57 protein-coding genes (1 of these 57 only partly in view) are annotated in these 54,693 nt (G+C 70.3%); 17 read left to right on the plus strand and 40 right to left on the minus strand.

Features of this window, described 5'->3' with window-relative positions; translation table 11 throughout:
* Positions 1-92: hypothetical protein (locus tag HNR00_RS22330; RefSeq protein ID WP_183566517.1), on the minus strand; the 92-nt coding region annotated here is incomplete at its 3' end.
* Between the two features lie 179 nt (positions 93-271).
* Positions 272-1,285 (minus strand): NAD-dependent epimerase/dehydratase family protein, encoded by a 1,014-nt coding sequence (locus HNR00_RS22335; RefSeq protein WP_183573231.1) that lies wholly within the window; start codon positions 1,283-1,285, stop codon positions 272-274.
* A gap of 333 nt (positions 1,286-1,618) precedes the next feature.
* On the opposite strand from HNR00_RS22335, the gene HNR00_RS22340 reads away from it, so the two are divergent.
* Positions 1,619-1,852 carry a GcrA family cell cycle regulator gene (locus HNR00_RS22340; RefSeq protein ID WP_056243178.1) on the plus strand — a complete coding sequence of 78 codons (234 nt, stop codon included), beginning with the start codon at positions 1,619-1,621 and terminating at the stop codon, positions 1,850-1,852.
* 155 nt (positions 1,853-2,007) lie between these two features.
* Here HNR00_RS22340 and HNR00_RS22345 read toward each other — a convergent pair whose 3' ends face one another.
* From HNR00_RS22345 to HNR00_RS22385, 10 genes are all read right to left on the minus strand, one after another.
* Positions 2,008-2,718 (minus strand): hypothetical protein, encoded by a 711-nt coding sequence (locus HNR00_RS22345; RefSeq protein WP_183573233.1) that lies wholly within the window; start codon positions 2,716-2,718, stop codon positions 2,008-2,010.
* Between the two features lie 296 nt (positions 2,719-3,014).
* Entirely contained in the window at positions 3,015-3,539 is a 525-nt protein-coding gene (locus tag HNR00_RS22350) for a flavin reductase (protein WP_183573235.1), read from the minus strand.
* A 192-nt stretch (positions 3,540-3,731) separates the two neighbouring features.
* Positions 3,732-3,863, minus strand: a complete 132-nt coding sequence (locus HNR00_RS25875) for a hypothetical protein (protein WP_281383345.1) — start codon at positions 3,861-3,863, stop codon at positions 3,732-3,734.
* On the minus strand, positions 3,860-4,003 hold the full coding sequence (locus tag HNR00_RS22355; protein ID WP_183573237.1) for a hypothetical protein: 144 nt from the start codon (positions 4,001-4,003) through the stop codon (positions 3,860-3,862). Before HNR00_RS22355 ends, HNR00_RS25875 begins: the two co-directional genes overlap by 4 nt.
* The gene (locus HNR00_RS22360) at positions 4,000-5,067 is read right to left on the minus strand and encodes a phytoene/squalene synthase family protein (protein ID WP_183573239.1); all 1,068 of its coding nucleotides are present in this window, start codon (positions 5,065-5,067) and stop codon (positions 4,000-4,002) included. Before HNR00_RS22360 ends, HNR00_RS22355 begins: the two co-directional genes overlap by 4 nt.
* Complete coding sequence (locus tag HNR00_RS22365; RefSeq protein WP_183573241.1) at positions 5,048-6,574, minus strand: phytoene desaturase; 1,527 nt, start codon at positions 6,572-6,574, stop codon at positions 5,048-5,050. Before HNR00_RS22365 ends, HNR00_RS22360 begins: the two co-directional genes overlap by 20 nt.
* Before the next feature lie 253 nt (positions 6,575-6,827).
* On the minus strand, positions 6,828-7,715 hold the full coding sequence (gene bchO / locus HNR00_RS22370) for an alpha/beta fold hydrolase BchO (RefSeq protein WP_183573243.1): 888 nt from the start codon (positions 7,713-7,715) through the stop codon (positions 6,828-6,830).
* Between the two features lie 14 nt (positions 7,716-7,729).
* Entirely contained in the window at positions 7,730-9,595 is a 1,866-nt protein-coding gene (locus HNR00_RS22375) for a magnesium chelatase subunit D (RefSeq protein WP_183573245.1), read from the minus strand.
* A 4-nt stretch (positions 9,596-9,599) separates the two neighbouring features.
* A complete protein-coding gene (locus HNR00_RS22380; protein WP_183573247.1) occupies positions 9,600-10,079 on the minus strand; it encodes a DUF192 domain-containing protein in 480 nt (159 codons plus the stop codon).
* 13 nt (positions 10,080-10,092) lie between these two features.
* Positions 10,093-10,707: a cold-shock protein gene (locus HNR00_RS22385; RefSeq protein WP_210306636.1), complete on the minus strand. Its 615-nt coding sequence runs from the start codon at positions 10,705-10,707 to the stop codon at positions 10,093-10,095.
* Positions 10,708-10,922: 215 nt separating this feature from the next.
* Here HNR00_RS22385 and HNR00_RS22390 point away from each other — a divergent pair, with 215 nt between their 5' ends.
* On the plus strand, positions 10,923-11,906 hold the full coding sequence (locus HNR00_RS22390; protein ID WP_183573249.1) for a heparan-alpha-glucosaminide N-acetyltransferase: 984 nt from the start codon (positions 10,923-10,925) through the stop codon (positions 11,904-11,906).
* Positions 11,907-12,074: 168 nt separating this feature from the next.
* Here HNR00_RS22390 and efp read toward each other — a convergent pair whose 3' ends face one another.
* Positions 12,075-12,641: an elongation factor P gene (gene efp, locus HNR00_RS22395; protein WP_183573251.1), complete on the minus strand. Its 567-nt coding sequence runs from the start codon at positions 12,639-12,641 to the stop codon at positions 12,075-12,077.
* Positions 12,642-12,765: 124 nt separating this feature from the next.
* Between efp and epmA the strand changes: the two genes are divergently transcribed.
* The 4 genes from epmA (at position 12,766) to HNR00_RS22415 (ending at position 16,517) form a co-directional block, all read left to right on the plus strand.
* Positions 12,766-13,824: an EF-P lysine aminoacylase EpmA gene (gene epmA / locus HNR00_RS22400; protein ID WP_183573253.1), complete on the plus strand. Its 1,059-nt coding sequence runs from the start codon at positions 12,766-12,768 to the stop codon at positions 13,822-13,824.
* 164 nt (positions 13,825-13,988) lie between these two features.
* Positions 13,989-15,029 carry a lysine-2,3-aminomutase-like protein gene (locus HNR00_RS22405; RefSeq protein WP_183573255.1) on the plus strand — a complete coding sequence of 347 codons (1,041 nt, stop codon included), beginning with the start codon at positions 13,989-13,991 and terminating at the stop codon, positions 15,027-15,029.
* Positions 15,026-15,661: a glutathione S-transferase family protein gene (locus tag HNR00_RS22410; protein WP_183573257.1), complete on the plus strand. Its 636-nt coding sequence runs from the start codon at positions 15,026-15,028 to the stop codon at positions 15,659-15,661. Before HNR00_RS22405 ends, HNR00_RS22410 begins: the two co-directional genes overlap by 4 nt.
* Before the next feature lie 58 nt (positions 15,662-15,719).
* Positions 15,720-16,517 carry a YdcF family protein gene (locus HNR00_RS22415; protein ID WP_183573352.1) on the plus strand — a complete coding sequence of 266 codons (798 nt, stop codon included), beginning with the start codon at positions 15,720-15,722 and terminating at the stop codon, positions 16,515-16,517.
* A 4-nt stretch (positions 16,518-16,521) separates the two neighbouring features.
* Here the strand turns inward: HNR00_RS22415 and HNR00_RS22420 are convergent, their stop codons facing one another.
* The 9 genes from HNR00_RS22420 to HNR00_RS22455 all read right to left on the minus strand — a co-directional run bounded on the left by HNR00_RS22420 (position 16,522) and on the right by HNR00_RS22455 (position 22,168).
* A complete protein-coding gene (locus HNR00_RS22420; RefSeq protein WP_183573259.1) occupies positions 16,522-16,785 on the minus strand; it encodes a DUF3253 domain-containing protein in 264 nt (87 codons plus the stop codon).
* Positions 16,775-17,488, minus strand: a complete 714-nt coding sequence (locus HNR00_RS22425; RefSeq protein ID WP_183573261.1) for a DUF599 domain-containing protein — start codon at positions 17,486-17,488, stop codon at positions 16,775-16,777. Before HNR00_RS22425 ends, HNR00_RS22420 begins: the two co-directional genes overlap by 11 nt.
* A gap of 81 nt (positions 17,489-17,569) precedes the next feature.
* On the minus strand, positions 17,570-17,851 hold the full coding sequence (locus HNR00_RS22430) for an acylphosphatase (protein ID WP_183573263.1): 282 nt from the start codon (positions 17,849-17,851) through the stop codon (positions 17,570-17,572).
* A 31-nt stretch (positions 17,852-17,882) separates the two neighbouring features.
* On the minus strand, positions 17,883-18,326 hold the full coding sequence (locus HNR00_RS22435; RefSeq protein WP_183573266.1) for a gamma-glutamylcyclotransferase family protein: 444 nt from the start codon (positions 18,324-18,326) through the stop codon (positions 17,883-17,885).
* Between the two features lie 30 nt (positions 18,327-18,356).
* Positions 18,357-18,491, minus strand: coding sequence for a hypothetical protein (locus HNR00_RS25880; protein ID WP_281383344.1), 135 nt, complete (start codon positions 18,489-18,491; stop codon positions 18,357-18,359).
* Positions 18,488-18,718 (minus strand): hypothetical protein, encoded by a 231-nt coding sequence (locus tag HNR00_RS22440; RefSeq protein ID WP_183573268.1) that lies wholly within the window; start codon positions 18,716-18,718, stop codon positions 18,488-18,490. The genes HNR00_RS25880 and HNR00_RS22440 overlap by 4 nt, the downstream gene beginning before the upstream one ends.
* Before the next feature lie 31 nt (positions 18,719-18,749).
* Complete coding sequence (locus tag HNR00_RS22445) at positions 18,750-20,753, minus strand: acetyl-CoA carboxylase biotin carboxylase subunit (RefSeq protein WP_183573270.1); 2,004 nt, start codon at positions 20,751-20,753, stop codon at positions 18,750-18,752.
* A 136-nt stretch (positions 20,754-20,889) separates the two neighbouring features.
* The gene (locus HNR00_RS22450; protein ID WP_183573272.1) at positions 20,890-21,333 is read right to left on the minus strand and encodes a hypothetical protein; all 444 of its coding nucleotides are present in this window, start codon (positions 21,331-21,333) and stop codon (positions 20,890-20,892) included.
* 172 nt (positions 21,334-21,505) lie between these two features.
* Positions 21,506-22,168: a L,D-transpeptidase gene (locus tag HNR00_RS22455; protein ID WP_183573274.1), complete on the minus strand. Its 663-nt coding sequence runs from the start codon at positions 22,166-22,168 to the stop codon at positions 21,506-21,508.
* A gap of 190 nt (positions 22,169-22,358) precedes the next feature.
* Between HNR00_RS22455 and HNR00_RS22460 the strand changes: the two genes are divergently transcribed.
* Positions 22,359-23,288, plus strand: coding sequence for a histone deacetylase family protein (locus tag HNR00_RS22460; RefSeq protein WP_183573354.1), 930 nt, complete (start codon positions 22,359-22,361; stop codon positions 23,286-23,288).
* A gap of 52 nt (positions 23,289-23,340) precedes the next feature.
* On the opposite strand, the gene HNR00_RS22465 is transcribed toward HNR00_RS22460, so the two are convergent.
* From HNR00_RS22465 to HNR00_RS22485, 5 genes are all read right to left on the minus strand, one after another.
* Positions 23,341-23,571 (minus strand): zinc ribbon domain-containing protein, encoded by a 231-nt coding sequence (locus tag HNR00_RS22465; protein WP_183573276.1) that lies wholly within the window; start codon positions 23,569-23,571, stop codon positions 23,341-23,343.
* A gap of 224 nt (positions 23,572-23,795) precedes the next feature.
* The gene (ribB, locus tag HNR00_RS22470) at positions 23,796-24,872 is read right to left on the minus strand and encodes a 3,4-dihydroxy-2-butanone-4-phosphate synthase (RefSeq protein WP_183573278.1); all 1,077 of its coding nucleotides are present in this window, start codon (positions 24,870-24,872) and stop codon (positions 23,796-23,798) included.
* Between the two features lie 29 nt (positions 24,873-24,901).
* Positions 24,902-26,002 (minus strand): chorismate synthase, encoded by a 1,101-nt coding sequence (aroC, locus tag HNR00_RS22475; protein ID WP_183573280.1) that lies wholly within the window; start codon positions 26,000-26,002, stop codon positions 24,902-24,904.
* Positions 26,003-26,055: 53 nt separating this feature from the next.
* Positions 26,056-26,649 (minus strand): DUF3578 domain-containing protein, encoded by a 594-nt coding sequence (locus tag HNR00_RS22480; protein ID WP_183573282.1) that lies wholly within the window; start codon positions 26,647-26,649, stop codon positions 26,056-26,058.
* Positions 26,646-27,779, minus strand: coding sequence for an anhydro-N-acetylmuramic acid kinase (locus HNR00_RS22485; protein WP_183573284.1), 1,134 nt, complete (start codon positions 27,777-27,779; stop codon positions 26,646-26,648). Before HNR00_RS22485 ends, HNR00_RS22480 begins: the two co-directional genes overlap by 4 nt.
* A 123-nt stretch (positions 27,780-27,902) precedes the next feature.
* Here HNR00_RS22485 and tyrS point away from each other — a divergent pair, with 123 nt between their 5' ends.
* Positions 27,903-29,174: a tyrosine--tRNA ligase gene (gene tyrS, locus HNR00_RS22490; RefSeq protein WP_183573286.1), complete on the plus strand. Its 1,272-nt coding sequence runs from the start codon at positions 27,903-27,905 to the stop codon at positions 29,172-29,174.
* 164 nt (positions 29,175-29,338) lie between these two features.
* On the opposite strand, the gene HNR00_RS22495 is transcribed toward tyrS, so the two are convergent.
* Positions 29,339-32,782, minus strand: a complete 3,444-nt coding sequence (locus HNR00_RS22495; protein WP_183573288.1) for a YhdP family protein — start codon at positions 32,780-32,782, stop codon at positions 29,339-29,341.
* Positions 32,783-32,933: 151 nt separating this feature from the next.
* Between HNR00_RS22495 and HNR00_RS22500 the strand changes: the two genes are divergently transcribed.
* Together HNR00_RS22500 and HNR00_RS22505 are read left to right on the plus strand one after the other, a co-directional pair.
* Entirely contained in the window at positions 32,934-33,401 is a 468-nt protein-coding gene (locus tag HNR00_RS22500) for a peroxiredoxin (protein ID WP_183573356.1), read from the plus strand.
* A 97-nt stretch (positions 33,402-33,498) separates the two neighbouring features.
* A complete protein-coding gene (locus tag HNR00_RS22505) occupies positions 33,499-34,671 on the plus strand; it encodes a M23 family metallopeptidase (RefSeq protein ID WP_183573290.1) in 1,173 nt (390 codons plus the stop codon).
* Between the two features lie 52 nt (positions 34,672-34,723).
* Here the strand turns inward: HNR00_RS22505 and prfB are convergent.
* A protein-coding gene (prfB, locus tag HNR00_RS22510; protein WP_183573292.1) for a peptide chain release factor 2 occupies positions 34,724-35,852 on the minus strand; the annotation gives its coding sequence in 2 pieces (ribosomal slippage) (positions 34,724-35,782 and positions 35,784-35,852; 1,128 coding nt in all).
* Positions 35,853-35,925: 73 nt separating this feature from the next.
* Between prfB and HNR00_RS22515 the strand changes: the two genes are divergently transcribed.
* Together HNR00_RS22515 and HNR00_RS22520 are read left to right on the plus strand one after the other, a co-directional pair.
* Entirely contained in the window at positions 35,926-36,321 is a 396-nt protein-coding gene (locus HNR00_RS22515; RefSeq protein WP_183573294.1) for a ribosomal maturation YjgA family protein, read from the plus strand.
* Positions 36,322-36,406: 85 nt separating this feature from the next.
* Positions 36,407-36,715, plus strand: a complete 309-nt coding sequence (locus HNR00_RS22520) for a type II toxin-antitoxin system prevent-host-death family antitoxin (protein ID WP_376770407.1) — start codon at positions 36,407-36,409, stop codon at positions 36,713-36,715.
* Positions 36,716-36,724: 9 nt separating this feature from the next.
* Here the strand turns inward: HNR00_RS22520 and HNR00_RS22525 are convergent, their stop codons facing one another.
* From HNR00_RS22525 to HNR00_RS22540, 4 genes are all read right to left on the minus strand, one after another.
* Complete coding sequence (locus HNR00_RS22525; RefSeq protein WP_183573296.1) at positions 36,725-38,419, minus strand: lysine--tRNA ligase; 1,695 nt, start codon at positions 38,417-38,419, stop codon at positions 36,725-36,727.
* A 284-nt stretch (positions 38,420-38,703) separates the two neighbouring features.
* The gene (locus HNR00_RS22530; RefSeq protein ID WP_183573298.1) at positions 38,704-39,633 is read right to left on the minus strand and encodes an AEC family transporter; all 930 of its coding nucleotides are present in this window, start codon (positions 39,631-39,633) and stop codon (positions 38,704-38,706) included.
* 111 nt (positions 39,634-39,744) lie between these two features.
* On the minus strand, positions 39,745-40,050 hold the full coding sequence (rpmB, locus tag HNR00_RS22535) for a 50S ribosomal protein L28 (protein WP_183573300.1): 306 nt from the start codon (positions 40,048-40,050) through the stop codon (positions 39,745-39,747).
* A gap of 319 nt (positions 40,051-40,369) precedes the next feature.
* The gene (locus HNR00_RS22540) at positions 40,370-41,194 is read right to left on the minus strand and encodes a tetratricopeptide repeat protein (RefSeq protein ID WP_183573302.1); all 825 of its coding nucleotides are present in this window, start codon (positions 41,192-41,194) and stop codon (positions 40,370-40,372) included.
* Between the two features lie 98 nt (positions 41,195-41,292).
* Between HNR00_RS22540 and HNR00_RS22545 the strand changes: the two genes are divergently transcribed.
* A complete protein-coding gene (locus tag HNR00_RS22545) occupies positions 41,293-42,678 on the plus strand; it encodes a leucyl aminopeptidase family protein (RefSeq protein WP_183573304.1) in 1,386 nt (461 codons plus the stop codon).
* A 6-nt stretch (positions 42,679-42,684) separates the two neighbouring features.
* Here HNR00_RS22545 and HNR00_RS22550 read toward each other — a convergent pair whose 3' ends face one another.
* Together HNR00_RS22550 and HNR00_RS22555 are read right to left on the minus strand one after the other, a co-directional pair.
* On the minus strand, positions 42,685-43,329 hold the full coding sequence (locus HNR00_RS22550) for a glutathione S-transferase family protein (protein ID WP_183573306.1): 645 nt from the start codon (positions 43,327-43,329) through the stop codon (positions 42,685-42,687).
* Positions 43,326-43,487 (minus strand): hypothetical protein, encoded by a 162-nt coding sequence (locus HNR00_RS22555; protein WP_183573308.1) that lies wholly within the window; start codon positions 43,485-43,487, stop codon positions 43,326-43,328. Before HNR00_RS22555 ends, HNR00_RS22550 begins: the two co-directional genes overlap by 4 nt.
* Positions 43,488-43,787: 300 nt before the next feature.
* Between HNR00_RS22555 and HNR00_RS22560 the strand changes: the two genes are divergently transcribed.
* Complete coding sequence (locus tag HNR00_RS22560; RefSeq protein ID WP_183573310.1) at positions 43,788-44,531, plus strand: sigma-70 family RNA polymerase sigma factor; 744 nt, start codon at positions 43,788-43,790, stop codon at positions 44,529-44,531.
* A 71-nt stretch (positions 44,532-44,602) separates the two neighbouring features.
* On the opposite strand, the gene HNR00_RS22565 is transcribed toward HNR00_RS22560, so the two are convergent.
* The 3 genes from HNR00_RS22565 to HNR00_RS22575 all read right to left on the minus strand — a co-directional run bounded on the left by HNR00_RS22565 (position 44,603) and on the right by HNR00_RS22575 (position 48,870).
* The gene (locus HNR00_RS22565; RefSeq protein ID WP_183573312.1) at positions 44,603-45,442 is read right to left on the minus strand and encodes a class II glutamine amidotransferase; all 840 of its coding nucleotides are present in this window, start codon (positions 45,440-45,442) and stop codon (positions 44,603-44,605) included.
* 213 nt (positions 45,443-45,655) lie between these two features.
* Entirely contained in the window at positions 45,656-47,425 is a 1,770-nt protein-coding gene (locus tag HNR00_RS22570; protein WP_183573314.1) for an N-acetylglutaminylglutamine amidotransferase, read from the minus strand.
* Between the two features lie 101 nt (positions 47,426-47,526).
* Complete coding sequence (locus HNR00_RS22575) at positions 47,527-48,870, minus strand: APC family permease (protein ID WP_183573316.1); 1,344 nt, start codon at positions 48,868-48,870, stop codon at positions 47,527-47,529.
* Between the two features lie 470 nt (positions 48,871-49,340).
* On the opposite strand from HNR00_RS22575, the gene HNR00_RS22580 reads away from it, so the two are divergent.
* Positions 49,341-51,116 carry an acetolactate synthase 3 large subunit gene (locus tag HNR00_RS22580; RefSeq protein ID WP_183573317.1) on the plus strand — a complete coding sequence of 592 codons (1,776 nt, stop codon included), beginning with the start codon at positions 49,341-49,343 and terminating at the stop codon, positions 51,114-51,116.
* 58 nt (positions 51,117-51,174) lie between these two features.
* Here HNR00_RS22580 and HNR00_RS22585 read toward each other — a convergent pair whose 3' ends face one another.
* A complete protein-coding gene (locus tag HNR00_RS22585; RefSeq protein WP_183573319.1) occupies positions 51,175-52,080 on the minus strand; it encodes a methyltransferase domain-containing protein in 906 nt (301 codons plus the stop codon).
* Positions 52,081-52,187: 107 nt separating this feature from the next.
* On the opposite strand from HNR00_RS22585, the gene ilvN reads away from it, so the two are divergent.
* Complete coding sequence (gene ilvN / locus HNR00_RS22590; RefSeq protein WP_056242896.1) at positions 52,188-52,730, plus strand: acetolactate synthase small subunit; 543 nt, start codon at positions 52,188-52,190, stop codon at positions 52,728-52,730.
* 209 nt (positions 52,731-52,939) lie between these two features.
* Here ilvN and meaB read toward each other — a convergent pair whose 3' ends face one another.
* A complete protein-coding gene (meaB, locus tag HNR00_RS22595) occupies positions 52,940-53,929 on the minus strand; it encodes a methylmalonyl Co-A mutase-associated GTPase MeaB (RefSeq protein WP_183573321.1) in 990 nt (329 codons plus the stop codon).
* Positions 53,930-54,045: 116 nt separating this feature from the next.
* On the opposite strand from meaB, the gene HNR00_RS22600 reads away from it, so the two are divergent.
* Positions 54,046-54,693, plus strand: the 5' portion of a protein-coding gene (locus HNR00_RS22600; RefSeq protein WP_183573323.1) for an alpha/beta hydrolase. It continues 375 nt past the right edge of the window; 648 of the gene's 1,023 nt are visible here — the first part of the coding sequence; it begins with the start codon at positions 54,046-54,048; its stop codon lies off the right edge, out of view.

Genomic DNA, 54,693 nt, shown 5'->3' on the forward strand with positions numbered 1-54,693 from the left:
ACGTCGACGCAGATCACCTCGTGGCCGAAATCGGCGAAGCAGGCCCCCGACACCAGGCCGACATAGCCCGACCCAATCATCGCTATCCGCATCGAAAACCCTCTCTGGTCTGTCCGTCGAGCCGCGGTCGATCCCTCGTTCCGACCGCGTCCGGGTGCGATCCGTGACGTCTCGAGCCGGTCACCCGATCAGTTCGGGGCGCCCTTCGACGAAGGGGGGATTTCCGAACCGGGCGCCCATGTCAATACGATCGATCTAGGAACGAACGTGATCAGGCGTCCGGATAGTAGTTTCGGTACCATTCGACGAATGCCGCAATACCAGTCTCGAGCGATGTCTCGGGAACCTGCCCGACCAGCGATTCGAGCAGTTCGGTGCTCGCATGCGTGCGGATCACGTCGCCGGGCGGCAGCGGCTTGAGGATGCGCTGCGCCTTCCGGCCGAGGGCATCTTCCAGCGCCTCGATCATCGCGTCGAGCCGCACCGGACGACCGCCGCCGATATTGACGAGGCGGTAGGGCGCCACCTTGCTCAGGGTGTCGCCGTCCGAGACCGGACCGCCCTGCGAGGGCAGCGGCGGCACGCAATCCGCCAAACGCACGATCGCGTCGACCAGATCGTCGATATAGGTGAAGTCGCGCTCGGCCGCGCCCTCGCCGAACACCTCGATCGGCTCGCCCGCCAGGATCTTGCGGGTGAACAGGAACAGCGCCATGTCGGGCCGCCCCCACGGCCCGTAGACCGTGAAGAAGCGGAACGCCGTCGTCGGCACGGAAAACAGATGGGCGTAGGAATGCGCCATCGCCTCGCCGGCGAGCTTCGACGCGGCGTAGAGGGTCAGCGGCGAGACCGACCGGTCGGTCTCGCGGAAGGGCACGCTGGCATCCCCGCCATAGGCCGAACTCGTCGAGGCCACCATCAGGTGGCGCACCGGGTGCGCCCGCACCGCCTCGAGCACGTTGGCGAAGCCGACGAGGTTGGCATCGACATAGGAGGCGGGGTTGATCAGGCTGTAGCGCACGCCCGCCTGGGCGGCGAGGTGGAACACGATGTCGGGCTGGCCCGCCTCCATCACCTCGCGGACCGCGCCCGGAGTCTCGAGCCGCGCCTCGACCGCCGCGAACCGCTCATGCTGCGCCAGATCGCGGTGGCGGGCCCGCTTGAGATCGACGTCGTAATAGTCCGACAAGCCGTCGAACCCGGTCACGCGGTGGCCCTCGGCCAGCAGACGACGGCTGAGGGCATGGCCGACGAAGCCCGCCGAGCCGGTGACGAGAGCGTGCATGTCGGGCGGGAAACCTCTCTTGACGACGGGGCGAGTATCATCCCGATCCGTGGGTCGCAAGGAAACCCGGGGACAGGCGATTCGTGACGTTTGCTCTGTACGCAGGGTGCATGCGACCGCGACGGGGCTTGCCTGACGGACAAAGCGGCTTACTTACGATCGATCAACAGCCGAACTGATTCTCCCATTCCTGCGACTGCGCGGTCCCTGGCGATCGTCGGCGGCGCCGACGCAGCGGAGAAGCCGGGCCGGCTCGGACTTTCCCTCATCCGCGGGCATCGCCCCGCCCTCGCACCGACGTCAGCGAGTCTCAAGATACCGAGTGTCGATCCGATGAACCAACTCTTCCGCCTGCCGCAGATCGGTGAGGCCAACCCGATCGCGGAGCCGTCCGCCGAGTTCCGGGTGCCGTTCGCGCAGTCCGGCGCCTTCGTGTGCAAGTTTATCATCGGCGAGCCGAGCGATCAGGCAGTCTGCTGCGGCGCGCCTGTCGCCGACGGCAAGAGCTGGTGTGCCTATCACCGCCGCATCGTGTTCGAGCCGACCCGGCCCGGCCGCATCCGCTGACGCGCCGAACCGTTCGACCGATTTGGAGGGTGCCGCGCTCAGCGAGTGCGGCACCCTTTTTCGTGCCCGGAGCATCGTCCCGAAAGGTGGTTTCCGGCTTTCGGACCAAGACGCCGCGGCACCCGGAATCCGGATGATCGTACGATCATCCAGCCTCAATCGTAGAAATCGTACTCGCCGAGCGGGGCGAGCCGCCGCACCACGACGCCGTCGGGGTAGGCGTAGCTGCGCGAGCGCATGACGAGGTAGCCCGCCGAGCGCGCCTGCGCGATGCGGCGCGCCCGGTCATCCGGCGGCCCCTCGTCCCAAACCCGCGGACCACCCTCGTAGCGGCCGTAGGCCGGCACCGGATCGGCATAGCCGTAAACCGGACGGCGCAGGCTGCGCGGCCGCGCGGCCAGACTCTGTCGCATGGACGGTGCTGGACGCTCGCTCAAGCGCAGCGGTCGCTCGACGTGGCGGCGTGGCGGGGCCGATCGCTCGACGACGCTGCGCCGCGGCAACCGGGCGGCGCGGGCCGCCGCCTCGGCCTCGCGCTGCGCCGTCGAGCGCGCGACGGCGCGCCGGATCTGCTCCTGACGCTGCTCGGCTTGTGTCGGCGTCGGTGCGGGCTGGGCCGGTGCGGACGGGCTCCGCCGAGCCTGCGTCGGCTCGCTCTTCACCGGCTCGGGCGGCCGCTCCGTCCGGGCGGGCTCCGGCGGCTTCGCGTCGGGGGGCTTGTCCGCAGGCGTCGCCGGCTCCTGCGGCGCGGTGCGGGCCGGCGGATCGGTCCAGCTCGTCCCCTCGCCTTCGGCCTGGGCCAAGGCGACCCCGCCGACGAGCCAAGCGGCGAGAACGAGGCAGAACGGAAAGCGGCCGCTCAACATGGACACGCCCTCGGGCTGACGGAAGGAAGGGATCTGCCGGCGGACCGGCCCCTTTCGCGTCCTGCGATGAAGCGAATGAAAAATTAACCCTGAACGGTGCGGCCGTCCACGGGAAAAGCGGCCATCGCCGTCCGTCTCGAACGGGCTCCGTCCGATCCCGCGAGTTCGCCGTCCTCGCGAGGCGAAACTGACGCGATCCAGGGCACGACCATCCCGAAAAGGGGCGCGGCCGCGCAAGGCAGCGGTGCCACGGGCGATGCCGCCAGACAACGCGGAGCGCTGGATTGCCGACGCGATCAATCGGAAACGGGTTCTTCCGCCGGCGGCAAAGTACGGTAGCGCCGCCCGGCATAGAGCAGGCTCGTCCCGGCCCGCTCGGGGCGCAACGCCAGCGCGACCACCTCGCAGAGCAAAATCTCGTGCGTGCCGACCGCGGAGCGCTCGACGATGCGGCAATCGAACACGGCGAGCGCGTCGGGCAAGGTCGGCGCGCCGGTCGCGAGCGTGTCCCAACGGGCGGTGCCGAAGCGCTCGGAGCGCGGCAGCGCGCCGCCGAACGCCTCGGCGACGGAGCGCAACTCGCTCGACAGCGTGTTGACGCACACGGCGTCGTTGGCCCGGAACGCCGGATAGGCGGAGGTCGAGCGGTTAAGGCAGACCAGCAGGGTCGGCGGGGAATCGCTGACGCTGCACACCGCGGTGGCCGTGAAGCCGGCCCGGCCGCCGGGGCCGTCGGTGGTGACGAGATGCACCGCGCTCGCGACCCGCGCCATGGCCTCACGATAGGCCGGCGCGTCGAGCGCGGGATCTGGTGGGAGCATGGAGACGCGCCTCTCGGCCGGGAGCGGGAAGGGAAGGACGGCGGAGACGGATTCCCGCTCGAGCGATGCTGTGGGCACGACGATCCTCCGAGGCAAGGCCGGGCGGCGCGAAGACGCGGCGAGCGTGCCCGTGGTCGAAGGCGGGTTCTTCCGTGAAACCGGCGTTCTCTGCCGCAAAAGGGCAAAAAATCCCTACGGCTCGCCCGTGTCGTCGCCCTCCCGCGCGCGCTTCTCGCGATCGGCGCGCAGGCTCCGGCGCAGCACGACGAGCTGCCAGACGGCGAGCCCGATCAGGAGCAGTTCCAGGGCGAGCGCAGCGATCACGGGCCGGGCGGCTTTCGCGACGCATCCTCGCGGTCGCGGCGGATCGAGCGCTTGACCCGGACGAGTTGCCAGATCGCGACGCCCAAGATCACCCCGAAGGCGAGGCCGATATCGAGGGCGGCGAAGCCGTGGTCGCTCACGAGGGCGCGGAGCGGCGGAAGGCGTCGCGTTCCTCCAGCGCCTCGATCAGATCGAGGACGCGTACTGCCTGCCCGGAAAAGTCCCACCACGGCGGCAGGCCGGGCGCGGCGAGCGGCAAGGGATGGCGCTGCACCGCCTCGACCAGATAGGCGGTCTCGGGCAAAGCCGCGGCGAGCGGCTCGGCGGCGGTGAGGGTCGGGAGCGCCGCGCGGGCCAGCAGCGCCGCCTTGCGGTAGCCCGGCACGCGGGCGCGGCGGGTGACCGAATCGAGGCCGTTCGCCTCCACTGCGCGGCCGATCTCGGCGTAGATCAGGCGCGCGGCGCGGATCGCCGGGCGGCAGCCGATCGGCAGCATGGCGATGCCGGGCTCGGAGCGGGCGTAGAGCAACTCGGCCGCCGCCAACAGGCGGGCGACGATCCGGCGGAGCGCGGGCGTGGCCTGCGGGTCGGCCAGGAAAGCGGCCGGGTCGATGCCGGCTTCGTCCAACCAGTCGAGCGGCAGATAGAGGCGGCCGGCGCGGGCGTCCTCGCCGACGTCGCGGGCGATGTTGGTGAACTGCATGGCGACGCCGAGGTCGCAGGCGCGGGCGAGCGCTGCGGACTCGCGCACGCCCATGACGAGGCTCATCATCGCCCCCACCGCCCCGGCGACGCGAGCCCCATAGGCCGAGAGATCGGAGAGCGTGGCGTAGCGGCGGCCAGCCGTGTCCCAGGCGAGGCCTTCGAGCAGGGCGCGGGGCAAGGCTTCGGGGATGGCGTGGGCGGCGAGCACGTCGGCGAGCGCCCGGTCCGCCGGATGGTTCTCGGGGCGTCCGGCCTGCGCCAGCGCGAGGCGGCGCTCCAGCCGGGCGAGCGCGGCGGCGCGGTCGCCGCCCGCCTCGTCCACCGCGTCGTCGGAGAGGCGGCAGAAGGCGTAGAGCCCGTAGGCCGGGCGCCGCACCCTGGCCGGAAGCAGCATCGAGGCGGCATAGAAGCTTTTCGAGCCGGCACGGATCGCCGCCCGGCAGGCGGCGTGGTCGGCCTCCGACACGGCGAAGGAGGAATCAGACGGAAACACGCGCATCCGGCACCACGGCATCGAGAACGCGTGCGGAAGACAGCACGCCCGGCAGGCCGGCGCCGGGATGCGTCCCGGCCCCGACGAGGAAGAGATTGGCCACGTCCTCCGACCGGTTGTGCGGCCGGAACCACGCGGATTGCGTCAGCACCGGCTCCAGGCCGAAGCCGGAGCCGCGAAAGCTCAGGAAATCGTCGGCGAAATCCTGCGGCGTCGTCACCTTCGAGGTCACGAGCGACGCGGACAGCCCCGGCATCACCGTGGCTTCCAGATATTTTTCGATTTTCTTGCGGTACGGCTCGGCGAGTTGTGCCCAATCCTGGCCGCCGGCGAGGTTCGGCACCGGCGAGAGCACGTAGAAGGCGTCGCAGCCCTCAGGGGCCAGCAGCGGATCGGTCGCGGTCGGCCGGTGGAGATAGAGGCTGAAATCCTCGGCCAGGTGCTTGCGGTCGAAAATGTCGGCAAGCAGCTCGCGGTAGCGCGGGCCCATCAGGATCGTGTGGTGATCGACTTGGCCGAACTTCCGGTTCGTGCCGAAATACCAGACGAACAGCCCCATGGAGGAGGCGGCGCGCTCCAGCTTGCGCTTGCTCCAGCGGCGGGTCGTGCCGCCGAGCAGCGTCCGGTAGGTGGTGGCCGAATCGGCGTTCGAGACGACGATGTCAGCGGGGATCGTCTCGCCGCCCACCAGCGTCACCCCGGTCGCGGCCCCGCCCTCGACGCGGATCCGCGCCACGTCCGCGCCGCAGCGGATCGTGCCGCCCTGCCCCCGGATCAGCCCGGCGAGGCCATCGACGAGGCTGCCCGTCCCGCCCATGGCGAAGTGGACGCCCCATTGCCGCTCGAGATGGGCGATCAAGCAGTAGATGCCGCTCGCCCGGAACGGATTGCCGCCGATCAGCAGCGGGTGGAAGCTGAAGATCGTGCGCAGGCGCTCGTCGTGCAGGAAGCGGGCGACCACGTCGTAGACGCTGCGATGGCCGGACAACCGCAGGAGGTCGGGCGCGATGCGCAGCATGCTCCCGAATTTGTCGAACGGCACGTGGCCGAGTTCCTCGAAGCCGACGCGGCAGACGGCCTCGCTGTGGGCCATGAAGCGCTCGTAGCCCTCGACGTCGTCGGGCGAGAACCGGGCGACTTCGGCACGCATGGCTTGCCGGTCGTCGCTATAGGCGAAGCTCGACCCGTCGTCGAAGCGGATGCGGTAGAACGGGCGCATCGGCACGAGCGCCACGTCCTGCGCCATGTCGCGCCCGCACAGACGCCACAACTCTTCGAACAGGAACGGCGCGGTGACGATGGTGGGTCCGGCGTCGAAGGTGAATCCATCCTGCCGGTGGACGCGGGCGCGCCCTCCCGGCTGCTCCAGCCGCTCCAGCACGGTGACGCGGTAGCCCCGCGCCCCGAGCCGCACGGCGGCTGCCAACCCGCCGAACCCGGAGCCGATCACGACCGCGTGCGGCCGGCGATCCGGGCCATCCACGTCCATCGGCTTGACGGCGAGTGTCAACATGAGTTGACACTAAGCATTGAGGCGCGAGGCGCGCAAGGGGGCGTGAGGCGCGTCCTGATTGATCGTTTCGGAGCCGCGCCACTCCGTCATTGCGAGGCGGAGCCGAAGCAATCCAGAGCGCGACGCTGCAATGGCACGCGGAACAGCGACGCCGAAAGAGGTTCGCGGCGGCGCGCCTTTTTTGGCTGATGCGGAGCGCTGGATTGCGTCGGCTCCGCCTCGCAATGACGGGAAGAGTCGGCGGCCGACGCGATCAGGTGTCTGCCGCTTCCCGAAAAACAATCTCGGCGATGCGCCCCGGCGCCTCCTCATGGGCGAGATGTCCCAGCCCCCGCACCAGTTCGATGCGGGCGGCGGGCAGGCGGTCGCGGAGCGCGAAGGCGGTGTCGGGGCGAATCGCCTTGTCCTCGCTGCCGACGACGAGGAGCGTGCGGGTGGCGAGTTTCGGCAGGTCGCGGTCGAGCGCCGCGAGGTCCCAGTTCGCCATCATGCCGAGCGCGCCGGAGACGTGGCCGGCGCGGGTGAAGAGGCGGCGGTAGAGATCGAGCCCCGTCTGGTCGAGGCGCGAGCCGGTGCCGTCGATGAGCCGGCGCACCGCGGCCTTGTCGGCGCTCCAGGCGAAGAGTTTCGGGGTGATCGGATTGACGAACAGCAGCCGGGCCATGCTGGGGAAGAGGATGCTCGCGACACCGGGAAACGGCGTCAGCGCCCCGTTGAGCGCGACCAGCAGGTCCGGGGTGATGCGCTTATCCAGGCACAAGCGGGTCAGCACCGCCGCACCCGCTGAGTGGCCGATGGCCAGCGCAGGAGAAAATCCCAAAACATCGGTCAGCCCGGCGACCGCCTCGGCCATGCCGGGGAGCGACAGGCGGCGGGGCGGCAGCGGATCGGTGAAGCCGTGGCCCGGCAGGTCGGGGGCGAGCACGCGGTAGCGCTCGGCCAGAAGCGGCGCGAGGCCGCGCCAGGAATGGGTCGCCGCGCCGGTGCCGTGGAGCAGCAGGAGGCCGGGTTTTTTAGGGTCGCCGAACTCCTGGATGTGCCAGCGCAAGCCCGCGGCCTCGACGAAGCGGCTGGCGGCGCGGTGGGGCCAGTCGCGGCCGTCGCGCTCCCAAGTGGGGCGGTCCTCGTCGAGAAGGGGCATGAAGAACCCTGCGCTCACGCGGTGGCCGCGCGCACGGCGGCGCGCACGCTTCCCGCATCGGCCTGCGGCAGCGGGCAGTAGCGCGCCTGCGCGGCTTCCGCGAGGGCGCGCGCGCCGTCGGGCCGGGCGCCGGTGTCGATGACGAGGGTGCGCAGGCCGTGGTGGCGCAAGGCGCGGCCCGCAGCCAACGCCTCCTCGCCCGCGAGGGCCCGCCCGCCCATGCCGGAGCGGGCGACGTTGGCGCGGCCGTCGGTGAGCAGCACCACGACCGGCGTGCCGCCGGCCCGGCGCACCGCGAGGCCGAGCGCTGCGGCCGCGTCGAGCCCCGCCGCGAGCGGCGTTCCCCCGCCGCCGGGCAGGCCCGCGAGGGCGCGCTTGGCCCGCACCAGCGAACGCGTCGGCGACAGCAGCACCTCGGCACCGACGCCGCGGAAGGCCACGAGCGCCACCCGGTCGCGCCGGACGTAGGCCTCGGCGAGCAGCAGTTCGACCGCGCCCTTGGCTTCGGCCAGCCGCTCCAGGGCCGCCGATCCGGAGGCGTCGACGCAGAAGATCGCCGTGGTCTCGCTGCGCTGACGGAAGCGGCGGATGCGAAAATCCTCCGGGGCGACGATCACGCGGCGCGTCTCGCCCTCGCCCCGGCGCAGGCGCTGCCAAGGGGCGGCGGTGCGCAGGGTCGCGATCAGGTCGAGCCGCCCGCGGCGCGGATCGCCGGGCCGGCTGCCCATCGGCCGGCCATTGTGCAGGGAGGCCGCCGCGGCGCCCTTGCGGCCGGCTTCGGCCTTGCGCAGGGAGGGGCCGCCCGCGAGGAGGCGGGCTAGAAGGTCTTTCGGGATTGCCGCCTGGGCGGCTTCGAGCACGACCTCGTCGAGGTTCTTCTGGGGGCTGGATGCGTCGTCCGTGCTGTCGTCGGGAGAGGACGATTGTTCAGGCTGAGACCCGGAGTCCGGCGGCGGCTCCGCCTGCTCCTCCGGCGCGCTCGCCTCCCCTTCCTGCGGTTCGGGCGCGGGAAGCCGCGTCGCCCGCGGCGCCAGGACCAGGCGGGCGGCCTCCATCAGCGCGGCGTCGTCCGGCACCCCGCCTCCCCCGGCGATCCGCGCGGCGCGGAGCGCCAGCAGCGGGGCGCGCAGGGAGGCGATGCCGAGCGCCGCGGCGGTGGCGCAGAGGATCGTGACGGGATCGTCCTGGGGCTGCGCCGAAACAGCGCCCCGCTCCTCCCATCCCTCCCCCTCATCCTGAGGTGCGGAGCGAAGCGGAGCCTCGAAGGAGGGCTCCAGGGATCGCGCGGCGGGCTGGAGCCCTCCTTCAAGGCTGCTTCGCAGCACCTCAGGATGAGGATGGGGGTGGGATGGGGTGGTTTCCGCCTCCCGCAGGCTCACCCCGGTCAGATCGATCCGGAACGCCAGCCGATCGGCCAAAGCCTCGGCCACCGCCTCGTCCTCGATGCCCTCATCCAGCAGCACCAGCCCGATCCGGGCCGGCAGGCGGGCGGCGAGGCCGTCGCGCTCCAGGGCGACGATGCCGGTGTCGAGGGCGGAGGCGAGGCGGGCGACCGTGCCGGGCTCCAGCCGCTCGGCCATCGGCACGATCACCACGCCGCCGTCGGCTTCGGCGAGCAGGCCGCTCTGCGCCACCGGGCGGCCGGCGCGGAGCGTCGCGGGCAGGTCGAGGCCGCCGATCAGGCGGTCGTCGCCGACGCCGGGGGGCAGGCGGCGGATCGGGCCGGCGATGCGCGAGCGGAGGAGGTCGAGCCAGCGGTCGCGCACCGGGCCGGCTCCGGCGCGCAGGACGATGCCGCCGAGCCCGCGCGGATCGGCGGAGAACAGCGCGAGCGCGTGGAGGGCGTCGTCCCAGGCGGCGTTCGGTTCGGGCTCCGCCAAGGCGTCAGCGCCGGAAAAGCGCGTGCTCGACCCGGTCGCCCGCCCGGATGCCGAGCTTGGCCGCGGTGCCGGCGTTCAGTTCGAGCACCGACAGCACCGGCTCGCCCGAGGAGATGATCTGCGTCGACAGCGGCTCGGTGTCGGCGGCGATGCGGGCGATCGAGCCGTCAGAGCGGATGAACACCATGTCGAGGGGGATGTAGGTGTTCTTCATCCACATGTTGACCGGCAACGGGCGCTCGAAGTCGAACAGCATTCCGTGGTCGGCGGCCATCTGGCGTCGGTACATCAGCCCCTTGGCGCGCTGGGCGTCGTTGCGCATCACCTCGACCTTGAAAGCGCGGCGCCCGTCCCTGGTCGCGATGGCCAGCGGCTCGGTCGGCCCCTGTTCGGCGCTGGCCGCCGGTGCCTCGGCGCGGGGCGCGGTCGGCGGGACGGCGAAGGTCGCGAGGCAGACGAGGACGATCTTCGAAAGAACGCGCACGGAAAGAACCCCGTCAGTGGGAGGCCGGAAGCGCCCCGTCGACGAGGCGGACTTCCGCCGCCATAGCACCCTTCGAGCCGTCGCCGTAGCGCACCAGCACCGTCTCGCCGGGCTTCAGCTCGGCGATGCCGTAGCGGCGCAGCGTCTCCATGTGGACGAAGATGTCCGGCGTGCCGTCGCCGCGGCTGACGAAGCCGAAGCCGCGCAGGCGGTTGAACCACTTCACCACCGCGGTCTCCAGCCCGCTCGTCGGCGTCACCGAGACGTGGGTGCGCGGCATCGGCAGTTCGGAGGGGTGGGTCGCGGTCGACTGGTCGAGCGAGATCACCCGGAAGGTCTGCCAGCCGCGGGCGCGGCGCACCGCCTCGACGACGATGCGCGCGCCCTCGCTCGCGGCCTGATGCCCGTCGCGGCGCAGGCAGGTGATGTGCAGGAGAACGTCCGGCGAGCCGTCGTCGGGCACGATGAACCCGAAACCCTTCGACACGTCGAACCACTTGATGCGGCCGGCGATCTCCACGAGGTCGAGCGGCGGCTCGGCCTCCGCCGCGTGATCGAGGCCCCTGGTATGGTCCTTGGCCTCGGCGGACCGGGCGAGACTCGGACCGATCTCGTGTTCGTTCGACATGTAAGCAACCCGTGCCGAATCGCGCCGTGCAATTCCGACGCTACGTTAACAAAGTCCCGATTCCCGGAAAGCCCGTTTGACCGGCAACGGGACATTCCACGGAACCAATTTTGCCCGCCATGGCGGCGGCGCCTCACTGCCGATGACGCGCGCTTGGGCAGAGGCCCGCACGCCCGTCCTCGCCCCGGCCGAGCCGGGGTGATAGGGCCGCGCGCATGCCGGCTCCTTCCCCTTCCGCCGCCGTGCCGCGCGGCCGCATCGATGCCCTCGACGTCGCCCGCGGGACTGCGCTCGCCGCGATGGCGAGCTACCACACCCTGTGGGATCTGGGCTTCCTCAGGCTGACGCCGGAGAACCATGCCCTGACCCCGCCGGGGCGGCTCGCGGCGCACGTCATCGCCGGCGCGTTCCTGCTGCTCGTTGGCATCGGGCTGGTGCTCGCCAACGGGCGCGGCGTGCCCCTCAAGGCGTTCGGCTTGCGGATCGCCCGCATCGGCGGGGCGGCGGCGCTCATCACGGGGGCGACGTATCTCGCGTTTCCGCAGAGCTACATCTTCTTCGGCATCCTGCACTGCATCGCGGCCGCGAGCCTGCTCGGCCTGCCCTTCGTGTTCGCGCCGGTCTGGATCACGGCGCTCACGGCGATGGCCGTGCTGCTGGCGCCCTCGGTGATCGTGCATCCGCTGCTCGACGCGCCGGAATTGTACTTCCTCGGGCTCGGCCGGCTGCGGCCGGACACCAACGACTGGGTGCCGCTGTTTCCCTGGTCCGGGATGGTGCTCGCCGGCATCGCGCTCGCCCGGCTCGGCGGGCCGTTTCTCGTGAGCGGGCCGCTCGCCCGCTGGCGGGCGCGGCACGGGATCGCCCGCGCGGCGGCCTTCGCCGGGCGCCACAGCCTCGCGTTCTATCTCGTGCACCAGCCGGTGTTGCTGGCCCTGCTCTACGGTGTCGTCAGCCTCACCGGCCCGCATCCGCGGGCGGGCGCGGCGAGCTTTCGGGCGACCTACGCGGCGAACTGCGTCCGCACCGGCGGCGGGGCGGAGTCGTGCCGGGTCGCGGCGCGCTGCACGGAGCAGGCGTTGCGGCGTGAGGGATTGTGGGGCTTGGGCGCGCCCTATGCGCCGGAGCAGCGGCTCAAGGCGCAGGGGCTGTCGCAGGCCTGCTACGAGGCGGCGGAGGGAACGGCGCCGGCGCCGTGACCTGGGACGGGAACATCGCGGGTCCCCTTCCCCCTTGCGGGAACGGTTTACGGGCGGGGGTCGGGCAGAAGGCACCGCCTCCGCCTCATCCTGAACCACCCCCACCTCCGGCTCCTCCCCACAAGGGGGAGGAGAAGCGCCCCTTCCGGACCGCCGAGAGGTGCCGGCTCAGTCCTTCGCACGCTCCACGTACGACCCGTCGGCCGTCATGATGACGACGCGGGTGCCGGCGGAGATGTGGGGCGGGACGCTCGTCTTCACGCCGTTGGAGAGAATCGCCGGCTTGTAGGACGAGGAGGCGGTCTGGCCCTTCGTCACCGGCTCGGTCTCGACGATCTCCAGCGTCACGCGCTGGGGCAGCTCGATCGTCAGCGGCACGCCGTTGTGGGTCGAGAGCGTGACGGTCATGTTTTCCTGGAGATAGGGGGCGGCGTCACCGACCACGTCCGCCGGCACCGCGATCTGCTCGTAGTTTTCGGGGTTCATGAAGTGGAACCCTTCGCCGTCCTGATACAGGAAGGTGTGGTCGCGGTCCTCGACGAAGGCCCGCTCGACCTGCTCGGTGGTGCGGTAGCGCTCGGCGATCTTCACGCCGTCGGTGATGCGGCGCATGTCGAGCTGGGTGACCGGGGTGCCCTTGCCGGGGTGGATGTTCTCCGCCGTCAGGATGACGTAGAGCTTGCCGTCCTTCTCGACGACGTTGCCCTTGCGAAGGGTACTGGCGATCACTTTCACGAGCGTGGACCTTAGGCTTGACGAGAACGGCACTGCCCCACACGCCGGACGGCCGTGCGAGCGGAATCATCCGCGAGGCCCTACCCTATCCGCGCCCCCGTTGCCAGCCGGAGACCTTTTCCGCGTGAGTGCCGAGGCCTCGCCCTGGTGGCAGCCGGCCGTCCACGCGGATCGCCGGCCCCTGCTGATGACCCGCAACCGCATCGTCGCGTCCTTGCGCGGCTGGTTCGGGAGCCGTGACTTCGTCGAGGTCGAGGCCGCCGCGCTCCAGGTGTCGCCGGGCAACGAGGCGCATCTCTCGGCCTTCGCCACCGAAGCGATCCTGCCCGATGGCGGGCGGGCGCCGCTCTATCTCCACACCTCGCCGGAATTCGCCTGCAAGAAGCTGCTGGCGGCGGGCGAGACGCGGCTGTTCAGCCTCGCCCGCGTGTTCCGCAACCGCGAGCGGGGCGCGCTGCACCACCCCGAGTTCACGATGCTCGAATGGTACCGGGCGGGCGAGACCTACGACAGTCTGATGGCCGATTGCGCCGCCCTGCTGGCGCTCGCCGCCGAGGCTGCGGGCACGAAGCGGCTCAGTTTCCGCGGTCGGCATTCAGACCCGTTCGCCCCCTTCGAGCGGCTGACGCTGGCGGAAGCCTTCGAGCGCCATGCCGCCATCGATCTGCTGGCCACCCTCGCGGCGGACGGCGCCACCGACCGGGAGGCGCTGGCCGCGCAGGTGGTGACGCGTGGCCTGCGGGTCGCCGCCGACGACAGCTGGGCCGACCTGTTCAGCCGCGTCCTCGTCGGCCTGATCGAGCCGCATCTCGGCAAGGACCGGCCGACCATCCTGTGCGAGTACCCCGTGAGCGAGGCGGCGCTCGCACGGCCCGTCCCCTACGATCCGCGGGTGGCCGAGCGGTTCGAGCTCTATGCCTGCGGCGTCGAGCTCGCCAATGCCTTCGGCGAACTGACCGACCCCGCCGAGCAGCGCCGCCGCTTCGAACTGGAGATGGCCGAGAAGGCGCGGGTCTACGGCGAGCGCTATCCGATCGACGAGGATTTCCTGGAGGCGCTGGCGATCATGCCCGAGGCGAGCGGCATCGCGCTGGGTCTCGACCGGCTGGTGATGCTGGCGACCGGCGCGCCACGGATCGACGACGTGGTGTGGACGCCGGTGGCGCGGGGCGGTGCGCGGTGAGCGTTTCTCCATTTGAGCGCGCCGACAAGAACCCTCCCCCCTCTGCGGGGGAGGGTGTCTGCGGAGCAGACGGGAGAGGGGGCGACGGTGCCGGAAGCGTCGCTCCCCTCACCCGACCCGCTTCGCGGGCCACCCTCTCCCGCGGAGGGGAGAGGGACTCGCGCGTGCTCAAGAGCGTCGGCGCTCTGGCGGAAGCCGGCCTTGTTGACGCGGAGAGACTTCCCGCTCTCGAACGCGTCGCCGCTCGCTACGCCGTCTCGCTCACCCCCGACATCGCCGAGCTGATCGACCCTGCCGACCCGGCCGACCCCATCGCCCGCCAGTTCATCCCCCGCGCGGAAGAGATCGAGACGACGCCGGAAGAACGCGCCGACCCGATCGGCGACGACGCGCACAGCCCCCTCCCCGGACTCGTCCATCGCTATCCCGACCGTGTGCTGCTCAAACCCCTGCATATCTGCCCGGTCTATTGCCGCTTCTGCTTCCGCCGCGAGCGGGTCGGGCCCGACGGTCACGGAAGCTTGAGCGAGGCGGAACTTGCAGCCGCCTACGCCTACATCGCGGCGCACGAGGAGATCTGGGAAGTCGTGCTCACCGGCGGCGATCCCTTCGCCCTCTCGCCCCGGCGGCTCGGCGCCATCGCGGAAGCGCTCGGCGCGATCCCCCACGTGAAGGTGCTGCGCCTCCACACCCGCGTGCCGGTGGTGGAGCCCGCCCGCGTCGATGCGAACCTCGTCGCGTCCCTCAAGAAATTTACCGGCGCGGTCTACGTGGCGCTCCATGCCAACCATCCGCGCGAGTTCTCGGAGGCGGCGCGGGCGGCTTGCGCCCGGCTGGTCGATGCCGGCCTCCCGATGGTGAGCCAGAGCGTGCTGCTGCGGGGCGTCAACGACGACGCGGCCACGCTGGAGGCCCTGATGCGCCGCTTCGTCGAGAACCGGATCAAGCCCTACTACCTGCATCACGGCGATCTCGCGCCGGGCACCGGCCACCTGCGCACCGGGCTCCCCGAGGGGCAGGCGCTGATGCGCGCTTTACGCGGGCGCCTGTCGGGCCTCGCGCAACCGACCTACGTGCTCGACATTCCCGGCGGCCACGGCAAGGTGCCGGTCGGGCCGGGCTACCTCGACGAATCGCGGGGCGGCTGGCACGTCACCGACCCGCAGGGCACGGTGCATCCCTATCCGCCGAAGGACGAGTCATGACGCGCAGGCTGTGGGGACGGGCGAGTTCGGGCAACGTCCAGAAGGCGATCTGGGCGCTCGAAGAGCTGGCCCTGCCCTACGAGCACATCGAGGCGGGCGGTACCCACGGCATCGTCGGCGAGGCGCGCTACCAAGCCATGAATCCCAACGGCCTCGTGCCGACGCTGGAAGAAGACGGGTTCGTCCTGTGGGAATCGAACGCGATCCTGCGCTATCTGGCGCAGGCCCATGCCGATGCCCTTGGCGGCGTGCTGGCGCTTCCCGAAAATCCCCGCGAGCGGGCGCTGATCGACCAGTGGCTCGACTGGCAGGCCACCGCCTTCACCCCGGCCATGCGCGACGCCTTCCTCCAGCTCGTGCGGGTCGCGCCCGAGAAGCGCAACGCCGACGTGATCGAAGCTTCGCGGGCCGCGAGCGAGCGCTGCGCCGCGATGCTCGACCGGCATCTGGCGGGCACGCCGTACGTGGCGGGCGAACGCTTCTCCATCGCCGACATCGCGGTGGGCTGTGCCGCCCACCGTTGGCTGATCCTGCCGTTCGACAAGGAAGAACGCCCGAACGTCGTCGCGTGGCGAGACCGGCTGGCGCAACGTCCGGCCGGATCGTCCGTTCTGACGCTGCCGCTGACCTGAGCGATCCGGCGGAGGTCATCCCGTGACGGACGCCGCGCCCCGACCGACCGGACCCAAGATGTTCTTCCCGCTGTCGAAGCTGATCTTCTTCGTCATCACGCCGTCGAATTTCCTGATCCTGCTCGGGTTGCTCGGCTGCCTGCTGCTGTTCACGGAGGTGGGCCGAAACCTGGGGCGGGCAATGGCGCTCGCGGGCTTCCTCGGCCTGCTGGTGGCGGGCCTCGGGCCGCTCTCGGCCTGGGTGCTGATGCCGCTGGAGAACCGGTTTCCGCCCTTCGCCGACGACGGCGCGCCGGTCGCCGGCATCGTCGTGCTCGGCGGCGCGGTCGAGGCCGACACATCGATCTCCCGCGACCAGATCACCGTGAACGATGCGGGCGAGCGGGAGATCGCGCTCGCGGACCTCGCCCGGCGCTATCCGCAGGCCCGGCTCGTCTTCTCCGGCGGCAGCGGCACGATGCGCGAGCACGCGATCTCGGAGGCCGAGATCGTCAGCCGCTTCGCCGACAGCCTCGGCGTGCCGCGCAACCGGCTGATCCTCGAACAGCAATCCCGCAACACCCGCGAGAACGCGGTGTTCTCCGCCCGCATGACGCAGCCGAAGCCCGGCGAACGCTGGCTGCTCGTCACCTCCGCCTGGCACATGCCCCGCGCCATGGGCTGCTTCCGCGAGGCGGGGTTTTCGGTGACGGCCTATCCGGTCGATTACCGCACCAGCGGCCCGCGCGACGCCTATCGCCTCACCACCTTCGCCTCCGATGGGCTCTCCGAATTCGACATCGGCGTGAAGGAATGGATCGGGCTGATCGCCTACAAGCTCGCGGGCTATACCAAGGCGTGGATGCCGGCGCCGTAAGTCTTCACGCGCGCGGCGTGCCCAGGCGGTAGATCCCGCGAAAGTCGTCCGGGTCGGCCACCGGCTTGCCCTTGCGGACGATTTGCACCCGTCCCTGCTTCGTCAGCCGCACGGCCACGCGCCGCACCGGCTGCATCAACGGCCCCCAACCGTCGGGATGGGGCCCGCCCAATGCGCGGGCGACCTCGGAGGGGCAGCAGGTCTTGTCCGCGCCTCGCTCCGCGACGAGGCGCAGCATCGTCTCCTCGATCTCGGCGTCACTGGCCATGGTCATCCTCCTCGGCGAGCAGCGCCGCGCGGATCGGCGAGGCGAACTGGCGCCGCCACATCACCCACACCACGCTTCCCGTGGCCAGCATCATCACCGGCGCGCTCACGAACCAGCCGAGATAGGCCAGCGCGAACAGGAAGGCGCGCTGTCCCTTGGCGAAATGCGAGCCCGCCGCGACGTTCATGGCGCCGGCCCGCTCGGCGGCGCGGCGCATCACGTCCTCGGAGGCGCCCGAGCCCTTCGGCGGCACCGCGCCGATCAGGATGGCGCCGTAGTTGAACAGCCGGTAGGCCCAGGCGAACTTGAAGAAGGCGTAGACGAACACGACCGCGAGCCCCGCGACCTTGATCTCCCAGGTCGCCCGCGTCGTCGTCGCGCCGAACGGCAGCGCCGAGAACAGGTTGAGCACGTCGTCGCCCGAGCGCGACAGGGTCAGCACCGAGCCGAGCGCGATCAGCGAGGTCGACGCGAAGAAGGCGGTGCCGTTCTGCAGCGAGGCGTTGATGGTGGTATCGACCACGCGGTTGTCGCGGGCGATCATCTGGGCCGCCCAGTTGCGCCGCTGGCGGTTCATGATCTGGCTGAGGCTCAAGCGGTCGCCCCGGCGGCGCTGCACCGCGAGGCTGTAGCCGACCCAGGCCGCGACGAAGAACAGGAGCGCGGCGAGGTCGAGGGGCGAGAAGGCGCGGATGTCCCACATCGTCAGCGCGTCACCCTGTCCGTTCGGTTCGAAGCCATGCCCGCGCCGCTACAGGCCGCGGGCCCGAGCGGCAAGCCCCGATCAGGACAGGATCTCGAAACCCTCACCCGCGAACGGCTCGGCCTCTCCGACCGCGATGTCGTCCACGCGGGCCATGAAGGGGCCGCGGCGGCACTCGGCGAGCAGCGCCTCGACGGCTTCGTCAGAGCCGGAGAACAACGCCTCGACCGTGCGGTCGGGCCGATTGCGGACCCAGCCGGCGACCTTGTGATGGAGCGCGCGCTTCCGCGTCCAGGCCCGGTAGGACACGCCCTGCACGCGGCCCGAGATCACCGCGCGGATCGTCCTCGTCTGCGAATTCAACCCGATCGACCTCCCGCCTGTCGCCCCTCGCCTACCACGCTCCGGAAGCCGGAGCGCGGCGCTGCCAGCCGCGGATTTCCTGAAGATAGGGGCCGGGCAGCTGCGCTGCCTGCCCGGCGGCGAGCACGGCTTCGAGATAGCCCGGCCGGGGAATGCCCGGCGGCGGGCTGCGGCCGAGATAGATCAGGGCGCGCTTGATGCCGGCCTCGGTGAGGACGGGCTGATGCGCCTTCACGTACAGCCCGCCGGCCACGCCCTCGTAGCGATCGAGCGCCGGAACGTCGGAGAGCGCCAGCTCCCACAACACGCCCCACACCGTGGCGCCCGACGCGCGGACCACGGAGGCCCAACCCTCCCGCATGATGACGAAGCGGTGCCGCGGCAGCCGCCCGCGCCCGATCAGCCGCGAGGCCGGACAGCGCAGGGCCATGGCGGCGGCGTCCATGTTGGCGCCGTAAGCGAAGTAGAGCGGCATTTTTGTATGAGAGGGGTGCGAGTGGTGGGCCTACTCGCCGGGCGCGCGCTTTTCCCGCGCCTCGTCGCGCTTGATCGCCCAATCGTTGGCGTAAACGGCCAGCCAGCCCATAACGACAAGCGTCGCCGGGAGCACGAAGGTGACGAAAATCTCCCCCGAACTCATGGCTTGAGCCTCCGTAACGCGTGTCGAGCACACCAATGTAGGCAGCCGCCGGCCATAAGCCAAATCACCGCGAAGGCGCCGGCCCTGAAACTCAGCGGTGGCGCACTGGCAACGCCGAAGCTCATGGCGCTGATCGGTGTCACCACGCCGATCACGATGCAGGCGACGGCCACGTTGTTGAGGCCCGTCGCCAGCAATTTCGTCTGCTCGTTGTGGACCTGGCTCACGGAGGCCGCGTTGCCGGGCCCTCGGGTCCGATCACTCGAACTCCATGATCACGGCATCGACCGCGAGGCTGTCGCCTTCCTTCGCGGCGATCTTGGAGACCTTGCCGTCGCGCTCGGCGCGCAGGACGTTCTCCATCTTCATCGCCTCGACGATGGCCAGAGGCTCGCCGTTCTTCACCTCCTGGCCTTCCGCGACCATGATCTGCTTCACGAGGCCCGGCATCGGGCAGAGCAGCTGCTTGCCGGAATTGGCGTTCTCCTTGACCGGCATCAGGTCGGCGAGTTCGGCCTCGCGGCGGGTGAAGACGCGGGCCTCGGCCGCCGCGCCCTGGTGCTGCAGGAACGCACCGTTGAGGAGCGGGCGCACCTGGATCGCCACGGTCTCGTCGCCGACGGTGCCGGACCAGACCGGCTCGCCGGGGCGCCACGCGCTGCGCACCGGCACCACCACGCCGTCCTCGCCCGTCACCAGGAGGTCGGTGCCGACGGTGTCCACGGTGACGGCGAAGCGCTGGCCGGAGAGCACCACCACGCGCTCGCGCTGGAAGGCGAGCAGGCTCGGGTCGCGCATCTGGCCGGAGATGCCGCGCTTGCGCGTGTTGAGCTTGTGGTCGATCGCCGCCGCGACCGCGGCCATCCGCAGGGCGACCTTGCCCTCGGGTTCCGGCGCGGTGAAGCCTTCCGGGAACTCCTCCTTGATGAAGCCCGTCGAGAGCGCGCCCTCGCGCCAGCGCGGATGGGCCATCAGGGTGGCGAGGAACGGGATGTTGTGGCGGATGCCGTCGATGGCGAAGGCATCGAGCGCCTGGGCCTGCGACTCGATCGCGGCCAACCGGGTCGGCGCCCAGGTGACGAGCTTGGCGATCATCGGATCGTAGTGGATCGCGATCTCGCCGCCCTCCTCCACGCCGGTGTCGTTGCGCACGATCGCCTCGCCGAACTGGCCCTCCGCCGGCGGTTGGTAGACCGTGAGCCGGCCGATCGAGGGCAGGAAGTTGCGGGTCGGGTCCTCGGCGTAGACGCGGCTCTCCACCGCCCAGCCGTTCAGCTTCACGTCGTCCTGGCTCAGCGGCAGCGTCTCGCCGGCCGCGACCCGGATCATCAGCTCGACGAGGTCGAGCCCGGTGATCATCTCGGTGACCGGGTGTTCCACCTGCAGGCGGGTGTTCATCTCGAGGAAGTAGAACGACTTGTCCTGGCCGGCGACGAACTCGACCGTGCCGGCGGAATCGTAGTTCACGGCTTTTGCCAGCGCGACCGCCTGCTCGCCCATCTTCCGGCGGGTCTCCTCGTCGAGGAGCGGGCTGGGGGCCTCCTCGATGACCTTCTGGTTGCGGCGCTGGATCGAGCATTCGCGCTCGCCGAGGTAGATCACGTTTCCGTGCTTGTCGCCGATCACCTGGATCTCGATGTGGCGCGGATCGGTGATGAATTTCTCCACGAACACGCGGTCGTCACCGAAGGACGAGGACGCCTCCGACTTCGCGCGCTCGAACCCCTCCTTCACCTCGGAGGCCGATTCGGCGATGCGCATCCCCTTGCCGCCGCCGCCGGCCGAGGCCTTGATCATCACCGGATAGCCGATCTCGTCGGCGATCTTCACGGCGTGCTCCGGGCTCTCGATCACGCCGAGGAAGCCCGGAACGGTCGAGACGTTCGCTTCGGCTGCGGCCTTCTTCGATTCGATCTTATCGCCCATGGCGGCGATGGCGCCCGGATTCGGGCCGATGAAGACGATGCCGTGCTCGGCCAAAGCCTTCGGGAAGGATTCGCGCTCGGACAGGAAGCCGTAGCCCGGATGCACGGCCTGCGCCCCGGTCTGCTTGCAAGCCTCGATGATCTTCTCGATGACGAGGTAGGACTGCGCGGCGGGCGCCGGGCCGATATGGACGGCCTCGTCGGCCATCGCCACGTGGACGGCGTCGCGGTCGGCATCCGAGTAGACCGCCACCGTCTTGATGCCCATCCGCCGGGCGGTCTTGATGACGCGGCAGGCGATCTCGCCCCGGTTGGCAATCAGGATTTTTTCGAACATCGCTGTCGCTTCTTCTTGGGAGACCGTTCCGGCTCACCCCTCCCGAAGGCGAGCGGAATTGATCCCGATAAAGCAGTTGCGCGATGAGCGGAAGCTGCGCCGTCGGGCTCGTGACGCCGAGGCGGCAGTGTATTCATCATGCAGCGAGCGGCAGCGGGCCCTTGTCGGCCTCGGCGGGCTGGCGGGTCCAGCACTTGGCCTTGAGCGCGAAGGCGATCAGGGCCTCGTCGCTCACGGTCGCCTCGCGCACGATCTCCATGGCGATGCGGGCGCCGGTCCGGGTCGGGCCCCTGCGGCCGGCGAGCGAGGCGGAGAGCCACGCGGCGGTCTCGGGCGTGATGCGGCCGGTCGGGCGCTCGCCGTAGACGGCGAAGTCGACGACCGAGGCGGTGAGGAAGGCGGCAAAGCCCTCGTGCTGGTCAGGCATCGCCCGGTCGAGGGCGAGGAGCAGGTCGGCCTCGTCGCGGCCCATCAGGCCGTCGGCCAGGATCTCGCGGGCGAGTTCGGCGACGTCGGCGCCGGTGATCCGGCCCGCCTCGACGATCCGGTCGCAGAAGAGCTGAAGAGCAGTGTTGGTCATGATCCGATGCCTCCCCGGCCAGTTGTCGCCGGTGTTCGTCCCTGTGTGAGGAGAACTTACGGGAGGGCTTTCCCAGAAGAGGTTAATGGCAGAATCTGAACCCGTGTTCAGGTAAATGCCTGATCACGAATGAGCCTTTCGGGAGTCTTGCTGTATTGCGGTCAGACTTCGTTCACCGAACCACGACCTTGGTCCCGACGGGCACGCGCTCGTAGAGGTCCATCACGTCGGCGTTGAGCATGCGGATGCAGCCGGAGGACACCGCCTGGCCGATCAGCTCGGGCTCGTTGGTGCCGTGGATGCGAAACAGCGTGTCCTTCTTGCCCTGCGCCAGGTAGAGCGCGCGGGCGCCGATCGGGCTCAAGGGTCCGCCCTCCAGCCGCGGCGGCAGGTCCGGCCGGCGGCCGATCATCTCCGGCGGCGGGTTCCAGTCCGGCCATTCGAGTTTGCGGTCGACCTCGGCCCGGCCGGTCCAGGACATGCCGGCCTTCCCGACCGAGACGGGATAGCGCAGCGCCTTGCCGCCGGGCTGGACGAGGTAGAGCCGCCGCTCACTCGCATCGACGATCACGGTGCCGACCGGCTCCTTGGTGGCGAAGTCGACGGTCGTACGGGCAAGCGCCGGGTCGATCTTGGCCTGCGGCGCGAGCTTCATCCAGGCGGCATCCCGCTCCGGGCCGGGCGGGATCGCCGGGATCGCCGGCGTGGCGCCCGCCGCGGCCGGCAGGGCGGCGAGTTGCGTCGGCGGCGGGGGCGGCGTCTGCGCCGTCTGGCTGTTGCAGGCGGCCAGCGGCGCGAGGCCTGCCAGGAGGGCGATGCCGGACGAGAGGCGCATGGGAAGAACCGCCGGACGGTCCCGCGGAAGAAATCCGCGAGGAGGGTTAACGCGTTATGGCCGAGCTTAATCCCGATCCGCGGGTCCGCGTAGGGCGCTCGCGGGGGCGTGAACGCAATTGCCGGCCTTGTTGCCCGGCGGCTACAAGAGAGGCCGGGCAAACGCCGAGACGCGCCCCGGAGGACACGCCCTGAGCACCCTGTACGTCACCCATCCGAGCGCGCTCGAGCACGCGACCCCGCCCGGCCATCCCGAGCGCCCCGCCCGCATGCAGGCGGTGGAGCGGGCGCTGGAGGACGAGCGCTTCTCCGCCCTGGTGCGGTCGCACGCGCCGAAATCCGACCCGTCGGTCGCCGAACTCGTCCATCCGGCCGCCTTCGTCGCGGAGCTGGTCGAGGCCTCGCCGAAGGAGGGCCTGCTCCAGATCGATTCCGACACGCTGATGTCGCCTGGCTCGCTCAACACCTGCCTGCACGCCATCGGCGGCTCGGTCCACGCGGTCGATGCGGTGATGAAGGGCGAGTGCGCCAACGCCTTCGTGGCCATGCGCCCGCCGGGCCACCACGCCGAAATCTCCCGCGCCATGGGCTTCTGCCTGTTCAATCACGCCGCCATCGCGGTGCGTCACGCGCAGAAGAATCTCGGTGCGGCTCGGGTGGCGCTGGTCGATTGGGACGTCCACCACGGCAACGGCTCGCAGGACATCTTCTGGGCCGACAAGGACGTGATGTACGCCTCGACCCACCAGATGCCGCTGTTCCCCGGCTCGGGCTCGCCGAGCGAGCGGGGCGACCACGACACCATCGTCAACGTGCCGCTGCGCGCCTTCGACGACGGCGCGGTTTTTCGCGAGGCGTTCGAGAAACGCATCCTGCCCCGGCTCGACGCGTTCAAGCCGGACCTGATCGTGATCTCGGCGGGCTTCGACGCGCACAAGCTCGACCCCCTGGCCAATGTCCAGCTCGACGAGGCGGATTTCGGCTGGGCGACGCGCCGCCTGATGGAACTCGCCGACCGCCATGCGGGCGGGCGCATCGTGTCGATCCTGGAGGGCGGCTACAGCCTCGACGGTCTCGCCCGATCGGTCGCCGCGCATATGGACGCGCTGATGGGGCGCTGATTCCTTTTGGAGGATGTCCGGCCCTCGTTCGCCGGACATCTCGCCTTTGCGGCTAACGGCCGGCGAGGATCAGCGTGATCAACACCGCCGCCACGCTGAGGAACATGACGCTGCCGAGCACGAGCCCGGCCAGCGCGTTGGCGGAGATGTAGGTTCCGGCGACCCGGCCGAGGACCGAGACGGCGCCGTGCCGCTCACGCGCCCCCGGATGACCGCAGGACGGACAGGCGATCGCCTTTTCGGAAACGCGGTGGTTGCAGGCAGGACAGGGGACAAGGACCATGCGGTGCTCCCTTCCATCGGGGCGGCGATGGCGCCGCCTCATGGGACCTGGGAACGGCTTCGCTTGTCCGCAAGGGGACACGCTTCGAGCGCGGGTCCCCTCCCCCTTGCGGGGAGGGGTTCGGGGTGGGGGTGGTCCAGGATGAGGCGCCGCGGTGCCTTCTGCACCACCCCCACCTCCTCTCCGCAAGGGGAGGGCGAAGCGCCTGTGGCAACCGAAGCGCCCTACCCCTCCAGCGGTTCCTCGCCCACCAGCTCGATCCCGAACCCCGACAACCCGACATAGGATCGCGACGAGGACGACAGGTTGCGGATCGAGACGACGCCGAGATCGCGCAGGATCTGGGCGCCGAGGCCCACCTCGCGCCACTGGCGCACCCGCTGCGCCTCCGCACCCTCCTCGGCGTAGCGGTTGAGCGGCACGCCCGCGGTGCCGTCGCGGAGATAGACGAGGACGCCCCTCCCCTCGGCAGCGAAGCGGCGCATCACGCTCTCGATCTGGCGCCCGCCCTCGATCACGTCGGCGACCACGTTGGAGCGGTGCAGGCGCACCAGCATGGTGCGGCCGTCGCCGATGTTGCCGTGGACGAAGGCGAATTGCTGGATCGGCTCGAACGGCGTGACGTAGGCGTAACCGGTCATCGGCCCGAACTCGGTCTTGACCGGGAAGGTGCCGACCCGCTCAACCAGCCGGTCGCGGGCTTGCCGGTAGGCGATCAGGTCGGCGACCGAGACCCGCTTGAGGCCGTGGCTCTCCGAGAAGGCGTCGATCTGCGGCCCCTTCATCACGGTGCCGTCGTCGTTGGCGAGTTCGCAGATCACGCCCACGGGGGGCAGGTTGGCGAGCTTGCACAGATCGACCGCGGCCTCCGTATGGCCGGAGCGCATCAGCACGCCGCCGTCGCGGGCGATCAGCGGGAAGACGTGGCCGGGCCGGACGAAGTCGTTCGCGCCCATGTTGCCGTTGGCGAGCGCACGCACCGTGTTGCAACGCTGCTCCGCCGAGATGCCGGTGGTGAGCCCGTGGCGCACGTCGACCGTCACGGTGAAGGCGGTGCCGAGCGGCGCGTCGTTCGAGGCCACCATCGGGTCGAGATGAAGCCGGCGCGCCTCGGCGCGCGTGATCGGCGCGCAGACGATGCCGCAGGTGTTGCGGATGATGAACGCCATCTTCTCCGGCGTGCAGAGCGAGGCGGCGACGACGAGGTCGCCCTCGTTCTCGCGATCGTCGTCGTCGGTGACGACCACGATCTCGCCGCGGGCGAAGGCCTCGATGGCCTCGGTGACGCTGCAATGGGGCACTGGCTTCGTCTCGTTCGTGTCCGGGCGGGTCAGGCGCGTTCGCCGACCTGCCCACGATGGCGCAGATAATGGTCCGCCAGCACGCACGCCATCATCGCCTCGGCGACGGGCACGGCGCGGATGCCGACGCAGGGGTCGTGGCGGCCCTTGGTGATCAGGTCGATGTCCTGGCCGTCGCGGTTCACGCTCCGCCGCGGCGTCAGGATCGAGGACGTGGGCTTCACGGCAAACCGCACCACCACCGGCTCGCCGGACGAGATGCCGCCCAAAATCCCGCCGGCATGGTTGGCGAGGAAGCGCGGGCGCCCGTCGTTGCCGCTGCGCATCTCGTCGGCATTGTCCTCGCCGCGCAAGGCCGCGGAGGCGAAACCGTCGCCGATCTCGACGCCCTTGACCGCGTTGATCGACATCATCGCCGCGGCCAGATCCGCATCGAGCTTGCCGTAGATCGGCGCGCCGAGGCCGGGCGGCACGCCGTCCGCCACGACCTCGATCACGGCGCCCACCGACGAGCCGTCCTTGCGGATGCCGTCGAGGTAGGTCTCGTAGAGGCTCGCGGCCTGCGGATCGGGACAGAAGAACGGGTTGCGATTGACCTCGTCCCAGTCCCAGCGGGAGCGGTCGATGGCGTGCGGGCCCATCTGCACCAGCGCCGCGCGGATCGTCATGCCGGGGATCACCTTGCGGGCGATGGCACCCGCCGCGACACGCGCGGCCGTCTCCCGTGCCGACGAGCGCCCGCCGCCGCGATAATCGCGAAAACCGTACTTGGCGTCGTAGGTGTAGTCGGCGTGGCCGGGCCGGTAGCTGTCGCGAATCTCTGAGTAATCCTTCGAGCGCTGGTCGGTGTTTTCGATCATCAGCGCGATCGGCGTGCCGGTGGTGAGCTGGCGCCCGCCGGTGCGGTCGTCGGCAAAGACGCCCGAGAGAATCTTGACCTGATCCGGCTCGCGCCGCTGGGTGGTGAAACGCGACTGGCCGGGCTTGCGCCGGTCGAGTTCGGCCTGGATGTCGTCCGCCTCCAGCGGCAATCCGGGCGGGCAGCCGTCCACCACGCAGCCGAGGGCGACGCCGTGGCTCTCGCCGAAGGTGGTGACGCGGAACAGGTGGCCGAAGCTGTTGTGGGACATGGCGCTGCGTGCCTTAGCGCGGGATGCCGCGGAGGGCCAGTCGGGGCCGATCCTCAGAGCGCAAGCCCGCCCCGCGCCTTCAGCGCCCGGTAGGCCGCGACGCCGTTGGCGAGGTCGGCCCGGAGCCGCCGCTCGTCGGCGAGATCGGCGAGCGCGTAGGTGAGGCCCATGATGTGGGCCGCCTCGTAGCCCTCGGGCAGCTCGCCCGCGGTGCCGAGCGTGATATCGGCCACCGGCAGCGTCTGCGAAAAGTCCGAGAGGCGCGTCCGCAGCGCGGCGCCGCTCGCGCGCAGATGGGCGCCCGCCCGCGGACCGTGCTCGCGGATCGCCGCCACCGTGCCCTGCGCCAGCGACAGATGCACCGTCTCGCGATGGGCCGGGAACAGGTAGACGAGGTAGTAGCCCCGCGTCGCGCTGGTGGTCACCGCGGGGTCGAACGCCGCGAGCCAGGGCACGGCGGCCCAGCGGGTGCCGCGGCCGGGGCTGCCCTTGACGAGGAACGTGCCGCCGAGCGGGGCGAGCGCCGCGCGCAACTCGTCCGCCGCCCCTTTCCGGATCACATGGGCGAGCGGGTGCCCGGCCGGCGGGTCGAGGCGGGCGAGCGGGTATTCCTCGATGATGCGGCGCAGGGCGTGGCCGAGGCTCACGGATCGTGCAGCACGCCGCCCGGCGCCGGGGCGGCGACGCCGGTGGTGCTCGGGAAGGTGATCGGCAGGCCGTCGACCGAGCGGAGCGCCAGATAGGCGAAGGCCTGCGCCTCCAAAAAATCGGCGGACCAGCCGAGCGCGTCGGCGCTCACGATTTCGGCATCGAGAAGGCTCTCCAGCATCGACATCAGGGTGCGGTTCTTCACACCCCCACCGGCGACGATCCAGCGGGTCGGGCGCGCGGCGGCGTGGTCGAGGCTCGCGCGGATCGCGCGGGCCGCGAAGGCGGTGAGCGTCGCGGCGCCGTCGGCGGTGCCGAGATGGCCGGCGAGCTTGTGCGAGAACCAGTGGCGGTCCAGCGATTTCGGCGGCGTTTTCTCGAAATACGGGTGCCGGAGCAGCCACGCGACCAGCGCCTCGTCCACCACTCCCCCAGCCGCGGTCGCGCCGTTCTCATCGAAAGCCTTGCCCTCGCGCTCCTTCATCCAATCGTTGACCGGGGCGTTGCCGGGGCCGGTGTCGAAGGCCAAGAGCCCGCCGTCGGCATCGATCAGCGTCACGTTGGCGACACCGCCGATGTTGAGGATCGCGAGCGGCCCGCGATAGCCGGCGGCCGCGGCGAGCGCCCGGTGGAACACCGGCACGAGGGGCGCACCCTGCCCGCCCCGTGCCACGTCCTCGGCGCGCAGGTCGGCGACCACCGGGACGCCGAGGCGCCGCGCCAAAGCCGCGCCGTCGCCGATCTGCACCGTCAGCTTTTCCTTGGGGCGATGCATCACCGTCTGGCCGTGGAAGCCGACCACGGCGATGTCGGCCGGGGTGAGACCGTTCTCGGCGAGGAATGACTCCACCGCCTCGGCATGGGCGCGCGTCAGGAACGCTTCGGCCTCGGGCAGGCAGCCGGGCCGGTCGGTGCGCGCGCCGACGGATTCGGCGTCGCGCAGGGCGCGGGTCAGCAGCGCCCGCTCCTCCTCGGAATAGCCGCGGTAGCCCGTGGGGCCGAGCGCCGCGACGCGGTCGTTGCCGCTGCGCGTCACGCGCACGGATTCGCCGTCGCTCTCGATCAGGGCCACGTCGATCCCGTCGAGAGACGTGCCGCTCATGAGGCCGATCGCGCGCCGCATCGTCATGTGCCGCTTGTCCCCGTGCCTTTCGCGGGCCGCCCTGCTAAGAGCCGGCCCGTCCGCTCGCCCTCGCGACGAGCTAGCACGGGCCCCGCGCGCCTGTCGCGCCGCCCCACCCCAGAGACCGCCATGACCGCCGAGAGCTTCGCGCCGCAATCCGATTTCCTGAAGGTGCTGACCGAGCGCGGCTATATCCATCAGGCCTCCGACAGCGAGGGCATCGATGCGGCGGCCCGTGAGGGGCGGCTGACGGCCTATGTCGGCTACGATTGCACCGCGGCCTCGCTCCATGTCGGCCATCTGCTCTCGATCATGATGCTGCACTGGCTTCAGGCGACCGGCGGCAAGCCGATCGCGCTGATGGGCGGCGGCACCACCCGCGTCGGCGACCCGTCCGGCCGCGACGAGGCGCGCAAGATCCTCTCGCTGGAGCAGATCGAGGAGAACAAGAACGGCATTCGCAAGACCTTCGACCGGTTCCTCACCTTCGGCGAGGGCGGCGGCGACGCCATCATGGTCGACAACGCCGAGTGGCTGACTAAACTCAACTACATCGAGATGCTGCGCGACGTCGGCCGGCACTTCTCGGTCAACCGGATGATGTCGATGGACAGCGTGCGGCTGCGGCTGGAGCGCGACCAGGAGCTGTCGTTCCTGGAGTTCAACTACATGATCCTCCAGTCCTACGATTTCGCCGAGCTGAGCCGCCGCTACGGGTGCCGGCTGCAGATGGGCGGCTCGGACCAGTGGGGCAACATCGTCAACGGCATCGACCTCGGCCGTCGCATGGGCACGCCGCAGCTCTACGGGCTGACCTGCCCGCTGCTGACGACGGCGTCCGGCGCCAAGATGGGCAAGACGGCGGCCGGCGCCGTCTGGCTCGATGCCGGGATGCTGAGCCCGTACGATTACTGGCAGTTCTGGCGCAACACCGAGGACGCCGACGTGGCGCGCTTCCTCAAGCTGTTCACGCTGCTGCCGATGGACGAGATCGCGCGGCTTTCCGCCTTGCAGGGCGCCGAGATCAACGAGGCCAAGGCGGTGCTGGCCACGGAGGCGACCCGGCTGATGCACGGCCAAGAGGCGGCGCAAGCCGCAGCGGACACCGCGCGCAAGACCTTCGTGGAAGGGACGCTGGCCGATTCGCTGCCCACCGTGACTGTGCCGCGCGCCGTGCTGGAAGCGGGCCTCGGCGTGCTCACCGCCTTCGGGCCGGATTACGCCCGGCTGGTGCCCTCGACGAGCGAGGCGCGCCGCCAGATCAAGGGCGGGGGCTTGCGCGTCAACGACGTGCAGCTCACCGACGAGAAGGCAACCTTAAGCCTCGGCGACGCCACGGCGGAGGGCGTGATCAAGCTCTCGTTCGGCCGCAAGAAGCACGTGCTGCTGCGGCCAGAGTAGGTTTTCGCCACCCCCGCAAACGTCATTCCGGGGCCGCGCAGCGGAACCCGGAATCCATCCGTGATGCGCGGATTTACGAAGCGTCGCGGCCGGTCGGGGGTTCCGGGTTCGCCTTCGGCGCCCCGGAATGACGGCGTCTGTTGTTTGGAAGTCGTGCCAAAGATCTACTGCTCCGGCGCCGGCCCCGGCGCGCCGTTGGCGAAGGCTTCGCCGCCGCCCGCGCCGAATAGCTTGCGCAGGAAGCCGGGAGCCACGGCCGAGAGCGGGTTCACGCTCACCGTCGGCTTGGCGATGGAGCCGGAGACGTTGAAGTTGACGGCGAACAGGCCCTCGTTGCTGCCCCCGGCCAACAGCGGCCCCACCAGCGGCACATGCGCCACCACGTTGTTGAGCCCGTAGAGCGGTACGAAGGTGCCGTCGATCTGCGTGCGCTCCTTGACGGTGTCGAGCCATCCGCCCGCGGTGAAGCCCATGGCGGCGTTGGAGATCGCGGCATCGGTGAAGCTCACCCGCGAGCCCGCGCGGGTGAAATTGGCGCGCATCTTGTCGAAGCCGACATCGTTGGCGTTGGGGGCGCCGCGCCGCCCGTCGGCCGGGCCCTGCGCCATGATGCTCGACAGCGCCGGCTCGTTGCGCAGCGCGAAGTCCTTGATCTGCACGACACCGGCCTGCGGGCCGTCGTTGAGGTAGAGGCTGAGCGCGAGCCGCCCGCCATACATCCGCTTGTAGATGTCGAGAAAGCGGAGCGTCGCGCCGGAATCGGCGGATTCGAGCGAGAGCAGCGGCTGCCCACGATCGCCCTTGGTGACGGTGGCGGCGAGCGGGGCGCCGCCGAAGCGACCGCGGAACTGGGCGGCGCGCACGTCGCCCCCGCGAAGGCTCGCCTTCAGCGTCGCGTTCGTCAGGGCCTCGCCGTTGAAGCCCGACAGGATGCTCACCCCGATCTCGGCATCGACGTCCTTGCCGGAATCCTTGGACCCCTTCGGGTCGGAGCTCGTCATGCTCTTGAGGAAGGGTCGGGCGTCGGCGACGCCGCCCTTCACCACGACCTTGTAGCCGCTGCCGGCCTTGTCGAGGCTGACCCGCATGTCGTCGCCGGCCGAGAGCTTGAAGGCGGTGAGATCCGCCCGCTCCAACCCGCCCTCGGCCGAGACGGTGGCGCTGCCGCGCGCCATGGCGGGCGCGGCATCCAGCGCGATGTCGCGCAGCTCCATCTGACCGCCCGGCCCCTCGATCAGCGCCAGGCTCAGGCGCCCGGCCTTGCCCGAGGCCTTGGACCAGCCGGGCAGCAGACCGTCGATCGCGGCCCGGGTCAGATCCGCCTCGATCCGCACCGGCGGCTTGGCACCCGTGCCCGAATGGCCGATCGGCACGGTCACGCGGGCGGGAATCGTGCCCGCGAGCTGCGGCGCGGCGGGCAGGCCGCGCTTGGCCCGGAACGCGTCGTCGACCGGCATCGTCACCACCGCCTCGCCCGGCGCGCCGGGCTTCGGCTGCTTGAGGTCGATGGCGACGGGGGCGCCGAGCAGGCGGCCGTCGCCCTTCAGGGCGAAGCCGTTGCGGTCGAAGGAGAGGGCGAAGCGGCCGGATTCGAACCGGTCCTTGCCGACCGCCTTGTCCATCGACAGGTCGGTGAGCGTGCCCGAGAGCGTCACCGGCAGCTCGGCGAGGTCGGGCACAGCTTTAAGGTTGATCGGCACGTCGATGCGCAGGTCGGCCTTGCCCCTAATCGCGTTGGGATCGATCTCGGTGCCGGTCAGCCCCTTGAACATCCGCGTCTCGAGGAGCGCGGCGAGTGAGTCGGCGGTGCCGGCGAGGCGGAGGCCCAGCTGCGCCACGATCCGGTCGGGCTGCGGGTCGCGGATCAGGAACGAGGCGTCCGAGATCGTCAGCGCGCGGGTGTCGGAGAGCCGGACTTCGGCGGTCGCGTTCCGGATCGTCGTGGTGCGGCCGGTGACGAGGCCGGAGACGCGGCCGTGGGTGAGCGGCGGCGCGTCCTTCGAGATCGTGAGGGAGGCGTCCGACACGGCGAAGGTGGCGGAGAGGCCGTGATCCGGCATCGGATCGCCGCGGGTGGCGGCGGCGAGTTCGGTCCCGCTCAGGTCGACCTTGATGTCGGCGCTGTCGAGCCGCCCGCCGCGCAGCTCGTCCACGAGGTAGTTGCGCACCGCCGGCGCGATGTTCTCCGGCCAGAGCCGGAGGGCGGTGCGCCCGTCGGTGTCGTGGGCGACGATGTGGAGGGTGAGGCCGTCGTCGTCCTTGCTCGTGCCGACGGTGCCGCTGAGGTTGCCGTTCATGCCGGCACCCGCGATCGACAGCGACTCGATGTTGACGCCGCCGGCCCGGCCCGTGAGCCGCCCCTTCACCGCGCCGATGCGGAACGAGGGATCGTAGCGGGAGGCGCCGTGCAGCATCACGTCGCGGCCGCCGAAATCGAAGGCCCAGGCGTCCTCGGCGCCGGGCGGGCCGATGGCGAAGGCGCCGGTGAAGTGCGCCTCGTTGCCGCCGCCGCGGTAGTCGATGGCGGCGATGTCGAGGGCGCGGCGGGTCTCGTCCCAGCGCGCCTCGGCCCGCACCTGCTCGACGACGACGGGGTTGAAGTCCTTCTCGTCGACGACGAACAGGCCCTCGCCGGTCTTCACCTCGAAGGTCATGGTGTCGATGCGGCTGCCCCGGAGGGCCACGTCGGCCTTGGCCGAAAGCTTCAGGTCGGTCTCGATCGGCATCTTCGACTGGCCCGACAGCAGAAGCAGGTCGGTGACCGGCAGGTCGTCGAGGGTGATGACGCCCGCGCGCCGCCCTTCCGCCTCGTCGTGGACCTTGCCGCCGAAGCGCCACTCGCCGTTCGGGCCGTCGATGCGCAGCTCGAAGATGCGGGCGCCGTCGCCGCTGCCGCCGCGGTGGAACAGGCCGTTGACCCGCTCGAAGGTGGCGCGGTGACGCGCGGCGTCGTCCACCAGCGTCAGGCGCCCGTTGGTGATGCGGGCGCGGTCCAGCGCGCCGATCACGCCCGCGGGGTCGAGCACCACGCCGAAGATCGAGGCGACGGCGGCCGAGACCGGCGAGACCTGGCCGCGGGCGGCGTCCACGCTCGGCAGGGTGTGGGGCTTGGCGGCATCCGCCTGGGAGGGGGCGGAGGCCGCGAACGCGATCGACCCGTCGTCGTGGACGAGCGCGGTCATCTGCAGGTCGCGGAACTCGATGGAGCGCGGCTGCACCGAGAGGCGCAGCAAGCCCCAGCTGTCGAGGCTGACGACGGCCAGCGGCGCACGCACCACCAGAGCGCCCTCCGGATTGTAGACGTCGAGCCCGCCGACGCGCAGCGCCAGGGAGGATTCGGCGTCGAGTTCAAGAGCGCTGTCGTTGAGGCTCACGCGCCAGCCGGGGCCGACGCTGCCGGCGATGGCTTCCGCCACGCGCTGGCTCAGGCCGTCGATGCGCAGCGGACCCTGCGACAGCCGCAGGTAGCCGAGCCCCGAACCGAGCCCGAGCAGGAAGACGAGGACAACCGCGCCCCATAGCAGGGGACGGCGGCGTCGGCGCACTCCCTTGCACGGGGCAGGCTCGACCGCTTCCTGAAGCAGGGTCCTGGCCGTTTCCTGATCCATTCACTCGTTCGCTGCTGCCGCCGGGCAGAGGTCGCCGCCGGGAAGCGTCCGCCGGCAGCCATCCTCAGGATTCGGCCCTTCCGGCATGGCGTCCGCCGGGCGATCCGTGCATGGGAAGGGCACACCATCAATCGGCCGAAAGGAAGGCATGATGCCCATCGCCCCCGGTGAGCCCGCGCCCGATTTCACGCTACCTGGAGCGGGCGGCGAGACCGTCAGCCTCGCCGGACTGCGCGGTCACACGATCGTGCTCTACTTTTACCCGAAGGACGACACGAGCGGCTGCACGCTGGAAGCCCAGGGCTTCAACGCGGCGCAGGACGCCTTCGCCGCAGCGGATGCGCGGGTGATCGGCGTCTCGCCCGATTCGGTGAAGAGCCACGACAAGTTCCGGGCGAAGTACGGCCTCACCTTCCCGCTCGCCTCGGACGAGGCCAAGTCCATGCTGGAGGCCTACGGGGTCTGGGTCGAGAAGAGCATGTACGGCCGCAAGTACATGGGCGTGGAGCGCACCACCCTGCTGATCGACCGCGAGGGGACGATCGCGCGGATCTGGCCGAAGGTGAAGGTGCCCGGCCATGTCGAAGAGGTGCTGGAAGCCGCCAAGGCGCTGGCCTGACGCGCCCGGCGGTTCGGCGACCTCCCCGCCACCGAAGCCTTCCTTAACCTTGATCGGGTGTGATCGCCGCCATCATCGGAAGCGGTCGCCTCGCCTCATGCCATCACCCGCCCCGCGCAGCCCGAAGCCTCTTCCCCGGCCCCGCCTCGCGGTGGCGCTCGGCCTCGGGCTGACGCTCACCACCGCCTGGGCGGGTGCTGCGAGCTACTACCTGATCTTTCACGACGAGGTGCTGGCCCGCTTCGTCTCGCGCCAGAGCGCGATGCAATACACCTACGAGGAGCGGCTCGACACGCTCCAGCGCGCGCTGGACCGCGCCACCTCGGACCATGCCACCACCCGCGGCAGTCTCGAGTCCCGGCTCTCGACGCTGGCCGAGCGGCAGGCGCTGATCGAGCGGCGCCAGGGCGTCCTCTCCGGGATTCCGGGCGCCGCGGCCGAGATCGATGTGCCCACCACGGGGTCGATCCCGGTGCCCGAGTCGGCGGCGGGGCCGGTGCGTGCGCAGAAACCGTTCCCGACGCCCGAGTTGCGGATGCAGTCCGACGACCGGGCCGAGAGCCAGGACAGCCTCGCCGTCGCGCGGCTCGCCCGGATGGAGCGGTCGCTCGACCGCATGGCGGAGGGCCAGTCGCGCGCCCTGTCGCGCGTGGCGCAGGCCGCCGGGCGCAGCGCCGACCGGTTCCGCGACCTGATCGCCCGCACGGGCCTGAGCCCCGCCCGGTTCGAGCCGGCCATGGGCGGGATCGGCGGCCCGCTGGTGCCGCTGCCGGCCGACGCCTTCGAGGCCAACCTCGCCGAGGCGCGCCGCCAGATCGACGAGGAGACGCATCTGCGCCGTGTCGCCGCCGCGCTTCCCTTCCGCCAGCCGCTGCCGGGCGAGATCGCCTATACCAGCAGCTTCGGCACCCGGCTCGACCCGTTCACCCGCATGGCCGCGCTCCATACCGGCGTCGACATGCGTGCCGAGACCGGGGCGCCTGCCCGCGCCACGGCCGGCGGCCGGGTGAGCGCGGCGGAATATGCCGGCGGCTACGGCAACATGGTCGAGGTCGATCACGGCCGCGGCCTCGTCACCCGCTACGCCCACCTGTCGGGCTACGCCGTCTCGGTCGGCCAGCGGGTCGAGGCCGGGTCGGTCGTCGGATTCGTCGGCTCCACCGGCCGCTCGACCGGCAGCCACCTGCATTACGAGACCCGCATCGACGGCGAGCCGGTCGATCCGCAGCGGTTTCTGCGGGCGGGGGCGGAGTTGACCTTTGCCGATTGAGGCGGGCTCGAACGAAAACGGCCCCGGTTCTCACCGGAGCCGCTGATTCGTCTCAGTCGATGTCCTCGACCGGCTCCGTGGCGCCGTAGACGCGCGCGGCGAGCGAGGCTTCCATGAACGGGTCGAGGTCACCGTCGAGCACCTCGTCCGGGTCGGTCGATTGGGTGCCGGTGCGCAGATCCTTCACGAGCTGGTACGGCTGCAGCACGTAGCTTCGGATCTGGTGGCCCCAGCCGATGTCGGTCTTGGAGGCGGCCTCGGCGTTGGCCTTCTCCTCGCGCTTCTTCAGCTCGGCCTCGTAGAGGCGGGCGCGCAGCATGTTCCAGGCGGTGGCCCGGTTCTTGTGCTGCGAGCGCTCCTGCTGACACGCCACGACGATGCCGGTCGGGTTGTGCGTGATGCGCACCGCCGAATCGGTCGTGTTGACGTGCTGGCCGCCCGCGCCCGACGACCGGTAGGTGTCGATGCGGCAGTCCGATTCCTTGATCTCGATCTCGATCCGGTCGTCGACCACCGGATAGACCCACACGCTCGCGAAGCTGGTGTGCCGCCGCGCGTTGGAATCGTAGGGCGAGATGCGAACCAGGCGGTGCACTCCGGACTCGGTCTTGAGCCAGCCATAGGCGTTGTGGCCCTTGATCAGGAGCGTGGCGCCCTTGATCCCGGCCTCTTCGCCGTCGGTCATCTCGACGATGTCGACCTTGAACTTCCGCCGCTCGGCCCAGCGGGCATACATGCGGTGAAGCATGTTGGCCCAGTCCTGGCTCTCGGTGCCGCCCGCGCCCGCATGGACTTCGAGATAGGTGTCGAAGCCGTCGGCCTCGCCCGAGAGCAGGGTCTCGACCTGACGGCTCGCCGCGTCCTTCTCGATCGCCTTGATCGCGGCCTCGCCCTCCGCGATGGAGGCCTGATCGCCCTCCATCTCGCCGAGTTCGATCAGCGTCGCGGCGTCCTCGAGATCCTGCTCGAGCTTCTTGATCGCGGTGACGGCCTCGTCGAGCTGCTGGCGCTCGCGCATGACCTTCTGCGCGGCCTCGGCGTCGTTCCAGAGGTCGGGGTTTTCGGACGCGGCATTCAGCTCCGCGAGGCGTTTATCGACGGTATCCCAGTCAAAGATGCCTCCTCAGCAGCCCTATAGACTGCTTGGCGGCATCCGAGGCTTGCTCGATCTCGGCGCGCATCTGGTGTGGAACTCGTGTGTGTGGGCCGCGGGTGATACCGGGCGTGCCCGACCCTTTAGCCCAAGCGCCCGCCATGGTCGATGCCGGACAAAGCCGCCCTGCCCTGATCCTCTCTGTGGCCGCCGTGATTGCAGCGGGGATCGCCGTGCGCTTCGTGCCGCTCGGCCTGCCGGCGGGAGTGGTGAAGTATGCCGGCTCCACCTTGTGGGGCGCGATGGTCTACGGGCTCGTCGCCTGCATTCGGCCGGCGATGCCGGTCCATCGCCTCGCGCTCATCGCTCTCGGCGTCTCGGCAGCGGTCGAGTTCTTCCGCCTCGTCCAGACGCCCTGGCTCGACGCCTTCCGGCTGACGCTGGCAGGGCAGTTGCTGCTGGGGCGGGTTTTCTCTCTGTGGAATTTGCTGGCCTATGCGGTCGGGATCGCGGTGGCGGCGGCGCTCGATGCGGTGAGCCGAAGACCCGCGCGCTGAACGGAAGCGTCGCGCCGCTGGATCGCTTCGCTGACGCTCGCGATCACGGTGAGAGAAGCCCGCACCGTCATCGCGAGGTGGTGCCGTGGCGATCCAGGGCGCGACGCCACCGATGTTGGCGATATCGCTTCGGCGGCATTACCGTCGCCGAATGGACAACACGACTCTGACCACCCGCACTTTGCGCCGAGCCATGAAAGCGGCTCAGGACGGGCCCGTCTTCATCACCGACGACGGTCGGCCGTCTCACGTCCTCCTGACGATCGAAGCGTATCGGCGGCTGACACAGCCTCGGCGTTACATCGCCGACGCCTTGGCGATGCCGCAGGCGCAGGACGGTGATTTCGAGCCACCGCGCCTGACCATCGCAGTTAAGCCCGCCGATTTGATCTGACGGGACGGTCTACGCCGCCTTCCGCCCCTCCAGGAACGCCGCGTGCTCGGCCACCAGCCCGCCGCTCAGCGCCTTCTCGATCAGCGCCCGCGTCCCCGCCACGCCGTACAGCGCGATGAACGACCCGAAGCGCGGCCCCTGCGCCTCGCCGAACAGCACGTTGTAGATCGAGGCGAACCACGTCTTCGACACGCCGGGGCGCCCGTCCGGGCTCTTGGCCTTGCCGGACAGATCGGGGAAGTGGCGCCGCCCCACCTCGTAGACCGCCGCCTGCAAGCCTTCCGGATCGGTCGAGCCCTCGTACTGGCTCAGCGTCTCGGAGAGGTCGCGGAGTGCCAAAACCTCCTCCTCGGTCGGGGCGCGGTACTGCTTCTGCGGGCGCACGAAGTCGCGGTAATAGGCGAGCGCGCGGGTCACGAGGGCGGCGAGCCGCGGATGCGTCTGCGGGCCGACATTCGGCGCGTAGCGGCGGATGAAGCCCCACAGCACCGTCTCGTCCTCGGCGTTGGCCACCGCCACGAGGTTGAGGAGCATGCCGAACGACAGCGTCGTGCCGGCCTCGTCGATCGCCTCGGGTGCCGGCGGATTGCCCCCATGCAGGTGCCACACCGGGTTGCCGAGCCGGTGCTTGGCCTCTTGGCCGGGGAAGCGCCCCAGGAAGTTGTCGTACTCGTCGACGTGGCGGGGGATCACGTCGAAGAACAGGCGCTTGGCCTCGCGCGGCTTGTTGTACATGAACAGGGCGAGCGATTCCGGCGTGGCGTAGGTCAGCCACTCGTCGATCGTCAGGCCGTTGCCCTTCGACTTCGAGATCTTCTGGCCCTTTTCGTCCAGAAAGAGTTCGTAGTTGAAGCCTTCCGGCGGCTCGGCGCCGAGCGCTCTCGCGATCTGGCCCGAGAGCTTGACCGAGTCGATCAAGTCCTTGCCGGCCATCTCGTAATCGACGCCGAGCGCGACCCAGCGCATCGCCCAGTCGGGCTTCCATTGTAGCTTGGCATGGCCACCGGTCACCGGGGTCTCGTAGGCCTCGTTCGTCGCGGGATCGCGCCAGACGATGGTGCCGGCGGCCGGGCGCACCTCGTCGATCGCCACTTGCATCACGTGGCCGGTGACGGGGTGTACGGGTAAGAACGGCGAGTAGGAAGCCGAGCGCTCGGCCCGCAGGGAGGGCAGCATGATCGCCATCACGGCGTCGTAGCGCTCCAGGACGAGGCGGAGCACGTCGTCGAACACGCCCGCGCGGTAGCACTCGGTGGCCGAGCGGAACTCGTATTCGAAGCCGAAGGCGTCGAGGAAGCGGCGCAGCTCCGCGTTGTTGTGGGCGCCGAAGCTGTCATGCGTGCCGAAGGGGTCAGGCACCTTCGTCAGCGGCAGGTTGAGGGCGCCCGCCAGCAGCTCGCGGTTCGGCACGTTGTCCGGGACTTTCCGCAGCCCGTCCATGTCGTCCGAGAAGGCGATCAGCCGGGTCGGCACCGCGTCCCGGGTCAGCACGCGGAAGGCGTGGCGCACCATGGAGGTGCGGGCGACCTCGCCGAAGGTGCCGATATGCGGCAGGCCGGAGGGGCCGTAGCCGGTCTCGAACAACACCTCCGCCTTCGGCTTCCGCTCCAGCCGCGCCACCAGTTTGCGCGCCTCCTCGAACGGCCAGGCGGCGGCGGAGGCGGCGGCCTCCAGGATGTCGGGATCGAGGTGGAGGGCGGACATTCTTTTTTGAGACGGCTTTTCGGATCGGGAGCGGACGCCGGACGAAGGCCGAGGCGCGAAGGGCGGCACCCTATGGAGGGGCGCCCCGCGGGTCAACGCAGGGCCCGACCGCGCCGGAGTGACGCTTCCATCCTACGCCACGCCCGTCATTCCGGGGCGCCGCAGGCGAACCCGGAATCCACGACGGGCCCGACGTTTCGTGAGGCCGCGCATCACGGGGAGATGCCGGGTTCCGCTTCGCGGCCCCGGAATGACGGCGTGGTGCGCAAGAAACCCGAGCCTTCTCACCCTCGCCCGAGCACCATCAGCCAGCCGACCGTCGTCGCCGCAGCGGCCAGCGTCGAGACCAGCACGGCGGCGGCGACGAGGCCCTGCTCGGTGCGGTAGCGGGCAGCGAGCAGGTAGGCGTTGATCCCTACCGGCATCGCCGCGAACAGCGTCGCGACGCCGGCATAGGCCGGCGGCATGGTGAAGACGTGGAAGGCGAGCCCGTAGACCACGAGCGGGTGCAGCCCGAGCTTCAAGGCCGCCACCACGCCGGCGCCGGGCAGATCGTGCAGCACCCGGTAGCGCGTCAGCCCGGCACCGAGCGCGATCAGCGCACAGGTCGAGGCGGTGCCGGCGAGCCCGTCCACCAGCGCCTTCGGGATGCCGGAGAAGGACAGGCCGGACGCCTTCATGGCGCCGCCGACGACGAGGGCCACGAAGATCGGGTTCTTGGCCAGCACCAGCGCCAGCGCCTTGAGGCGCTGCCCGAGCGGGCGCCCACCCTCCGATTCGATCAGGAAGGTCGCCGCCCCCATCATCAGCGGCAGGTGGACGGCGAGCAGCATGAAGAGCGGGAAGGCCCCGGCCTCGCCGTAGGCCTGGAGGATCATCGGCACGCCGACGAAGACGGTGTTCGACTGGCTCGCGGCGAAGCCGTGCAGGATCGCCCCGCGGCGCTCGACGCCCTTGTATTGCCGGCCGATCAGCGAGCCGACGAGCCACGCGACCGCGGCGCCGCCGAAATAGCTCGCCCAGAAGCCCCAGGCGATCTCGCCCGAGAGCCCCGGCCGGGTCAGCGTCGCGACGATCAGCGCCGGCACGGCGAGCGCGAAGACGTATTCGGACAGGCCGTCGCCGACGCGCTCGGAGATCAGTCCGGACAGCGAGGCCATCCAGCCGACGACGACGAGCCCGAAGATCGGAAGGATGAGGGTGAGCGCCGTCATCGGCCGCCAGGACCCCGAATCGCCTGAACGACGAAGGCCACCGGAGGCGTCATGCGCCCGCGGTGGCCTTCAGACACGGTGGAAGCGCGGGCCCGTTGGGCCCCGAACACCTTACGCGGCGGCGGGTGCGGCGGCCTCGGCGAGCTTCTTCTCGATGTCGCGCTTGAGCAGGCGCGCCGTCTGGGACAGCTCGATCTCGCGGGCCTTGACGAGGAAGGCGTCGAGGCCGCCGCGGTGCTCGACCGAGCGCAGCGCGTGGGCGGTCACCCGCAGGCGGACGCGGCGGTTGAGGGCGTCCGACTGCAGCGTGACATTGCAAAGGTTCGGCAGGAACCGGCACTTGGTCTTGTGGTTCGAGTGGCTCACGAGGTGGCCGACCTGGACGGCCTTGCCCGTAAGTTCGCAGCGACGCGACATCGTTACAGTCCTGTCAACGTTTGGCCGGGTCTCGGCGCTCTGGTATCCGGCAAAGCCGCACGGCTCTCGCGCCGCGGGCGTCGAACCCACGCATCAATCGATTGCGGCGGAGTCCTATGGGAGTGGCGAGCCTATAGGGGAGGCTCGCCGGATTCGTCAAGGTATCGAGGGCGATCCCGCTCTTTCTTTGGTGAGCCTCAATCGCCGGCGCCCGCCTCCGCGGGCTTAGGCTTTTCGCTTCGCCAGACGCCTCGGCTTTGCCGAGGCCGCTGCGCGGGGCGCTCTTCGCGCCCGGTCATATGGAAACAGGCTTTGGGGCTCAGCGGGTCTGCGGCGCGAGTCCGGCCGTGCGGGCCTGCTTCGGTGCGCCGGGGCGGCCCGACATCGCCCGCAGGGACTGCACGTTGGCTGCCGCCTCCACCGGTCCGAGATCCTGGCGCAGCACCGTCTCGGCCTCGTCGTAGCGGCCCTTCAGGCCCAGCACCAGGGCGAGGTTCTGGCGCACCCGCGCGTCGGCCCGCGGCTGGGCGGCGGCGCGGCGCAGGATCTCCTCGGCGACGTCGAGGCGGCGCGACAGCGCGTAGGACAGGCCGAGATTCGACAGGATGCGCGGCTCCTCGGGTGCGATCTTCAGCGCCGCCTCGTAGAGCCCCTGGGCGCGGGCGTGGTCGCCGGTCTGATCGGCCACCATGCCCTGGGCCGAGAGCACGCGCCAATCCGGCTGAGCCGGGCTGTGGGCGTTCTGGAGAACCTCGTTGGCCTCCTGATATCGGCCGGCCTCGGCCAGAGTCTTGCCGTAGGCGGCGAGCACCGCCTTGTCCTTCGGGTTGCGAAGCGCCGTCTGCTGCAGCACGGCGGCGGCCTGCGAGCGCTGGTCGGTCGCCCGCAGGGCCTCGGCGTAGCGCATGGCGGCGCGCACGTCGTTGGGATCGGAATTGTAGCGGGCGGCCAGCGCCTCGACATCGGCCCGCGCGGCCCGCTCGGGCTCCGACCTGCCGAACAACGAGGAGCCGATCGAGCCGGTGGTCTCGGGTGAGCGCGACTGGCAGGCCGAGGCCGCCAAGCCGACCAGGGCGGCGGCGATGAGGCGCCGGGAGCGGACGATCCGGGTCGCGCGCACCGTTGCACCGACGGTCCGTGTCATCTCAGATCTCCACTCCACAAACCGGCCCTCGCTTGCGCCCTGCCGACCTCGGGGTGATAGAGAATTAACCCTAATCACCGGTTAAGCTCCCACCGCGCATGGCTTCCACGCTCCTCGCCCCCGGCACCGACGCGATCCCGATCCATCTCGTGAGCGAGGCCGGATGGTCCTCCCTGGAGGCCGCGTTGACGCCGCTCCAGCGCGGCTTCGCCAAGGCGAGCGGCTTCGTGCCGAAGGCCGGACGGCTCGCGCTCCTGCCCGCCGAGGACGGGGCCCTGGCGGCGGTGCTGTTCGGCCTCGGTGATCCGGCGGCGACGGGCTTCGACCGCTTCCTGCCCGGCAAGCTCCCCGGCGCCCTGCCCGCGGGCGACTATCGCTTGGCGCCCACGGAGGGGATCGATCCGGCCGAAGCGGCGCTCGCTTGGCTCCTCGGCGGCTACCGGTTCGAGCGCTACCGCAAATCCGGCGCCGAGCGGCCCCGCCTCGTCGCGCCGGACGGCGTCGATGCGGATCGGCTCGCCCGGATCGCGGCGGCGGTCGCGAGCGGACGCGACCTCGTCAACACCCCATCGAACGATCTCGGCCCCGCCGAGATCGAGGCGGCGATCCGCGCGCTCGCCGAGCGTTTCGGCGCCACCGTCGCGGTCACGAGGGGCGAGGATCTGCAGAAGGAGTTCCCGCTGGTCCACGCGGTGGGCGCCGCCTCGCCGCGGGCGCCGCGGCTGATCGACCTGACCTGGGGGGCGGCGGATGCCCCCCGCGTCACCCTCGTCGGCAAGGGCGTGGTGTTCGACACCGGCGGGCTCGACATCAAGCCGTCCGCCGGCATGCTGCTGATGAAGAAGGACATGGGAGGCGCCGCCGCCGCGATCGCGGCCGCCGAGATGATCATGGGCGACGGACTGCCCGTGCGGCTGCGGCTGATCGTGCCGAGCGTCGAGAACGCGATCTCGGGCGAGGCCTTCCGCCCCGGCGACGTGATCCGCTCGCGCGCCGGCCTCACCGTCGAGATCGGCAACACCGACGCGGAGGGCCGCCTGATCCTCGCCGACGCCCTGGCGCTCGCCGAGGCCGATGCGCCGGAACTGCTGATCGACTTCGCGACGCTGACCGGCGCCGCCCGCGTCGCGCTCGGCCCCGACCTGCCCGCCGTCTTCACCGAGGACGAGGGGCTGGCCGCGAGCGTCGCCGAGGCCGGTGCGGCCGTGAACGACCCGGTCTGGCGCCTGCCGCTGCACGCGCCCTATGCGAGCGGGCTCGACTCGAAGGTGGCCGACCTCAACAACGTCTCCGGCGGTCCGTTCGCGGGCGCGATCACCGCCGCGCTGTTCCTGCGCCGCTTCGCCCCGAAGACGAAGGCGCATCTCCACTTCGATCTCTACGGCTGGAACCCCTCGGCCAAGCCCGGCCGGCCCGAAGGCGGCGAGGTGCAGACGGCGCGGCTCGTCCACGCGCTGGTGGCGAGGCGCTACCCGGCGGCCTGATCCGACTCACACCGGCGGCGTCAGCCCCTCGCGGGCCAAGACGGTGCGCACGGCCGGACGCGCCGCCATGGCGCGGGCATGCGCCGTCCAGGCGGGGAACATCGCGTCCATCGGGAATCCGATCGCCGGTCCGCGCGCCCACAGCCAGAACACCAGCAGGTAGGGATCGACGATCGAGTAGGCGCCCTCCACGGCCCAGCCGCCGTTCGACAGGCGCACCTCCGTCATCGTGCAGAGGTCTCCGAACGTGTCGGCGCCCTTGGTGCGGATCGCATCGAACGCCGCTTCGTCGGCCGCATAGCGCTCCGGCCGGCGGACCTGCGCGTAGGCCACCTGATGCGCGGTCGCGAGCCAGCCGAGCCACTCGTCGGCGAGGGCCGCCGGCCGCGGCGCGGCCGGCACGAGACCCGCTTCGGGATGCGCGCGGGCGAGATGGCGCAGGATGGCGGAGACCTCCGTCAGCACCCACCCGTCCTCGTAGAGCGCCGGCACACGGCCGCGCTCGTTGACCGAGAGGAATTCCGGCGCCCGCTGGTCGCCCCTGGCGAGATCGAGCCGCACCGTCTCGAACGGCGCGCCGATCTCCTCCAGCACGATGTGCACGGCGAGCGAGCAGGCGCCCGGCGCGTAGTAGAGGGTGCGAGCGGTCATGGCGGGCTCTCAGCTCGGATGGCGACCTTCGCACCGTCCGTCTGATTCGGCAGGCCGGCCTCGAGATCGGTGTCGGGCGCGCCCTCAACCCCCTTACCGGAGGCCGGATCGACCGCTGCGATCCCGGACCCGCCGACGTTGCGCAGCGGCCAATCCATGACTTTCGTTCGATTCCATAGCTTCGGCGGCTGCGCCGTTCGCCGACAACCACGGGACGCGGGAATCGTTCGATCAGCACTAACAAACATTAGGGCGCTTCAACGCCAGGTCGGATCAAGAAGCCTGCCAGGGATTATCTTGGTACGCGATGTCGCAGAACCCTCGAGGAACCTGCGGGAACCCAGCGGGGATGCATAAGACCCCTAATCTATGTTGGCGCAGGCCCCGATCATTCGCGGGACAAAAGTGGCAGCGGGGGCATTCGCCCTTGCACATGTCCGTGACCGCCACAGGACCTGATGCCTAAGACTGCCCTGGCCGAAGCCATCCCATCCATGGACGAGTTGCCCATGGTCGCCGTCGACGTCCAGCACCGACTCGGCACGCTGCTCGCCGAAGCCTATGCCCGAATGCCGGGGAATCCGGCCTCCGACGCGAGCCGCTTCGATGAACTCCTCGCGCGCCTGGACACCGTGCTGGTGGCGCAGGAGGGGCGCGACGAGAAATCGTTCCGCTCCGAGATCATCGCGATGACGCCGCGGCTCTACAACTTCGCGATGTCGCTGACCAAGAACCCGTCCGCCGCCGACGACCTCGTGCAGGACACCTTCCTGCGGGCGTGGCGCAGCCGGGCACGCTTCACCGTCGGCACCAATCTCGGCGCGTGGCTGTTCACCATCATGCGCAACGCCTTCTACTCGCGCCACCGCAAGGAGGTGCGCGAGATCGCCGACAGCGACGGCGACTACGCCGACCGGCTGGCGGCCGCCCCCGAGCAGTCCGGCCACGTCGATCTCCTCGACGCGCAGACGGCGCTCACCAAGCTGCCGCTGCCGATGCGGCAGGCGCTGATCCTCGTGGCCATCGAGAACCTCAGCTACGAGGAGGCCGCCACCGTGATGAACTGCCGGATCGGCACGGTGAAGAGTCGTGTCTGGCGCGCCCGCGAGCAACTGGCGCAGATCCTCGGCTACGACGCCAGCGACGTCGGCTCCGACAGCATGACGCTGTCGGCGGTGGGCCAGCAGGCCTGGGTGTCGTGAGGTAGATTCGAACGAGTCACACCGTCATTCCGGGGCCGCGAAGCGGAACCCGGAATGACGGCGGGGAGGCTTCACGCGCTCATCGGCAGTTGCAGCCGCGGCAGGCCCGAACGGCGCGCCAGCCCGAACTCCTTGAGCGAGATCACCTCCACCGGCTGATCCCGGCGCGCGACGACGACGCTGTTGTCGGGCACCGGGGTCCAGCTCTCGTGCTCCTTGTCGAGGGGCTCGGAGACCACGACCACGCCGTCCGCCGACTGGCGGTAATACATGCTGTTGGCCGCATCGTTGGCCGCGTAGCGGAAGGCGTAGAGGTCGCGCCCGTCGGCGAGCGCCGCGGTGAAGCGGAACGGATGCCCGTCGTCGATACCGCCGACGAGCTCCGTCACCCGCGCCAGCGCGCGGGCCGTCGCCGTGATCGGATCGCGCGGCTCGTCCGAGGCCATCAGGCCCTGGCCGAGGATCGCCAGGAACAGGGCCTCCGAATCGGTCGTGCCGTTGCGCGAGGGGTAGAGCTCGTCCGGGATCAGCGCCTCGATGGGGCGACGCAGGCGCGCCCAGTCGCCGACATAGCCGTTGTGCATGAACAGCCACTTCCCGCAGGCGAAGGGATGGCAGTTCGGCCGGGTGATCGGCGTGCCGGTCGCAGCCCGCACATGGGCGAAGAACAGGTGCGAGGTGAGGTGGCGGCAGAGGTAGCGCAGGTTCTCGTCCGACCACGCCGGCTGGACCTCGCGGAACCGGCCGGGCTCCGGATGGTCGCCGTACCAGCCGAGCCCGAACCCGTCGCCGTTGGTCGCGGCGGTCGATTCGAGCGCCTTGATGCTCTGCGAGACCAGCGAATGCGCCGGCTCGGTGATGTAATGCTCCAGCGGGATCGTGCGGCCTCGGTAGGCGATCCAGCGACACATCGATTCGGTGCTCCAGCCCGTGAGCGTTTCGTGTCACCGGCGCATCGGCGATGATCGTGGAGAATCCGCGTCACCTTGAGCGCAAAGTGGTGGCGGCGGGACCCCCATGGCATCTCGCCTCGTCCCATCCGCCTCCCTCATCCTGAGGTGCCCGCCTGGGCGGGCCTCGAAGGATGAGGAGGATGGATGGGAGTGGTGTCGTTGTACCCGGCGTTACACCCCGTGCGATTGCAGCCACGCCTCCAGCAAAGCCACCTGCCAGAGCTTCGAATTGCCCTTCGGCGTCAGCGTCCCATCCGGATCGGCGAGCAGCTTGTCGACGTAGGCGCGGTTGAACACGCCGCGCTCGCGCGCCACCGGCTTGTCGAGCATGTCGCGCACGAAGTCCATGAACGGCCCGCGAATGTGCTTGAGCGCCGGGACCGGGAAATAGCCCTTCGGCCGGTCGATCACCGCCGCCGGCACCACCTGCCGGGCGGCTTCCTTGAGGATGTATTTTCCGCCGTCGCGCACCTTCAGTTCGGCCGGGATCCGGGCGGCGAGTTCGACCAGCTCGTGATCGAGAAACGGCACGCGCGCTTCCAGGCCGCAGGCCATGGTCATGTTGTCCACGCGCTTGACCGGATCGTCCACCAGCATGATCTGCTGGTCGAGTTCGAGCGTCTTGTCGATGGCGCTGGCGCTCCTCGAATCGCCGAAGAAGCGGGCGAGGTAGTCGCGGCTGTAATCCGCGCCGATCAGGTCGGGCGAGAGGGCTTCCCGCATCTCCGCATGGTCGCGGTCGTGGTAGGCGCGGGCGTAGTCGGCGACCGGATCGGTCGAGCCCATCAGCTTCGGATACCAATGGTAGCCGCCGAACACCTCGTCGGCGCCCTGCCCGCTCTGGATCACCTTCACGTGCTTGGCCACCTCCTGCGACAGCAGCAGGAAGGCGACCGCGTCGTGGCTCATCTGAGGCTCGGCCATGGCGTGGATGGCGAGCGGCAGTGCGTCGAGGGTCTTCGAGCCGTCGACCACGAGCTTGGCGTGGTCGGTCTCGAACTCGGCGGCGATGATGTCGGAATACTTGAACTCGTCGCCCTCGACGCCGTTCACCGCGTCGAACCCGACCGAGAAGGTTTTCAGGCCCTTCTGGCCGTTGCGGGCGAGCAGCGCGACGATGACCGAGGAATCGAGCCCGCCCGAGAGCAGCACCCCGGTCGGCACGTCGGCGATCTGGCGGCGGGCGACCGCGGTGCCCAGCGAATCGAGCACCGCCTCGCGCCAATCGGCCTCGCTCATGCCGCGGTCGGCGTCGCGCGGGCTTATGACGAGCGACCAGTAGGTCTCCTTCCTCTGCGTGCCGTCCGGCTCCAGCGTCAGGATCGTCGCCGGGTGGATCTTTCGGATGCCCTTGAGGATCGTCAGCGGTGCGGGCACGCCCGCGTGCCAGCTCATGTAATGGTGCAGCGCCTCTCCATCGATCGAGGTGTCGACGTCACCGGCCGCCAGCAGCGCCGGCAACGACGAGGCGAAGCGGAAGCGCTTGCCCTTCTCGGCGTAGTAGAGCGGCTTGATGCCGAGCCGGTCGCGGGCGAGCACGACGCGGCCGGAATCACGCTCGTGCACCGCGAAGGCGAACATGCCGAGGAAGCGCTTCACGCAGTCCTTGCCCCAGGCATGGTAGGATTTCAGCACCACTTCGGTGTCGCTGGTGGAGAAGAAACGGTAGCCCTTCCCCTCCAGCTCGGTCCGCAAGTCCTTGTAATTGTAGATGCAGCCGTTGAAGACGAGGGTGAGCCCGAGTTCCGGATCGACCATCGGCTGCTGGCCGGCCTCGGACAGGTCGATGATCTTGAGCCGGCAATGGCCGAACACCACCGCGCCCTGGCCGTGGATGCCCGCGGCGTCCGGCCCGCGAGGGCTCAACACCGCCATCATGGCCCGCACCGCGCCGGCATCGGCCGGGCCGCCGAGGCTGATCTCTCCGCAGATTCCGCACATGCCGGTGGGTGATCCTCGTCGTGGTGGCGGGTCGCGCGAACTTGACCGGCAGAACGGGGGCGGGGCCGGGCCGTTCCCGAAGGGTCTGGAAAACTTCGCCGTCAGGCGCGCTCAAGCGATTTCCGAGCCAGCGCCGGATGGAAGCGCAGCAGCGCGGCGCCGATCGCCATCCAGGCGAGCACCACCAGCGGCCAGAGCGGGCCGGGCCAGCCGGGCAGCGGATAGAGGCTGTTGAAGAGCGGCCAGCCGAGCATCAGGCTCCCACCGAGCCCGACCGCGCACCAGCCCCAGGCCTTCGTGCGGGCCGCGAGCACGGCCTGGGCGAGGCCGACGCCCATGTAGACGAGGATCAGCGCCAGCGTCGCGACCGTGGCGAAGGCCTCGCTGAAGGCGCGCGGGCTCGTCCAGGCACCGAAGCCGACGAGGAAGATCAGCGTCAGTCCGCCGACGAAGCGCAAGGCGCGGGCCGGGACGCCGTGCGCCGGATCGAGCCGGGCGAAGCCGCTGCCGATCCCGCGCAGGCCCAACGCGTAGAGGACGCGCGCGGCCGCCGCTGCGGTGCCGAGCGCGCAGGCGAGCGAGCTGATGCCGGCAGCCGTATCGAGGAAGATGCCGTAGCCACGGGAGACGTAGCGGATCGCGAGCGTATCGAGGGGCGCCGGGTCGCGCGCCAGTTCCTCGATCCTGTCGAGCCCGTAGCCGAGCACCTGCGCGTAGGAGACGAGGCCGTAGAGAAGCGTCGCTGTCGCCAGCGAGCCGAGGATGGCGAGGGGAATCGCCCGGTGCGGGTCGCGGGTCTCCTCCGCCACGGTCGCCGCCCCCTCGAAGCCCGCGAGCGAGAGCACGGCGAACACCATGCCGTAGCCGAGTCCCGACAGGCCGCGCTCCGGATCGGGCCGCAGCGGGGCGGCATCGAGCGGCACTTGGCTCAAGATGACGACGGCGAGCGCCACGATCGCAAGCACGGCCACCGCCTCGATGACGAGCATCACCGTGGTGGCGAGCCGGATTTCGCGCCCGCCGAGTCCGATAACGCCAAGCCCCCCGAGGAACGCGAGCACGAGCCAGAGCCGGGGATGATCGAAGCCGAGATGCGCCAGCGCGACCGACAGGAAACCGCCGACCAGCGCCGTCGCCGAGGCCAGAAAGGCGAGGTAGGCGAGCAGCAGCCCCCAGCCGGCCAGGAATCCGAGCCGGTCGCCCAGCACCGCGCTCACGTAGGAGGCGGCCGAGCCCGCACTCGCGATGCGCCGGCTGAAGGCGACGAAGGACAGTCCGATCAGCGCCATCGCGGCGCCGCCGACGAGGAAGGCCAGCGGCGCCGCCCGTCCCGCCGCCTGCGCGGCGAGCGGCACGTTGAACGCCATGGCGAGCGTCGGCGCGATGATCGCCAGCGACAGGACGAAGGCCTGGAAGGCCGAGAGGGTGGGGCGGAACGTCGTCATGCGGGAATGGCTCGCAAGGACGGCGCCGCGGGGCAAGGCGAGGGAGGGATGACGCGTTGTGTTTCTCATCCGTCGTTCCGGGGCCGCGAAGCGGAACCCGGAATCCCGACTGGCCTCGACGCCGTGTGAAGCCGCGCATCACGGATGGATTCCGGGTTCGCTTCGCAACCCGGAATGACGGTGACGGTCGAATTCATGCTCTCTAAAAACAGATGGAGTCGATTGACGTGGGCCCCCACATCGCTTAATCCGCCCGCCTCACTTCGCGAGACAACCGGCAACGGAATCGACGATGCGCACGGGTCTTATCGTAACGGAAGCGCCACGGAACGGGCGGGCCTGATCGCAGGCCCGAAAGACCCGGTCGGTGGCGCATGCAGGGTCCCTTCGGGGCCCTTTTTTGTTGCCGAAACCCCTACGCCCCGAGACATGCAGACAGCGTCACAAAAAACGGATTGATGGAGGAGTCGATGAGCGGCGAGGTCATGACCGGAGCCCAGATGGTCATCCGGGCGTTCCAGGATCAGGGGGTGGACACCCTGTTCGGCTATCCGGGCGGCGCGGTGCTCCCGATCTACGACGCGCTCTTCGACGAGACTACGATCAACCACGTGCTCGTGCGCCACGAGCAGGGCGCGGTCCACGCGGCCGAGGGCTATGCCCGCTCCTCGGGCAAGGTCGGCGTCGTCCTCGTCACGTCCGGGCCGGGTGCCACCAACATCGTCACCGGACTGACCGACGCGATGCTGGATTCGATCCCGCTGGTCGCCGTCACAGGGCAGGTGCCGACGCACCTGATCGGCTCCGACGCGTTCCAGGAATGCGACACGGTCGGCATCACCCGGCACTGCACGAAGCACAATTATCTGGTCAAATCGATCGACGACCTGCCGCGCATCCTGCACGAGGCGTTCTACGTCGCGAGCCACGGGCGGCCGGGCCCCGTCGTCGTCGACCTGCCCAAGGACATCCAGTTCGCCTCCGGCGTCTACCGGCGCCCGAGCCAGAACGGGCACAAGACCTACAACCCGCCGGTCAAGGGTGACGCGGAAAAAATCCGAACCGCTGTCGAGCTGATGGCCTCGGCGCGCCGCCCCGTCTTCTACACCGGCGGCGGCGTCATCAATTCGGGGCCGCACGCCTCGAAGCTGCTGCGCGAGCTGGTCGCCGAGACGGGCTTTCCCGTCACCTCGACCCTCATGGGCCTCGGCGCCTTCCCGGCCTCGGACGACAAGTTCCTCGGGATGCTGGGCATGCACGGCACCTACGAGGCCAACCTCGCGATGCACGAGTGCGACGTGATGATCTGCGTCGGCGCGCGTTTCGACGACCGCATCACGGGGCGCCTCGACGCCTTCTCGCCGTTCTCGAAGAAGATCCACATCGACGTCGACGCCTCCTCGATCAACAAGGTCGTCAAGGTCGATGTCGGCATCCTCGGCGATTGTGCCGCCGTGCTGGAGGAGATGCTGGCGCAGTGGCGCGCCCTGCCGAAGCAGCCCGACCAGGGCCGCATGGAGGACTGGTTCAACAAGATCAGCCGCTGGAAGTCGCGCGACTGCCTCGCCTACTGGCCGTCGGGCACGATCATCAAGCCGCAATACGCGGTGCAGCGGCTCTACGAGGCGTGCAAGGACCGCAAGACCTTCGTCACGACCGAGGTCGGCCAGCACCAGATGTGGGCGGCGCAGTACTTCAAGTTCGAAGAGCCGAATCGCTGGATGACCTCCGGGGGGCTGGGCACCATGGGCTACGGCCTGCCGGCCGCCATCGGCACGCAGCTCGCCAATCCGGACGGGCTCGTGATCGACATCGCGGGCGAGGCCTCGATCCTGATGAACATGCAGGAGCTCTCGACCGCGGTGCAGTACCGCCTGCCGGTCAAGATCTTCATCCTCAACAACGAGTACATGGGCATGGTGCGGCAGTGGCAGGAGCTGCTGCACGGCTCGCGCTACTCGCAGAGCTACTCGGAGAGCCTGCCGGACTTCGTCAAGCTGGCCGAGGCCTACGGCGCCAAGGGCATCCGCTGCGAGAAGCCGGGCGAACTCGACGCGGCGATCAAGGAGATGCTCGACTACGACGGGCCGGTTATCTTCGACTGCGTCGTGGACAAGACCGAGAACTGCTTCCCGATGATCCCGTCGGGCAAGGCGCACAACGAGATGCTGCTGTCGGACTATCTCGGCGAGACCGGGGTCGAACTCGGCGACGTCATCTCGGCCGAGGGCAAGATGCTGGTCTGATCGAAGCCCCTCGCGCACGAGGGCGACGGCCATGCACGGCTTGTCCCCGCGGGACGCCTTAGGGCGTCCCGCGCCGCAGCCCGAGAGCGGCGGCGAGGCGGGCGCCGAGCTGCGGCTTCGGCAGCGCGTCGTGCCGGCGCGGGTCGAGCCGCGGCACGGTGGCCGCGCGCGCGGCTGGCGCCATCTCGGAGCGCTTGCGCAGGAGCACGAAGAACTCGTCCTCGCGCGTGCGCGTCGGCTCCAGTGTGGCGCATTCGAACGGCAGCAGGCCGAGGCTCAGCACCTCTTCGAGCGCGACCGCGAAGCTGAACGGCGTGAACACCGAGCAGTGGACGTCGGTGTAGCTGCCGTCCCGTGCGATCCGCTCGACGGCCTCGAACGCCGCGGCCGGGCCGCCGGTCAGCGGGCGCATCGCCACCGGTCGACCCTGCCAGACGGCGCGGCGGTCGATCGCGCAGGCGCGGGCGAAATGCTCGTAGACGATCGAGAGCGGGGGCTTGCGCAGGCCGGCGAGACGCGCGGCGAGGAGCGCGCCGACGCTGGTGGGGGTGCGGAAGTGGTCGAAGGTGAAGCGCTTGTCCGGCACGATCAGGCAGAACACGCCGCCCTCGCGCAGGGTGGTCGCGGCCTCCGCCAGCCAGCCGAGGGGATCGGGGATGTGCTCGACGACGTGCGAGGCGACGATGTAATCGACCGGGCCGCGCTCGCCCAGCGCCTCGGGCAGGCCGCCCTCGCCGAGCACGATGTCCACGGGGACGATGCCGTCGATGCCCGAAGGCCCGAGCGTCGGGTGCTGGCGGTAGTGGTGGCGCAGGCCGTCGGTCGGCATGTGGTCGGCGTAGAGCACTTCGCCGCCCATTTCGCCGTCGCTCTTGAGGATGAGCGGGTGAGCGAGGGGTCCGATCTCGACGCCGGTTCGTCCGCGCGGCAGGACGAGGTTCAAGACACGCTGGCGCCGATCCATGGCGGGGCCGGTATCACGCCGCCGGGAGGCGGGTCCAGCATCAAGGCCGCGGGGGCGGCCGCCGGCGCTCGAGGCCGGAGCAAAGAGAGAAGACGAGGAACGCCCCGATGAACGCCATGAACACCCACTATCCCGAGCCCACCCGGATCGAGCCGGTCAACCGCCACACGCTCGCGGTGATCGTGGACAACGAGCCCGGCGCGCTCGCCCGCATCGCCGGCCTGTTCTCGGGCCGCGGCTACAACATCGAGAGCCTGACCGTCTCCGAGACGGAAGAAGCGCGCCACATCTCGCGCATCACCATCGTGACCACGGGCACGAACGCGGTGATCGACCAGATCAAGGCGCAGCTCGACCGGCTCGTGCCGGTCCACCGGGTCGTCGATCTGACGCTTCAGGGCCAGGCGCTGGAGCGGGAGCTCTGCCTCGTGAAGGTCGTCGGCCTCGGCGAGCACCGCAGCGAGGCGCTTCGGCTCGCCGCCGCCTTCGGCGCCCGGACGCTCGATGCGACGCTCAACTCCTTCGTGTTCGAGCTGACCGGCTCGACCGAGGAGATCGACCGCTTCATCCGGCTTCTCACCGTGATCGGCCTCGTCGAGATCTCCCGCACCGGCATCGCCGCCATGGCCCGCGGCTCCGAGCCGCTATAGGGCGCATTCGCGCCCAGCCGCTTCGGACGGCTCGCGCTGGAGCGGACGTCTCCAGCGCGATCGGCCCGCGCGGGTGCGACGATGGCGCCGAAGGCTCTCGGCGGAAGGGGTCGAGCGGATCGGGATGCGAGGTGCCGCGGACACCGCATCCGGGGTCGCACGAGACGGCCGCATCGGGGCCGATCCCGGCGCCGCCGGCCGGAAAACCGCTACAACCCGATCAACTCGGCGATCGCCTGTGCTCCCGCGGCCGGGGAATGCTCGCCCGAGGCCACCGACTTCTCGGCCTCGGCAGTGGCCTTGCGCACCTCGGCGGTGCCGACGAGGCGCTGGTGCAGGCGCTCGTGGACCAGCGCCCACATCCACTTCACATCCTGCTCGCGGCGCTTCTTCTCGATCTCGCCGGTGGCGGTGAGCTTCTGGCGGTGGTCCTCGATCTTGGACCACAGGGCGTCGAGCCCCTTGCCGTGCAGCCCCGAGATCGTGACCACCGGCGGCGTCCACGTGGACGACGGCGGCGTCAGGATGTGGAGCGCCGCGCGGTACTCGGAGGCCGCGGCGCCGGCGCGGCGCTCGCCCTCGCCGTCGTCGGCCTTGTTGACCGCGATCATGTCGGCGAGTTCGAGAATCCCCTTCTTGATGCCCTGCAGCTCGTCGCCCGCGCCCGGCAGCATCAGCACGAGGAAGAAGTCGGTGAGGTCGGCCACCGCCGTCTCCGACTGGCCGACGCCGACGGTCTCGACCAAAATCACGTCGAAGCCCGCCGCCTCGCACAGAAGCATCGTCTCGCGGGTCTTGGCGGCGACGCCCCCCAACGTGCCCGAGGAGGGCGAGGGCCGGATGAAGGCGTTGCGGTCGTGCGAGAGCCGCGCCATCCGGGTCTTGTCGCCGAGGATCGAGCCGCCGGTGCGGGTCGAGGACGGATCGACGGCGAGCACCGCCACCCTGTGCCCGGCCTCCGTCAGCAGCGAGCCGAGCGTGTCGATCGTGGTCGACTTGCCGACGCCCGGCACGCCGGTGATGCCGACTCGGATCGCCTTGCCGGTCTGCGGCAGCACGGCGTCGATCAGGTCGCGCACGCAGGCCCGGTGATCGGCCCGGCGGGATTCGGCCAGCGTGATCGCGCGGGCCAAGGCGGCGCGGTCGCCCGCGAGCAGGCGTTCACGGAGTTTGTCGATATCGGGCAGGACGGCGCTCATCCCGTCTTCATGCCGGGCGGACGCGCACGCGTCGAGGGGGGAGCGGGGCCGATCCTGCCCCGCCATGGTCAAGATCCTGCGCGAAACCCGCCGCCTTGCCGGGGGACGAACCACCCATGACATCCGACGCGACCCGCCGCTCCTTCCTGCGCCTCGCGACTGCGGCCGGCCTCGCGCCCACCCTGTCGGCCTGCGTGATGGACGGGCTCGCCACCGGCACGGTCGCCGAGACGCAATCGGCGCTCGACGTGAGCCCGGTGCTCCTGGTCGCCACCACCCGTAAGCCGGTCTCCGGCAACCCGCCGAAGGCGCCGTTCTTCGGCTCCGATCGCGGCCGGGGGCTGAGCTTCACCGAGGCGCGCATGTCGGCGCCCGACCGCTCGCTGATCGGCAAGGTCTCGGCGGTGGTCTCGGGCGATTGGGGCGTGCGCTCGGTCGGCGAGGTCACGACCGGCGCCGCGGCAGCCTCTGCCTTCGCGCAGGCCAGTTTCGGCCGCGACGTGCTGATCTACGTCCACGGCTACCGCGAGAGCTTCGAATCGGCCGCCGTCAGCGCGGCGCGGCTCTCCGACGGCGTGCGCTTCGCCGGCGCGTCCGCCCTGTTCACGTGGCCGTCGGCGGCGGCGACCTTCGATTACGGCTACGACCGCGAGTCGGCACTGTGGTCGCGCGACGCCTTCCAGGACCTGCTCAAGGCCTTCGCCTCGTCGCCCAGCGGCGGGCGCATCCACATCGTCGCCCATTCGATGGGCACGCTGCTGACC

Origin of the sequence: Methylorubrum rhodinum, from assembly GCF_014199935.1 — a bacterium.
GTDB lineage: Bacteria > Pseudomonadota > Alphaproteobacteria > Rhizobiales > Beijerinckiaceae > Methylobacterium > Methylobacterium rhodinum.

What these genes read in the sequence shown, in the direction of transcription:
- HNR00_RS22455 (WP_183573274.1), bottom strand. Translation starts at nt 22,168, where the DNA reads ATGCGCCTCTCGTCCGGCATCGCCCTCCTGGCAGGCCTCGCGCCGCTG.
- HNR00_RS22550 (WP_183573306.1), bottom strand. Translation starts at nt 43,329, where the DNA reads ATGACCGCTCGCACCCTCTACTACGCGCCGGGCGCCTGCTCGCTCGCC.
- HNR00_RS22485 (WP_183573284.1), bottom strand. Translation starts at nt 27,779, where the DNA reads ATGACGATGCGGCGCGCGATCGGCCTCATGAGCGGCACGTCTCTCGAC.
- HNR00_RS22365 (WP_183573241.1), bottom strand. Translation starts at nt 6,574, where the DNA reads ATGTTGACACTCGCCGTCAAGCCGATGGACGTGGATGGCCCGGATCGC.
- HNR00_RS22385 (WP_210306636.1), bottom strand. Translation starts at nt 10,707, where the DNA reads ATGTCGAACGAACACGAGATCGGTCCGAGTCTCGCCCGGTCCGCCGAG.
- HNR00_RS22450 (WP_183573272.1), bottom strand. Translation starts at nt 21,333, where the DNA reads ATGACCAACACTGCTCTTCAGCTCTTCTGCGACCGGATCGTCGAGGCG.
- HNR00_RS22545 (WP_183573304.1), top strand. Translation starts at nt 41,293, where the DNA reads ATGGCTTCCACGCTCCTCGCCCCCGGCACCGACGCGATCCCGATCCAT.
- HNR00_RS22560 (WP_183573310.1), top strand. Translation starts at nt 43,788, where the DNA reads ATGCCTAAGACTGCCCTGGCCGAAGCCATCCCATCCATGGACGAGTTG.
- HNR00_RS22360 (WP_183573239.1), bottom strand. Translation starts at nt 5,067, where the DNA reads ATGCGCGTGTTTCCGTCTGATTCCTCCTTCGCCGTGTCGGAGGCCGAC.
- HNR00_RS22340 (WP_056243178.1), top strand. Translation starts at nt 1,619, where the DNA reads ATGAACCAACTCTTCCGCCTGCCGCAGATCGGTGAGGCCAACCCGATC.
- ilvN (WP_056242896.1), top strand. Translation starts at nt 52,188, where the DNA reads ATGAACGCCATGAACACCCACTATCCCGAGCCCACCCGGATCGAGCCG.
- bchO (WP_183573243.1), bottom strand. Translation starts at nt 7,715, where the DNA reads ATGCCCCTTCTCGACGAGGACCGCCCCACTTGGGAGCGCGACGGCCGC.
- meaB (WP_183573321.1), bottom strand. Translation starts at nt 53,929, where the DNA reads ATGAGCGCCGTCCTGCCCGATATCGACAAACTCCGTGAACGCCTGCTC.
- HNR00_RS22390 (WP_183573249.1), top strand. Translation starts at nt 10,923, where the DNA reads ATGCCGGCTCCTTCCCCTTCCGCCGCCGTGCCGCGCGGCCGCATCGAT.
- HNR00_RS22500 (WP_183573356.1), top strand. Translation starts at nt 32,934, where the DNA reads ATGCCCATCGCCCCCGGTGAGCCCGCGCCCGATTTCACGCTACCTGGA.
- HNR00_RS22565 (WP_183573312.1), bottom strand. Translation starts at nt 45,442, where the DNA reads ATGTGTCGCTGGATCGCCTACCGAGGCCGCACGATCCCGCTGGAGCAT.
- HNR00_RS22465 (WP_183573276.1), bottom strand. Translation starts at nt 23,571, where the DNA reads ATGGTCCTTGTCCCCTGTCCTGCCTGCAACCACCGCGTTTCCGAAAAG.
- HNR00_RS22570 (WP_183573314.1), bottom strand. Translation starts at nt 47,425, where the DNA reads ATGTGCGGAATCTGCGGAGAGATCAGCCTCGGCGGCCCGGCCGATGCC.
- HNR00_RS22420 (WP_183573259.1), bottom strand. Translation starts at nt 16,785, where the DNA reads ATGGCCAGTGACGCCGAGATCGAGGAGACGATGCTGCGCCTCGTCGCG.
- HNR00_RS25880 (WP_281383344.1), bottom strand. Translation starts at nt 18,491, where the DNA reads ATGAGTTCGGGGGAGATTTTCGTCACCTTCGTGCTCCCGGCGACGCTT.
- HNR00_RS22525 (WP_183573296.1), bottom strand. Translation starts at nt 38,419, where the DNA reads ATGTCCGCCCTCCACCTCGATCCCGACATCCTGGAGGCCGCCGCCTCC.
- aroC (WP_183573280.1), bottom strand. Translation starts at nt 26,002, where the DNA reads ATGTCCCACAACAGCTTCGGCCACCTGTTCCGCGTCACCACCTTCGGC.
- HNR00_RS22540 (WP_183573302.1), bottom strand. Translation starts at nt 41,194, where the DNA reads ATGACACGGACCGTCGGTGCAACGGTGCGCGCGACCCGGATCGTCCGC.
- HNR00_RS22530 (WP_183573298.1), bottom strand. Translation starts at nt 39,633, where the DNA reads ATGACGGCGCTCACCCTCATCCTTCCGATCTTCGGGCTCGTCGTCGTC.
- HNR00_RS22585 (WP_183573319.1), bottom strand. Translation starts at nt 52,080, where the DNA reads ATGGATCGGCGCCAGCGTGTCTTGAACCTCGTCCTGCCGCGCGGACGA.
- HNR00_RS22505 (WP_183573290.1), top strand. Translation starts at nt 33,499, where the DNA reads ATGCCATCACCCGCCCCGCGCAGCCCGAAGCCTCTTCCCCGGCCCCGC.
- HNR00_RS22515 (WP_183573294.1), top strand. Translation starts at nt 35,926, where the DNA reads ATGGTCGATGCCGGACAAAGCCGCCCTGCCCTGATCCTCTCTGTGGCC.
- HNR00_RS22345 (WP_183573233.1), bottom strand. Translation starts at nt 2,718, where the DNA reads ATGTTGAGCGGCCGCTTTCCGTTCTGCCTCGTTCTCGCCGCTTGGCTC.
- tyrS (WP_183573286.1), top strand. Translation starts at nt 27,903, where the DNA reads ATGACCGCCGAGAGCTTCGCGCCGCAATCCGATTTCCTGAAGGTGCTG.
- HNR00_RS22575 (WP_183573316.1), bottom strand. Translation starts at nt 48,870, where the DNA reads ATGACGACGTTCCGCCCCACCCTCTCGGCCTTCCAGGCCTTCGTCCTG.
- rpmB (WP_183573300.1), bottom strand. Translation starts at nt 40,050, where the DNA reads ATGTCGCGTCGCTGCGAACTTACGGGCAAGGCCGTCCAGGTCGGCCAC.
- HNR00_RS22445 (WP_183573270.1), bottom strand. Translation starts at nt 20,753, where the DNA reads ATGTTCGAAAAAATCCTGATTGCCAACCGGGGCGAGATCGCCTGCCGC.
- HNR00_RS22425 (WP_183573261.1), bottom strand. Translation starts at nt 17,488, where the DNA reads ATGTGGGACATCCGCGCCTTCTCGCCCCTCGACCTCGCCGCGCTCCTG.
- HNR00_RS22415 (WP_183573352.1), top strand. Translation starts at nt 15,720, where the DNA reads ATGTTCTTCCCGCTGTCGAAGCTGATCTTCTTCGTCATCACGCCGTCG.
- HNR00_RS22435 (WP_183573266.1), bottom strand. Translation starts at nt 18,326, where the DNA reads ATGCCGCTCTACTTCGCTTACGGCGCCAACATGGACGCCGCCGCCATG.
- HNR00_RS22555 (WP_183573308.1), bottom strand. Translation starts at nt 43,487, where the DNA reads ATGGATTGGCCGCTGCGCAACGTCGGCGGGTCCGGGATCGCAGCGGTC.
- HNR00_RS22335 (WP_183573231.1), bottom strand. Translation starts at nt 1,285, where the DNA reads ATGCACGCTCTCGTCACCGGCTCGGCGGGCTTCGTCGGCCATGCCCTC.
- HNR00_RS22580 (WP_183573317.1), top strand. Translation starts at nt 49,341, where the DNA reads ATGAGCGGCGAGGTCATGACCGGAGCCCAGATGGTCATCCGGGCGTTC.
- HNR00_RS22410 (WP_183573257.1), top strand. Translation starts at nt 15,026, where the DNA reads ATGACGCGCAGGCTGTGGGGACGGGCGAGTTCGGGCAACGTCCAGAAG.
- HNR00_RS22495 (WP_183573288.1), bottom strand. Translation starts at nt 32,782, where the DNA reads ATGGATCAGGAAACGGCCAGGACCCTGCTTCAGGAAGCGGTCGAGCCT.
- HNR00_RS22350 (WP_183573235.1), bottom strand. Translation starts at nt 3,539, where the DNA reads ATGCTCCCACCAGATCCCGCGCTCGACGCGCCGGCCTATCGTGAGGCC.